The 46774-nt window shown below is 58.6% G+C and carries 42 protein-coding genes; 20 read left to right on the forward strand and 22 right to left on the reverse strand.

Annotation, left to right across the window (positions count from 1 at the left end):
* Positions 1-321: 321 nt before the first annotated feature.
* Both AC1ECN_RS26555 and AC1ECN_RS26560 read right to left on the reverse strand, forming a co-directional pair.
* On the reverse strand, positions 322-873 hold the full coding sequence (locus tag AC1ECN_RS26555; protein WP_222333989.1) for a YcxB family protein: 552 nt from the start codon (positions 871-873) through the stop codon (positions 322-324).
* A gap of 165 nt (positions 874-1038) precedes the next feature.
* Entirely contained in the window at positions 1039-1338 is a 300-nt protein-coding gene (locus tag AC1ECN_RS26560; RefSeq protein WP_222333988.1) for a cold-shock protein, read from the reverse strand.
* Between the two features lie 400 nt (positions 1339-1738).
* On the opposite strand from AC1ECN_RS26560, the gene AC1ECN_RS26565 reads away from it, so the two are divergent.
* The gene (locus tag AC1ECN_RS26565) at positions 1739-1942 is read left to right on the forward strand and encodes a CsbD family protein (protein ID WP_112511622.1); all 204 of its coding nucleotides are present in this window, start codon (positions 1739-1741) and stop codon (positions 1940-1942) included.
* Between the two features lie 369 nt (positions 1943-2311).
* Positions 2312-3409: a DNA polymerase IV gene (dinB, locus tag AC1ECN_RS26570; RefSeq protein ID WP_222333987.1), complete on the forward strand. Its 1098-nt coding sequence runs from the start codon at positions 2312-2314 to the stop codon at positions 3407-3409.
* A gap of 217 nt (positions 3410-3626) precedes the next feature.
* Here dinB and AC1ECN_RS26575 read toward each other — a convergent pair whose 3' ends face one another.
* Entirely contained in the window at positions 3627-4520 is an 894-nt protein-coding gene (locus AC1ECN_RS26575; protein ID WP_222333979.1) for an SDR family oxidoreductase, read from the reverse strand.
* Between the two features lie 147 nt (positions 4521-4667).
* Between AC1ECN_RS26575 and AC1ECN_RS26580 the strand changes: the two genes are divergently transcribed.
* A complete protein-coding gene (locus AC1ECN_RS26580; RefSeq protein ID WP_222333976.1) occupies positions 4668-4988 on the forward strand; it encodes a plasmid stabilization protein in 321 nt (106 codons plus the stop codon).
* A 13-nt stretch (positions 4989-5001) separates the two neighbouring features.
* On the forward strand, positions 5002-5445 hold the full coding sequence (locus tag AC1ECN_RS26585; protein ID WP_315855619.1) for a PPC domain-containing DNA-binding protein: 444 nt from the start codon (positions 5002-5004) through the stop codon (positions 5443-5445).
* Between the two features lie 20 nt (positions 5446-5465).
* On the opposite strand, the gene AC1ECN_RS26590 is transcribed toward AC1ECN_RS26585, so the two are convergent.
* The gene (locus AC1ECN_RS26590) at positions 5466-6536 is read right to left on the reverse strand and encodes a PAS domain S-box protein (protein ID WP_222334201.1); all 1071 of its coding nucleotides are present in this window, start codon (positions 6534-6536) and stop codon (positions 5466-5468) included.
* A gap of 213 nt (positions 6537-6749) precedes the next feature.
* Here AC1ECN_RS26590 and AC1ECN_RS26595 point away from each other — a divergent pair, with 213 nt between their 5' ends.
* The 3 genes from AC1ECN_RS26595 (at position 6750) to AC1ECN_RS26605 (ending at position 8372) form a co-directional block, all read left to right on the forward strand.
* A complete protein-coding gene (locus tag AC1ECN_RS26595) occupies positions 6750-7187 on the forward strand; it encodes a VOC family protein (protein WP_222333972.1) in 438 nt (145 codons plus the stop codon).
* Positions 7188-7797: 610 nt separating this feature from the next.
* Entirely contained in the window at positions 7798-8013 is a 216-nt protein-coding gene (locus AC1ECN_RS26600; RefSeq protein ID WP_222018181.1) for a DUF3072 domain-containing protein, read from the forward strand.
* Positions 8014-8072: 59 nt separating this feature from the next.
* Positions 8073-8372 (forward strand): hypothetical protein, encoded by a 300-nt coding sequence (locus AC1ECN_RS26605; protein ID WP_222333970.1) that lies wholly within the window; start codon positions 8073-8075, stop codon positions 8370-8372.
* A 374-nt stretch (positions 8373-8746) separates the two neighbouring features.
* On the opposite strand, the gene AC1ECN_RS26610 is transcribed toward AC1ECN_RS26605, so the two are convergent.
* The 6 genes from AC1ECN_RS26610 to AC1ECN_RS26635 all read right to left on the reverse strand — a co-directional run bounded on the left by AC1ECN_RS26610 (position 8747) and on the right by AC1ECN_RS26635 (position 13414).
* On the reverse strand, positions 8747-9664 hold the full coding sequence (locus tag AC1ECN_RS26610) for an NADP-dependent oxidoreductase (protein WP_222333968.1): 918 nt from the start codon (positions 9662-9664) through the stop codon (positions 8747-8749).
* 159 nt (positions 9665-9823) lie between these two features.
* Complete coding sequence (locus AC1ECN_RS26615; RefSeq protein WP_222333966.1) at positions 9824-10291, reverse strand: DUF3788 domain-containing protein; 468 nt, start codon at positions 10289-10291, stop codon at positions 9824-9826.
* Between the two features lie 69 nt (positions 10292-10360).
* Positions 10361-11068 carry an FMN-dependent NADH-azoreductase gene (locus AC1ECN_RS26620; protein ID WP_477954586.1) on the reverse strand — a complete coding sequence of 236 codons (708 nt, stop codon included), beginning with the start codon at positions 11066-11068 and terminating at the stop codon, positions 10361-10363.
* Between the two features lie 44 nt (positions 11069-11112).
* Positions 11113-11658 carry a carboxymuconolactone decarboxylase family protein gene (locus AC1ECN_RS26625; RefSeq protein WP_222333962.1) on the reverse strand — a complete coding sequence of 182 codons (546 nt, stop codon included), beginning with the start codon at positions 11656-11658 and terminating at the stop codon, positions 11113-11115.
* Between the two features lie 32 nt (positions 11659-11690).
* On the reverse strand, positions 11691-12344 hold the full coding sequence (locus AC1ECN_RS26630; protein WP_477954588.1) for a nitroreductase family protein: 654 nt from the start codon (positions 12342-12344) through the stop codon (positions 11691-11693).
* 95 nt (positions 12345-12439) lie between these two features.
* Positions 12440-13414: a cupin domain-containing protein gene (locus AC1ECN_RS26635; protein WP_130800518.1), complete on the reverse strand. Its 975-nt coding sequence runs from the start codon at positions 13412-13414 to the stop codon at positions 12440-12442.
* Positions 13415-13900: 486 nt separating this feature from the next.
* Here AC1ECN_RS26635 and AC1ECN_RS26640 point away from each other — a divergent pair, with 486 nt between their 5' ends.
* The 3 genes from AC1ECN_RS26640 (at position 13901) to AC1ECN_RS26650 (ending at position 16531) form a co-directional block, all read left to right on the forward strand.
* Positions 13901-15346, forward strand: a complete 1446-nt coding sequence (locus AC1ECN_RS26640; protein ID WP_477954590.1) for an amidase family protein — start codon at positions 13901-13903, stop codon at positions 15344-15346.
* A 57-nt stretch (positions 15347-15403) separates the two neighbouring features.
* The gene (locus AC1ECN_RS26645; protein ID WP_222335649.1) at positions 15404-15892 is read left to right on the forward strand and encodes a DUF302 domain-containing protein; all 489 of its coding nucleotides are present in this window, start codon (positions 15404-15406) and stop codon (positions 15890-15892) included.
* Between the two features lie 72 nt (positions 15893-15964).
* Positions 15965-16531 carry a TetR/AcrR family transcriptional regulator gene (locus AC1ECN_RS26650; RefSeq protein ID WP_477954592.1) on the forward strand — a complete coding sequence of 189 codons (567 nt, stop codon included), beginning with the start codon at positions 15965-15967 and terminating at the stop codon, positions 16529-16531.
* 400 nt (positions 16532-16931) lie between these two features.
* On the opposite strand, the gene AC1ECN_RS26655 is transcribed toward AC1ECN_RS26650, so the two are convergent.
* The gene (locus tag AC1ECN_RS26655; RefSeq protein ID WP_477954594.1) at positions 16932-17921 is read right to left on the reverse strand and encodes an aldo/keto reductase; all 990 of its coding nucleotides are present in this window, start codon (positions 17919-17921) and stop codon (positions 16932-16934) included.
* 342 nt (positions 17922-18263) lie between these two features.
* On the opposite strand from AC1ECN_RS26655, the gene AC1ECN_RS26660 reads away from it, so the two are divergent.
* Positions 18264-19052, forward strand: a complete 789-nt coding sequence (locus AC1ECN_RS26660) for a carboxymuconolactone decarboxylase family protein (protein WP_477954596.1) — start codon at positions 18264-18266, stop codon at positions 19050-19052.
* Between the two features lie 17 nt (positions 19053-19069).
* On the opposite strand, the gene AC1ECN_RS26665 is transcribed toward AC1ECN_RS26660, so the two are convergent.
* The 8 genes from AC1ECN_RS26665 to AC1ECN_RS26700 all read right to left on the reverse strand — a co-directional run bounded on the left by AC1ECN_RS26665 (position 19070) and on the right by AC1ECN_RS26700 (position 29779).
* Positions 19070-19963 carry a LysR family transcriptional regulator gene (locus tag AC1ECN_RS26665; RefSeq protein ID WP_477954597.1) on the reverse strand — a complete coding sequence of 298 codons (894 nt, stop codon included), beginning with the start codon at positions 19961-19963 and terminating at the stop codon, positions 19070-19072.
* A gap of 306 nt (positions 19964-20269) precedes the next feature.
* Positions 20270-23308: a type I restriction endonuclease subunit R gene (locus tag AC1ECN_RS26670; protein WP_477954599.1), complete on the reverse strand. Its 3039-nt coding sequence runs from the start codon at positions 23306-23308 to the stop codon at positions 20270-20272.
* 9 nt (positions 23309-23317) lie between these two features.
* Positions 23318-23911 carry a hypothetical protein gene (locus AC1ECN_RS26675; RefSeq protein WP_477954601.1) on the reverse strand — a complete coding sequence of 198 codons (594 nt, stop codon included), beginning with the start codon at positions 23909-23911 and terminating at the stop codon, positions 23318-23320.
* Between the two features lie 2 nt (positions 23912-23913).
* A complete protein-coding gene (locus tag AC1ECN_RS26680; RefSeq protein WP_168285414.1) occupies positions 23914-25212 on the reverse strand; it encodes a restriction endonuclease subunit S in 1299 nt (432 codons plus the stop codon).
* Entirely contained in the window at positions 25212-26123 is a 912-nt protein-coding gene (locus AC1ECN_RS26685; RefSeq protein WP_477954603.1) for a GIY-YIG nuclease family protein, read from the reverse strand. Before AC1ECN_RS26685 ends, AC1ECN_RS26680 begins: the two co-directional genes overlap by 1 nt.
* Positions 26120-28309, reverse strand: coding sequence for an N-6 DNA methylase (locus tag AC1ECN_RS26690; RefSeq protein WP_206117024.1), 2190 nt, complete (start codon positions 28307-28309; stop codon positions 26120-26122). The genes AC1ECN_RS26685 and AC1ECN_RS26690 overlap by 4 nt, the downstream gene beginning before the upstream one ends.
* A gap of 12 nt (positions 28310-28321) precedes the next feature.
* Entirely contained in the window at positions 28322-28513 is a 192-nt protein-coding gene (locus AC1ECN_RS26695; protein WP_477954609.1) for a helix-turn-helix domain-containing protein, read from the reverse strand.
* A 126-nt stretch (positions 28514-28639) separates the two neighbouring features.
* A complete protein-coding gene (locus tag AC1ECN_RS26700) occupies positions 28640-29779 on the reverse strand; it encodes an RHE_PE00001 family protein (protein WP_477954610.1) in 1140 nt (379 codons plus the stop codon).
* Between the two features lie 190 nt (positions 29780-29969).
* Here AC1ECN_RS26700 and AC1ECN_RS26705 point away from each other — a divergent pair, with 190 nt between their 5' ends.
* From AC1ECN_RS26705 to repC, 4 genes are all read left to right on the forward strand, one after another.
* Complete coding sequence (locus tag AC1ECN_RS26705) at positions 29970-31118, forward strand: site-specific integrase (RefSeq protein WP_477954611.1); 1149 nt, start codon at positions 29970-29972, stop codon at positions 31116-31118.
* A gap of 550 nt (positions 31119-31668) precedes the next feature.
* Entirely contained in the window at positions 31669-32883 is a 1215-nt protein-coding gene (gene repA / locus AC1ECN_RS26710) for a plasmid partitioning protein RepA (protein WP_017969074.1), read from the forward strand.
* Positions 32880-33905, forward strand: a complete 1026-nt coding sequence (gene repB, locus AC1ECN_RS26715) for a plasmid partitioning protein RepB (RefSeq protein WP_477954613.1) — start codon at positions 32880-32882, stop codon at positions 33903-33905. Before repA ends, repB begins: the two co-directional genes overlap by 4 nt.
* Positions 33906-34060: 155 nt before the next feature.
* On the forward strand, positions 34061-35275 hold the full coding sequence (gene repC / locus AC1ECN_RS26720; RefSeq protein ID WP_477954614.1) for a plasmid replication protein RepC: 1215 nt from the start codon (positions 34061-34063) through the stop codon (positions 35273-35275).
* A gap of 263 nt (positions 35276-35538) precedes the next feature.
* Here repC and AC1ECN_RS26725 read toward each other — a convergent pair whose 3' ends face one another.
* The 3 genes from AC1ECN_RS26725 to AC1ECN_RS26735 all read right to left on the reverse strand — a co-directional run bounded on the left by AC1ECN_RS26725 (position 35539) and on the right by AC1ECN_RS26735 (position 38036).
* Positions 35539-36456, reverse strand: a complete 918-nt coding sequence (locus tag AC1ECN_RS26725; RefSeq protein WP_017969077.1) for a nucleotidyl transferase AbiEii/AbiGii toxin family protein — start codon at positions 36454-36456, stop codon at positions 35539-35541.
* The gene (locus AC1ECN_RS26730; protein WP_477954627.1) at positions 36446-37279 is read right to left on the reverse strand and encodes a type IV toxin-antitoxin system AbiEi family antitoxin domain-containing protein; all 834 of its coding nucleotides are present in this window, start codon (positions 37277-37279) and stop codon (positions 36446-36448) included. Before AC1ECN_RS26730 ends, AC1ECN_RS26725 begins: the two co-directional genes overlap by 11 nt.
* A gap of 115 nt (positions 37280-37394) precedes the next feature.
* Complete coding sequence (locus AC1ECN_RS26735; RefSeq protein WP_477954616.1) at positions 37395-38036, reverse strand: hypothetical protein; 642 nt, start codon at positions 38034-38036, stop codon at positions 37395-37397.
* Between the two features lie 625 nt (positions 38037-38661).
* Between AC1ECN_RS26735 and AC1ECN_RS26740 the strand changes: the two genes are divergently transcribed.
* The 5 genes from AC1ECN_RS26740 to AC1ECN_RS26760 form a co-directional block, all read left to right on the forward strand.
* A complete protein-coding gene (locus tag AC1ECN_RS26740; RefSeq protein ID WP_477954618.1) occupies positions 38662-40785 on the forward strand; it encodes a ParB/RepB/Spo0J family partition protein in 2124 nt (707 codons plus the stop codon).
* Between the two features lie 103 nt (positions 40786-40888).
* Positions 40889-41545, forward strand: a complete 657-nt coding sequence (locus AC1ECN_RS26745) for a hypothetical protein (RefSeq protein WP_477954620.1) — start codon at positions 40889-40891, stop codon at positions 41543-41545.
* Between the two features lie 71 nt (positions 41546-41616).
* On the forward strand, positions 41617-42807 hold the full coding sequence (locus tag AC1ECN_RS26750; RefSeq protein WP_477954622.1) for a DUF932 domain-containing protein: 1191 nt from the start codon (positions 41617-41619) through the stop codon (positions 42805-42807).
* Between the two features lie 91 nt (positions 42808-42898).
* Positions 42899-43153, forward strand: coding sequence for a DUF6117 family protein (locus AC1ECN_RS26755; RefSeq protein WP_477954624.1), 255 nt, complete (start codon positions 42899-42901; stop codon positions 43151-43153).
* A 127-nt stretch (positions 43154-43280) separates the two neighbouring features.
* A partial coding sequence (locus AC1ECN_RS26760; protein ID WP_477954625.1) for a strawberry notch-like NTP hydrolase domain-containing protein occupies positions 43281-46774 on the forward strand: 3494 nt, incomplete at its 3' end.

Here is a 46774-nt window from a genome sequence, read left to right on the forward strand (position 1 = left end):
GGATGATATTGATGCTCTCTTCCATGTGGTCTCACTCCATACAGACGTGGAAACGACGGGGCTCGTCAGCCCCGATCGCCGATGAGCTAGGAGGTGAAAAAATCGAATTCAAGAGTCGATGCAGCTTGATTTCACCGTCGACAGGCCGCCACCGTTGAGACCGAGCAGGAGTGATCGRGGTCAGTTTTTTATAACCTGCGCAGATCGCACCGCTCGACCACATCGGAACGTCGAGTCGCCATCGCAGTTTGCTCATCGGTTCAAACGAGGAGATATCCATGAACCGCCGAACATTGCCTGCATTCGCAGCATTCGCTACAGCTATGCCAGTCCCGCTGATATCTGCTTGCTCGCGTACCGCCAGGCGTCGTTGAAGCTTTCTTCGGTCTCGAAGCCGCGCCTTGGCAAGATGAAGGCTTCCCGCTTGGAGATCGGCAGCATCAGGTAGCTTTTCTCCCGAATGACGCGCTTTACAGTCGTCCAGGGCACTGTCGAATCCGCAACGCTGGACGTCACTCGCACGGCATCGTCGCTCAAGGTCATGGTAATGGTTGCGTTGGCTGATGCAATTTGCCGGTAATATAGAAACGATGCCCCCCAGGCTAGCCAATGGGTGGCTAGCGACAACAGCCCGACCAAGCCGATACATCCGAAAACCCAGAGCCAGGAACCGCTTTCGACCACAACGCTGACCATCATCACCGGATTGTATAGATCCGTGTAAAAAACCAGAAGGCACCAGACGGAAAAGAGCCAAAGGACCACTGTAACTATGCTGCGTTGCCAGGGACGGCGTGTGAGCGCCCGGGCCATTGCAGCATAGTCCCATGCAGTAAGCGTATAAGTGATCTTAAATCGAGGGTCGGTGTGCATTTGGATACTCAGCTGGGAACGGAACTCTCCGGAGCACGATCACCGATAAATTATCGGCGCCGCTCGAACAACTGGAATTGGTCGACTAAAGGTTAAGCGATGCGAGCCGGCTGTTGGATGAACGTTGGAGCGGCTATCAGGCGCCCATGGGCTCGGTCAAAATCGCTATTGCCGTCGAAGGCCCCATTCCTTCTCAAATTCCGTCTCGAAGTTTGAACTCACTCCATCGTATCCAAGCTCCGGCCGACGCGCCTTTGGCTTGGAAACGATCGATAGACCTTCGGCAAAGATCTTTCCGTTGCGCGAGCCAATAGAGTACTGAAGCGCGGTACCGCTTTCCAATGTAGGAAGACTGGCTTCCTCAACCTTTGAAATATGCAGGAAAACATCGGCGGTGCCGTCATCAGGCGAGATGAAACCGAATCCCTTGGCTGCACTGAACCATTTCACCTTGCCGCTGGGCATATATGACCTCTCTCCTTTGGTCGCGGCATTTTGCAGTTGCCATTCATAAACGCAAGAGACCGACGTCAGGCTCGCCGGCGAAACGGTCAGAACTGGAAGTTGGTCACGCTTCAACGAGAGGACAAGCCATAGATGACGCCAAGGACGATCACTTTGAGCTCGTCATAGGGGATGCTCCGCCTGCAACAAAACGGGTAGCGGGACTTGCGGTGAAGCGGATGGGGCGAGCAGTCGGTTTCATCTTTGTCCTGGCCTTGGCGCACGCCCGTAGGTATTCCTCAAGATATCCGAAGATCCGCGTCCTGATCGCGGTGGAAACCAGACTGCTTCGCGTGGTTTTGCGGAACAGACGGCCGTGCAACAACGTTTATTCCGCACCACCAATATCGGAGGAGCAGACATGGATTGGAACCGCGTAGAAGGCAACTGGAAACAGGTAAAGGGCAAGGTCAAGGAGCAGTGGGGCAAACTCACTGACGATGATCTCGACGTGATTGCCGGCAAGCGCGATCAGCTCGAAGGCAAAATCCAGGAGCGTTACGGCTACGAGAAGGATCGCGCCACCAAGGACATCGATGACTGGTACGGTCGCCAAACTTGGTAAGGGTTCAACAAATCACCGAGCCGCAGGATTGAACCTGCGGCTCTTTCGTGTGCGCTGTACTGTGCAAGAACGAGAAGATGGGGCCCTACCTCAAAGGTCGCTCCGCGACCCTATCTCCGTCCCCACGATCATGTGCCGCGATCGAAGCTGCGCCCAAGCGCGGGCTAATCAGTTCGTTACCGACTGTCGTGGCAAAAGGGTGTGACGCGCCTAGCAGATACAGCCCCGCGAAACGAATCAGCGGCCGCGGTTTTCCTCCTGCACCGTGATCTCGTCCCGCAAGCGAAACGAAGCGGACGAGATTGGATTCGTTGATGGAAGCTGATATGTTCTTTTTTTGTTCCCGATAGCCACCCTTGACACTTTGCCATGAACGTCATGATCCAGACACCGATCCGAAAAATCATCCATGTCGACATGGACGCTTTTTACGCGTCGGTGGAGCAGCGCGACAACCCCGAGCTTCGTGGCAAACCACTCGCCGTTGGCGGATCCGCCGCGCGCGGGGTCGTCGCGGCCGCCAGCTATGAGGCCCGCAAATTCGGTGTCCATTCTGCCATGCCGTCGATCACGGCGGCCCGCAAATGCCCGGACCTGATCTTCGTGCCGCCGCGATTCGACATCTACAAGGCAGTATCGCAGCAGATCCGGGAAATTTTTGCGCAATACACGCCGCTGATCGAGCCGCTGTCACTCGACGAAGCCTATCTCGACGTCACAGAGAACCTGAAAGGTATGGAGATCGCCACCGAGATTGCCCTGGAGATCAGAGCGAAGATCAAGGAGGCGACCGGGCTTAACGCCTCGGCCGGTATTTCCTACAACAAGTTCCTTGCCAAGATGGCGAGCGATCTAAACAAGCCGAACGGCCAAGCAGTAATCACACCGAGGAACGGCCCCGGCTTTGTCGAGGCGCTGCCTGTGAAGAAATTCCACGGTGTCGGACCGGCGACTGCCGAACGGATGAAGAAACATGGGATCGAGACAGGGGCCGACCTGAAATCGAAGTCACTGCAGTTCCTGACCGAGCATTTCGGAAAATCCGGTCCTTATTTTTACGGTATAGCCCGCGGTGTCGACCTACGGCAGGTCCGCCCCGACCGGATCCGGAAATCCGTCGGCGCCGAAGACACCTTCGTTCAGGACATCGACGACCTCGAGCGGGCAAGGACCGAGTTGACGCCGCTTGCGGAAAAGGTCTGGAGGCACTGTGCGGCCAACGGTATCAGCGGCAAGACGGTTACTCTCAAGGTGAAATATTCGGATTTCACCCGGGCGACCCGCAGTCGGACAAGCGCCCAGCCATGTTCTGACGTCTCAGATGTCCTGGAATCCGCAGATGCGTTGCTGACCACGGTCTACCCGTTCAAGCTGCCGGTCCGGCTTCTCGGCGTCACTCTGTCGTCTCTCACCAATGACCCAAGCGCGGATGACGAGGAACAACCACAGCTCGGTTTCGATTTGTAATGTCGAATAGGCTGGAGAAAACAACAAGCAGTTTAGACATCCCGCGTTCACGTCATAGGTTGCAGCTGACGATCCTGGGCCAGGCGATCAAGGAGAAACTGCAATAAGTGTCGACAAGCCGCTATTAAAAGCGGTGTTCGCCTCCCGGATTGCGTCGGTAAACACGTGTGGGTTTCCTGCGGCAGATTGCGGCCGACATCCTGTGAGGTCGATCCGCTCAGGCGACGCCCTTGCCGCCGGTGACACCATATACCTCGCCGTTAATGAAGCTTGCTTCTGGCGACGCAAGCAGGACGAACACGGGAGCCAGCTCGACCGGCTGACCGGGTCGGCCGAAGTCGCTGTCCTTGCCGAAGTTCTTCACTTTCTCGTCCGGCTGGCCGCCACTCGGCTGGAGAACCGTCCAGACGGGTCCCGGCGCGACGACATTGGCGCGAATGCCGCGCTCGATCAGCTGCTTGGCGAGGGCCTTCGTATAAGCAACGATACCGGCCTTGGTCGTGGCGTAGTCGAGGAGGAGCGGCGACGGCTGATAAGCCTGAATTGAGGCTGTGGTGATCACAGCAGATCCGGCCGGCATATGGGGCACGGCGGCCTGTGCGATCCAATGAAGCGCATAGAGATTGGTCTTCATCGTCTTGTCGAAGTCCTCCGTCGACAACTCCTCGATCTTCTCGCGGTACTGCTGGCGGCCAGCATTGATCACGAGGATATCGAGACCGCCGAGGCCGGAGAGAGCTTTCTCGACTAGCTCGCGGCACCATGCTTCGTCCTTGATGTCGCCTGGGAGCGCGACGGCCTTGCGTCCCTCCGCTTCGATAAGGCTCATCACTTCTTTTGCATCCGCCTCTTCTTCCGGAAGATAGGCGATGGCGACGTCGGCGCCCTCGCGAGCGAAAGCGATGGCTGCAGCACGGCCAATGCCGGAATCGCCGCCGGTGACGAGTGCCTTGCGGCCGGTGAGCTTTCCCGACCCGCGATAACTCTCCTCGCCGTGATCCGGCGTGGGATCCATCTTGCGCGCGAGGCCAGGCGCCTGTTGCGGCTGGTCTGGAAAAGGCGGTGCGGGATAAAGCTTGCGGGGATCGTTCAGGAAGGTTTTGTCGCTCATTGTGACACCTACTAATTTTGCGAATTGGATGCGAAATGACTGTCTGCGAACGCCCGTTTCGTCCCATTGTTCCCGTAGCGTCACCGGACCCGGAACAAACTTTCTGTCTTACCGTTCGTCCTGATTATCAACGACGGAGGAAATGACATGCCCCGCGGTGACAAGTCCAAGTACACTGACAAACAGGAACGCAAGGCAGACCACATCGCCGAAAGCTACGAAGACCGTGGCCTGTCCGAGAACGAAGCCGAGCGCCGAGCCTGGGCAACCGTCAACAAGGATGATGGCGGCGGCAAGAAGGCCGGCGGTTCCGGACAGGGCAAGCATACCGGTCATCCCGCAGCCCACAAAGGCGGCGAGAAAGGTGGCAAGGCGGCAGCGTCGCGATCGGCCGCAGACCGGTCGGCTTCGGCAAAGAAGGCGGCAGCGACGCGAAAGCGGAACGCCGCGCACAGCGCCCATCATTGATCGGTCGTGTTCCGTGACGGAGCAGCAACGCTACATCCCAACACCTGACGGATTCCTGATGGTCTTAAGGCAGGGAGACGATGTGCTTGCCTGCCTCGGAGCGCTGATGGTCGACGAAGATATACCTTCGGCGATGCTTTCTGGTTTCGGATTCGCAGGTCATATCACCTTCGGCTTCTTCGATTTCGAAGCCGGCGAATTCAAACCGAAGAGCTACGAGAACCTTGAAGTGACCAATTTGACGGGCTCGCTTGCCTGGAAGGATGGAAAGCCGCTGCCGCATCTGCATGCAGCCGCAGGTAACTCTTCGTTTGCAGCGGTCGGCGGTCACCTGTTGGCGTTAGAGGTCGGGCGCGGTTCGATGGAGATCCACGTGAGAACCCTATCAGACCGCCTGGAACGGGCGACCGACGCGTCGATTGGCGCCAACGTCCTGCAACTCGGTCCGGCCGGTTAAGGCGCGGCTGGCTCGCTGCCTTAATCGCTGATAGCGCCGATTGGGACGGACAGTCGGATCGCGAGTCCGTTCGGCATCCACTCGCGCGAGATATCGACCCCGAGGCCCTTTCCGACGATCTGCTCGAGCCGGCTTCCAAAACCGATCGAATGTGTCTCCGGCGGCTCGTGCCGCGGACCGTTGCTTTCGAGCCAGACGATTTCCACGATGTTGCCGTTCTTCGTCACTGCGATATCCAGCTTCCCCTCTTCCACAGACAGAGCGCCATATTTCGCGGCATTGGTTGCAAACTCATGGAACAGCAGCGCTAAATCTGTGATCTTGTTGCCGCTAACGTCGATGTCATCTCCGGTCAGCTGCCAACGATTGGCACCGTCGCGCTCATACGGAGCGAGGATATTGGACAGAAGCCGGAACAGGGTGGTCTGCGGTGCGCCGGTCGCCTCACCGTTCGGGCTTGGCAATGTCATCTCATGCGCCAGGGACAGAGCGACCAATCTGTCCTGCATCCCGGCCGCCAGCTCGGCAGTCGTCTTTGCCGTCCTTGCTGCAAGGGTGATGATGCTGCCAGTGATAGCGAACAGGTTTTTCACCCGGTGATGCATTTCTCGAAGCAAAAGTTCCTGGTGCTCGGCGGCTCGCTTGCGCTCCGAGATGTCGCGGGCAATCTTCGATGCACCGATGATCATTCCGTTGCCATCCCGAATAGGCGAGATGGTGAGGGAGATATCAATCAGGCTACCGTCCTTGCGTCGTCGTATGGTCTCGAAGTGATCGACGCGCTCGCCGGCCTGGATGCGGGCGAGAATGGCCGGTTCCTCGTCGAGGCGATCGGGTGGAATGACGATCGTGATCGGCTTGCCGACAGCCTCGTCCGCCGCATAGCCGAAAAGGCGCTCGGCGCCTTTATTCCAGGTTGTGATGATGCCGTTGAGAGTCTTGCTGACAATGGCGTCGTCGGAAGACTCGACGATCGCCGCAAGAAACGCTGCAGCAATATGTCCCGCCTGCACAGCGTCTATGTCAGACCCTGGCTGTAGCACAGGGTACTTCGCCTGCCCCTCGCGCTCTTGGTCATTGGAAATAGACATCTGCCCCCCGTCAATCAATGCATTTTTGGACGCCAAACGGTCAAGCCACCTGGCGCAGCGCCGACGATATTCGGCAAACACCAGCAATAAAAGCCCGAAAGCTGATGAGGGTGACGCCATCCGAAATTTTTCTTAAAGATTTCGATAGCGATGTCGGGATCGATGGTTCAACCACGTCCTCGAAGGATCGGACCGAAAATCGGAGGAGGCGGAATGGCGCTCAAGCGGATGGACAACATCGGGATTGTCGTTGAAGACCTTGGCGTGGCGATAGGCTTTTTCCAAGAGCTGGGCCTCGAACTCGAAGGCCGCGCGACGATCGAGGGCGAATGGGCCGGTCGTGTTACTGGTCTGGGCGATCAGCACGTGGAGATCGCCATGATGCGCACGCCGGACGGGCACAGCCGGCTGGAGCTTTCACGCTTCCTCAGACCTGAAATCGTTGCGGATCATCGGAACGCTCCGGTGAATGCGCTTGGTTATCTGCGAGCCATGTTTACAGTCGATGACGTCGAGGAGACCGTTGAGAGACTGCGCGCGCACGGCGCCCAGCTTGTCGGCGATGTCGTCCGATATGAGGACGCCTACAAGCTTTGCTACATCCGCGGACCCGAGGGTCTTCTCATCGGCCTTGCCGAGGAGCTCGGGTAAGCAGAGAAATTCGCCTTGGGCCTATCCGCGTGATGGTGTGAAGCGACCTGACCAAATGGCTGGCCGATAAGGGACTCCTAGACCCCGAAGGTCGGGAACAGGTCTTCGAGCTCATAGAACGACGCGGAATGTTCCACGGTCGGTTGAAGCCGCCCTTTAAAAATCGCGACCCTTTGTCCTGGGTTGCGCGATGCGACGGATTTCCGGAAACGAAGTCGATCTGCTCCTCCAGCTCCAGACGAAGCCCCTCGGGTAGCATGATCGTCTCAACTCGCGACGAGCCCTGCTTCAGTTCGGTGGCGTGTCGTACGGCGCGATCGAAAGAGACCCGGCGGTTAAAGCCGGGTCGGTCGAAGGAAAGTTTCCGCATCTCCAGGGACAGGAAGATCGATATCGAACCGCGAAACAACTTTCCACCGGGTCGTTGGCAAATAAACGGCCTGTGCCATTTTTGTTGCTTCAATCACATCATCCGGCGGGGGAAAGTCCTTTCCGAGCGTAGTGCGCCAAGGAGGGCTCGGTTGCGCTCCGGAAATCCCATCGGGCTCGCCTTCCGGTTCCGGAACTTGACGAGAGCCAGAACGTTCAGGGAACAAGAGAGGAGTTCTCCATGACCAACAACCCGAAGACAGACACGACTTCCAACACCCAGAAAGATCCAGATGAGTGGGTAAGCGGCGACGAGCCGATAACCGGCGCCCAGCGATCTTACCTGAAGACGCTTTCGGAACAGGCGCATAAGCCAAACGCTTACGCTGAGGACATCTCGAAAGCCGAAGCCTCCAAACGGATCGACGAGCTCAAACAGGAACTCGGCCTTAGCTGATCTAGCATGTAGTCGTGCATAAACCGGAACCTTCCGGTTGCTCTGACAGTTTTCGGGGCATGCCCTATCTCGTCGAAATCTTGCTTCCCGTGGCGCATAGTCGTCGGAATCGGACGAACCTCGACCTGGTTCGCGACGAACTCACGGAGAAGTTTGGTGGGGTCACCCTGCACATCAACTCTCCCGCCGAGGGTCTGTGGGAGGACGGAGGGGACATCGAGCGCGATCGTATCGTCGTGGCCGAAGTGATGACTGACGATATCGACCGCTCCTGGTGGTCCTCTTACCGCAGGGAACTGGAGGCTCGCTTCCGTCAGGAGGAAATTCTCATCCGCGCAACCCCGATCGAACGCCTGTGAATTTCTTCGCAACTCTCGGGATTCGCGGACATCAGCTTCTCCGAAGGAAACCTGGGATGCATGATGGCAGGGAGGCATGCTCATCTAGCAGTAACGGTTCGTCGGGAAACAGACGGTCGCAGACCGCCGTCCGCGTGAGGTGTTTTTTTGAAGATTGCACGGTCTCCTATCCTGTCAGTTGACCCGGAGGCCTACCTCTCCGTTCCGGCATTCGCTTCGTTCGCCGAGTAAGCCTGAGGCAACAGGATGCGGAGCTTGTATGCGATGTGCACTCCCTGGAGGAAATCCTCCAGGGAGTGCACATGGCGGCCAATCCGTCAGGAAGATACGGCGGGGTTATGTGCCCCACGAATATCCTTATTCTCGCAGCGGCCTCACGGGAGAACGCGAATGACCGTCTTTCCAGCGCGCCGCTCCGTCGAATTGAAGGTGGCGACCGCATCGTCCAGGCTTGAAACCTTGCCGATGTTCGTCCGCAGTCTTCCGTCCCGGACCCGCTGAACGATCTCGGATAGCTGGGTACGATCAGCCTCGACGACGAAGTCGACCGTCAGCCCATCCGAAGGCCGAATATCCGTCGGTCCGACGGCTGTCACAAGCGTTCCCCCRGCCCTAATCAGCGCCGCGGACCGCTTCTGAACATCGCCGCCAATGACATCAAACACCAGATCGACGCCGCCGATGTCTTCCAGGAGGTCGTTCTCGAGATCGACGAATTCATTTGCACCAAAGTCGAGCGCGTTCTGGCGGTCAGGGGCGCGTCCGGTACCGATGACATAGGCGCCGGCTTCCCGCGCAAGCTGCGTCACGATCGAGCCGACGGCGCCAGCCGCGCCGTGTGCGAGTACGCTCTGCCCCGCTTGGAGGCGGCCATGCTGAAACAGTCCCTGCCATGCGGTCAGGCCAGATATCGGCAGACTTGCGCCGACCGTGAAGTCGACGCTGCCGGGCAGCGGCGCGAGATTGCGGGCCTCCACAGCGACGTACTCAGCCAGTGTGCCGTCGCGATACCAGTCAGTCAGGCCGAACACCCGCTGACCGATCGACAGGCCGGTGGTGCCGTAGCCGAGCGCGGTGACCACACCCGCCAACTCATGGCCGAGGACCGATGGCGTCCGGTCACGAAAGGTTCGATCGGTCCAGGTCGAAGGCCAATCCAGTTCGGTGTTGACGAACCCCGCAGCATGGACCTCAACGACGACGTCGTTTATCGCTGCCTGTGGCTTGGGTCGCTCCACCAGCGTCATTCCGGCTGTTCCCGCAGCCTGGTCGTTCACTACGATCGCTTTCATGGGAATTGTCTCCTTGGATATTTGTTGGTTTGGGGTAATTTGCAGGCGCGGAAGGTCTTTTCGATCTCTCGCGCAACTCGTTATCGGTTCGACGTCTTTCGCGAAGACCTTATCGAATTCCTGTCTGATGCCGCGCGGCAAGCCCGTCTTATCTCGGTTTTAACTGCGCGGCGGTGGCGGGCGCTTCATCGTCAGAAGGTCCGTCACATCATGCAGATCGTCTGCCGAAGAGATGGCAAGCGTCAGCCATTTTCCGTCGATATATGTTTTGGCTTCATCGTAAAGCTTGACCAGTTGCGGGCGCCAAACATAACGCCGCTCCTCGAACTTCTCACGTTCCGCTCTGCCCATAACCACGACAGCCGAAAACCGCCGGTATTCCGGCACCAGGGTGGTGAACGCCTTCGTTTTCTTATAGCGCAAGGACCAACCGCGGTTCTTGCCACCGTAGAGCCAGTCGGGCGCGAAAACTCCTGGGTAGAATTCGTCGATCCAGTTCCGCAGTTCGGCCCAATGCTCGAGTGCCTCTGCTCCGATCCATTCGCGGACGGCGCTGTCATCGGGCGGTGCTGATTTGTCGGCGATCCTGTCGCCGATTTGGGGAAGTGTATTGGTAGGTAAAATCATCTGAAGGCCTCATGTTCATGGTTCGGCGGAGGTCGGAGGTTAAGATGCGGGTGCAACCATGGCACGCCCTCAAAAAGCTCCCGGCGACGCTCTCGAAAGCAAAGGCGCATCGCGATACGGCCGATCAATGCTCGAGAGCGCTGCAGGGCGACCGGCAGCGGCTCGAAACTCTCTCATGACGGTCAGGTCGAGAGCAGTGAGCGCCTTGTCCCTCGCTAACGGCGCCTGGCTCCAATCCAGGAAGGCAGTGCCTTGAAGCGGGAGAAATTGTTGCGTCCGCAGCCCAATGGAGCTGAGTGCCAGCGACAGATAGGGTGTGAGAAAATCCGGCTGGTTGGCTCGCTCACCGGCGAAGAAGCCACCGGAAGCCGCGCCGATAAACACCGGGCGGTCCTGGAGCATTCCGACCTTGCCTGATGGCGTCGACTTCATCGTGCGGCCGACGCGCAGGATCTGGTCGATCCACGCCTTGAGGACCGAGGGAATCGTCAGATTGTGCATCGGCGTTCCGATGACAATCACATCGGCCGCTTCGACTTCCCGAATAAGCACTTCGGAAAGATCCAGAGAACCCATCGGCGGGGCGGCCAACGTTGCCGGCGACGCCAACGCGGCGGCGTAAAGGGCTTCGGTTTGCGGCAGGGGATCAGCCCCCAGGTCACGCCGAGTAATTCTCGCGCCCGGCGCTACCTTAAGAAGCTTTTCAACGATCGCAGCCGATAGCGCACGGCTATGCGATTCCTGACGCGGACTGCTATCGATATGGAGAATATTCATGTCAATGATCCCAATAGCTTCAAAAGGTTGCGGCAGGCGAAAGCTTAGATCGAGCCGGCTGGTGTTACGGCGGGAAAGTCCTTCTCCGGGTCGAACACGTTGTTGAAGAAGTTCGTCAGGGAATACATGGCCACAAGCGCGACGATCTCGATGATGTTCGCATCGGTATAGCCAGCATCGCGGACGGCTTTCAGATCGGCGTCGCTGACCTGCCCGCGGGTCTCGGTGACCTTGCGCGCAAACTGGACGGCGGCGTCCCGTTTCGGATCGTTGGCATGGCCCTTCCGGGCGAGAATGATGTCATCGGCCGAAAGCTTGGCCATATGTTCGGCGGTGAAGCTGTGAACCGTCAGGCAATAGTTGCAACCATTCACTTCGGAGACGGCAAGGCCGATGCTGTCGCGTGTCTTTACGTCGAGTGCCTTGCTCAGGGAGCCGAGCAGGCTGGCCCAGGCTTTGAACGCGATAGGGCTCTGCGCGAAAGCCGCCATCATGTTGGGCGTGAACCCGATGTTCTTGGTGAACATATCGAGGGTCTGTTTCGATTCCGCCGGCACCTGTTCCGGCGTCAGAACAACGGTTCTGGACATTGTAATCTCCTATTTTTAGATTGGATCGGTAATCAGGCGAAGTCGAGGACGTCGGCCACCGGCATCCGCGGCTTCTGCGGCCAGTTGCCGGCCCGTTCCGGCCCGACGGTCAGCAGCATCACCGGGATTTCGTCTTCGGCCAGGCCGAACTCGAGATGCACCGCGTCTGCGTCGAAACCGATCATCGGTGTCGAACCCAGGCCGAAGGAGCGGGCCGCATAGATGATCGCCGCTGTGCCGAAGGTGGCGGAGCGCACTGCCTCGTCGCGTTGGCGCTGCGGCTGATCGTCATACAGACCGCGGGCGGGGATTTCCCATTCCGGCACCAGATGGGCCGGCATGATGCCGGCTTCCACGACCGGCGCCAGACGCGCGGGGATCGTGCTGGCATCGGCCAACTGGCCGACGATGATGAAGGTGACGGCGGCGTCGAGGATCGCGGGCTGCTTCCAGGCGATCGGATGGAGCCGTGCCTTGGCGTCAGGTGTACGGACGGCGATAAACCGCCAGTTCTGCAGGTGGAACGATGTCGGTGCGGCCGTGCCGATCCGCACCAGATCGCGGATTTCATCGTCGCTCAGTGTTGCGGTGGTGTCGTAGTACTTGGCGGCACTCCGGCTCAGGATGGTTTCGATAACGGCGTTCGTCGGCGTCAGATGGTTTGCTGCGTGGCTGAAGTCGTTCATTGGGTGGCTCCCTCATCAAGTGATTACGGAGCTCAATTTACGGCCATCAGTGAGAATATCGAGACTGGATTGCCTCAATAGAATGCGCGAAAGGATCAATCCTCGGCGCGCGCCTGCCCGGTATGCGCTTGTCGGCGCCATTCCCCGGGCGTCATTCCCATTCTCTCGGTAAAAACACGGCGGAATGCCGAAACAGATTGATAGCCGACCGTTTCGGCAACAGCCTCGGTGCTGATCGCCGGTTTTTTCAACTCATTGGCCGCCAGGCTCATCCGGAGATCAGTCAGCAGATCGAGGGCGGAGCGACCCAGCCTGTCTTGAAAGTGCCGCATGAACGTAGCGCGTGACATCCCGCACATGTCCGCCAGGTCCGGCAGCTTCCAAGGGTGCACCGGATTGGCGAACATGGCCGCAATGGCTGGAGCCAGTCGAGGATGGCCGGCCAGGGCCAACAAGCCATCGGGAGCTTTGTCGGATTCACTGGCTGCCCGCATCACCAGTGTGAACAGGGCGGAAGAAAGGGCGTTGAGGACAGCACGCCCTCCCGCTCGGTTGCCGGCGGACTCCATTCGCATCAACCCCACCAGACTGGCCAGCTGATCCGTAGCAGCAGATCCGATACCGTCTCTTCCGAGGCCGTCGATCGTTCGCGCCACAAGGTTCGTGGGCAGGTAGTTGCGGATCAGTCGATCGTGGGGCGGCGCAATGAAAAACCGTCCGCACAGCAAATCCAGTTGCTCGCCCTGGCCATCGTTTTCGCTGAGCATCCATCCGGCTGAGCCCACGCTTTGATGTGTGCGGATCGGTGTCTGCCCACTACCATCATGCATCACATGCGCCGCACCGTGCGGCAGTAACACGATATCTCCGCTCACCAGCTCCCTTGCTGTTCTCGTCTCTAGGTCCTCGAAAATGGCCCGCCCCTTGACGATGACGTGGTAGGGAATTTCGTTCGCCACCGCCCGGCCCCAGGCTAGGCGCCACGGCGCACCATAGGCACAGCGGACCTCGAGCTGACCAGTAACAGTGACGATTTGCAGGAGATGGCTTAACCAATCGACTTCAGACATTGGACCTCAAGAACCGGAACTGATGCAACATCTTATCGCAATTGCACGTTGGTTCTACTCGGCCACGTTCAAACCTCGTTCCGCAACGGACATCGATCATGAGCTCGCCACCGGCGCGTCCAGATCGGGACGAGGTACAGTATCAAACGCCGCCATCGACTATCGAAAACAATCGAAAAGTTGGCGACGGCCGGCGCTCAGCCGATCGACAGCGTTCAGGCAATGACGAAAACCTCTTGCGGCCGAAATGGAGGGGCAAGGCCGCCGCTCTCGCGGAATTGCGCGGGTGACGACGAAAATTTCGGCAAAAATGTTCCCCGTCGCGAATTCACACATTTATGGGCGTGGGACTCCGTCCAAAGCCCGTTCACAAAAATGCCTATTGCATTACGGTCGTAATTTAATATTATGATCATAATGTAACCGGATGGACGTCTTGCTCAAGCCCGGGCAAGTCCTCCTATTCCATGAAGTGTGAGGATTCCCATGCATAAGGAAGTTACGTCAGACCAGACCAGAGTTGCCGATGGCTTGGCCGCGCTAGGTGTTGCGCAAGCTGTGCGCGCCATGAACAGCGGCGACTTCACGGCGGAGACATACGCCGAAGCACTTCTCGATCGTGCCCGCGAGCAATCGGATCTCAAGGCTTTCATCACGATCGACGAACAGGCTGTGYTCAACGCCGCCCGCGAAGCCGATAGGGCTCGAGCCGCGGGCGCATCCGGCCCCCTGCTCGGTGTTCCTCTAGGTGTCAAGGACAGCTATTTGACAGCCGGCCTGCGCACGACACTTGGCGTCAGCAATCTGAAGGACTTTGTGCCGACGCAAGACGCCGAGGTGGTTGGCGCGATCAGGCAAGCCGGCGCCATCGTGTTCGGAAAGAACAACCTCGTCGAGATGTCCTTCGGGTTGACGGGCGACAACAATCCCTATGGCCAGGTGAAAAATCCTCGCGCTCCTGATCGCGTCAGTGGTGGGTCCTCAAGCGGGTCCGCGGCGGCCGTCGCCGCTGGCATCGTGCCCGCAGCTTTCGGAGGGGACACCATCGGTTCAATCCGCGTGCCGGCGTCGTTGTGTGGCGTGGTTGGGTTCAAGCCAACGACGGGGCGTTGGCCACGCAATGGAGTCGCGCCGATTTCCCATATTCTCGACACGACCGGGGTGTTCGCCCGCACGGTTGAAGACTGCGAGCTCATCGACCAGGTCGTCACGAAGGAACCTGCACCGATTGCCACCGAATTGGGTGACCTGAAGCGCGTGAGATTCGCCTATGCGCCCAAGCAATATCTCGACCTCATCGATCCCGAGGTCGAGGGACGTTTCAACAACGTCATTCACAGACTACGCGATGCCGGCGCCGAAATCGTCGAGATTGATTTCGGAGAAGAGTTCTCGGCGCTCGCCGACGCGACAACCTGGAGCATCTTCTTCCGTGAGACCATGGGCGCGATTTCCGCGTTTCTCAAAGAGAACGCTATTCCCACCTCCTTCGAGGAGATTTACCAGAACCTCAAGCCGGGTCTGAAGGAAGCGTGGCAGCACCATGTTCTGCCAACTGGCTCCAAATGGCTGTCCGACGATGGCTATAACGCGGTATTGGCCAATGACCGGCCCAAACTTCAGCACCTGTTCAGCCACGCCTTTGCGACAAGCGGGGCTGAGGCGCTTCTCCTCCCCACGACACCTTGCACGGCGCCGGAGATCGGAAAGGAAAACCAGTTTCTGATCGCAGGGCAGGAAGTGACTTTCGCTGCCTTGGCGAAGAACACTGTCCCAGCAAGTGGTGCCGGGCTTCCTGGGATCAGTCTCCCGATGGGCAACGTGGGCGACGGTCTTCCAATCGGCCTTGAAATCGATGCGCCCTTTGGCGGGGACCGTAGGTTGCTGTCGCTCGCCCGCCGGGTGGAGGCACTCGGTATCTCGTCTCTCTGAAGAGCAAGCAGCACAACACGAACAGATCACGAAGCCCAACGTAGAAGGACCATGAGAATGGCAAGCAAAGCGGTCGACATCCAGAGGATTGAAGTAGAACACGTTACAATCCACTCCAGCAAAGACTTTGGCACCGTCAAGTCGAATCTGGAAAGCATGGTTCCCAGGATCGACGACGGGATCTTCACGCTCCTTCGTTATCGGGAAACGACCCGAGCGCTTCGTGAACTCGAGGCGCTCCCGGCGCTATCGATTTTCGGATTTCGAGATCATGGTGCTGCGGTCCAAGTAGCCGGTCTTCAGCGTCATGCGATACAATACGACATTGGCAATCCGCTTACCGCGACAAAAATGACCCGCCACCGCATCTCTGCCGGCCTCTATGCACCTATCCGGGTACTTCTTCGCGAGGACAGCGACGGTGTCGCATTCGAGTATGATCGGCCGATCTCCACCTTCGGCCAGTTCGGGGACCGCGACGTCGACGAAGTCGCGAGAAAGCTTGATAAGGATCTGCAAGCCGTGCTTGAATCCGCAGCCGTGTAAGCTGTGGGAAACCGCTGCTTTGATCGCGGGAACAATGCAATGCACAGGCCCACCCATTTACGGAAGACATAGATGCGCTTTGAAAAGGGTCACAAGGAAACCACGCGACGCCGAATAATCGACGTCGCTTCCAAGCGTTTTCGCAGAGAAGGTGCGGCGGCATCGGGCCTGGCAGGAATCATGTCGGAGGCCGGCCTCACAAACGGGGCATTCTATCCGCATTTCGATTCAAAAGAGACACTCGTGAAGGAGGCCGTCGTCAGCGCTCTGAATGATCAGCTCGCAAATTTGGAGCAGGCCCGAACCGCAAACCTTGGAATTGAAGATATCATTCGCGACTATCTGAATATTGCCCATCTGCAAGGTAGCGAAGATGGCTGCCCATCGGCCGCACTCTTGCCTGAAATCGGGCGTCAACCCGAGTCGACTCGGAAGGCTTATGAGGATGGATTGGCGCGTTATATCGAAGCGCTCGCGTCCTATCTTCCAGCCTCGTCCTCATCGCAAGAAAGCGCAATGGCAATCTTCAGTCTGATGGTCGGCACACTTCAGATTGCGCGAGCTGTTTCCGATCCATCGAGGGCTGCTGAAATCATCGAAGGTGGGGTCCAAGCCGCACTGGCCCTAGCAGAGAGATAGCCAGAGTGAGGGACCAGCCGGAGAGGTAGCGTAGCTATTGAGGGGATTAAACCTTCGACACGGAGTTGAAGCCATTGAAACATCGAACCTTTCATCAGGAGTCCACCCCAATGAAGTTGAGCGGCTGACGTCTTTTCCCTTGCCCAGCGCGGGCGGTGGTGATGACCTCCTAAAAACAACCCCGTCCATGACAAAGGCGAGAACCATTTCTGCTGAAGACTGAGGTGAAACAGCTATGATCCGATGCGTGAGGCCGCTAATTGGTATTGGCGACGCTTGGAGTGTTTCCTGCGAGAGACGCGGCGCAGGACAATGGCAGCCGAACGAGTTGGTCCTTTAGCCGGCGGCAGAGAAGATGTGTTTCTTATGGCCACCTGAAGAGCCTCGCGCCGGTCGAACATCAACGACCTGACAGCTTCATCATTTCCGCCGGGTACCTGTCACCTACGATCCGAACCTGTRCAGCGCCTTCATCGATCGCGCTCAGATCGTCTCTGGATAGATCGACCGACAAGGCGCCGATATTCTCCTGGAACCGGGTCAACGATCTCGTGCCGAACAGCGGCACGATCCAGGGCTTCTGAGCGAGAAGCCATGCAAGCGCGACCTGGGCGGGCGTTGCGCCATGCCGCGCTCCGACCGACCGGATCAGTTCGACGAGCGCGAGATTGGCGCTACGGTTCTCATGGCTGAAGCGGGGTATCTGGCCCCGAAAGTCGTTCGAGCCGAACGTGGTTCCGGCGTCGATCTTTCCGGTCAGAAATCCCTTGCCAAGCGGGCTGAAGGGAACGAGGCCGATGCCCAATTCTTCGAGCGTGGGAATAATCTCCGGCTCAGGATCTCGCGTCCACAAAGAATACTCACTCTGCAGCGCCGCAACCGGCTGTACGGCATGGGCACGGCGGATCGATCCAGCACCCGCTTCCGAAAGACCGAAGTAGCGGACCTTGCCTTGCGAGATCAGATCCTTGACCGTGCCCGCCACGTCTTCCACCGGGACGTCAGGATCGACCCTGTGCTGGTAGAGCAGGTCGATGTAATCGGTTCGCAGCCGCTTCAGACTGCCATCGACGGCGCTTCGGATCTGAGCGGGATTGCTATTGACGCCGCCAAGATGCTCGCCGGTGCTCTGGTCGATATTCCACCCAAACTTGGTGGCTATCTTGACCTTCTCGCGCATGCCCGCGAACGCTTCGCCGACCATCTCCTCGTTCGTCCACGGTCCGTAAACTTCCGCGGTGTCGAAGAAATCCATACCCTGATCCACGGCGCCGCGCAGGAGGGTGATCATCTCGTCCCTGTCCGGGATGTCGCGCGACTTACCATATCCCATCGCCCCGAGCGACAGTGCCGCCACTTCCAGTCCCTGGCCCAATTTTCGTTTCTGCATGGTGATCTCCTGAAGCGAACGAAAGGTTTGTCCGCGATGAGATAGTGCGCCAAGGCGGATGGATTAGATGGCCGGCATTGATAGGCGTTATGGGCGGGCCGCATATATCACGGCAATTGGCAGCGCTTGATTGTGAGCCTGGACACAGAGGTCTCGCGGCTCGTTGCATTTAAGCCGACACGGTGATCGTCGGCGTTAGGCCGAGAGCGTTGGCGATTCATGCATGCTGCCCATAAGTCCTATCAAGATCAGGGATCTAATCTTCATCAATTCGCCTCCCACCTTCTGACGGCGTGGGCGCTGCGTCGCCCGAGGATTGACGATGAAGTAAAGGACGAAATCATGAAACAGCATATCGCAGCAACCGCACTGTCGGCGACCCTTGCAGGTGCGACCCCGGCGCTCGCAGACGACCGCACCTTCCCGCTTGCCGTCCCGCCGGTTTCGATGTCCGACATGCAGGCCGTCTCCCCTGCTCTCGTGAAATACACCAATGCCACGTTGCTGGACGACCTATGGAAACGCCCCGGCCTGTCGCCACGCGACCGCAGCGTCGTGACGGTCGCAGCGCTGATCGCGCGGAACCAGACGGTCGAGCTTGCCTTCCACCTGGACCTGGCACTCGACAACGGCGTGGRGGCGTCCGAACTTTCGGAGATCATCACGCATCTCGCCTTCTATTCCGGCTGGGCGAACGCCACCGCGGCGGTGGCCATTGCCAAGGACGTCTTCGGCGCACGCGGGATCGGAGCGGACCAGATTCCAGAAGCAAGCCCAACGCCACTTCCGCTTGACGAACAGGCAGACGCGCAACGCGCTACCAGCGTCGCCCAGAATGTCGGGCCGGTCTCGCAGGGCGTCGTCGACTATACCAATGGCGTTCTGTTCAAGGACCTCTGGCTTCGTCCGGGGCTTGCGCCGCGCGACCGCAGCCTGGTTACCGTGACGGCCCTTGTCGCGTCCGGCCAGGTCGCGCAGATCACCTATCATCTCGGACGCGCCATGAATGCCGGACTGACGAAGGATCAGGCCTCCGAAGTGCTGACGCAACTGACCTTCTATGCCGGGTGGCCGAACATCATGTCCGCGGTTCCCGTCGTCAAKGACGTCTTCGAAAAGCGCCAGAGCTGATCGCTCTCGTGGACACTCTAACTGCGCTCGCGCAGGGCCTCCACGACGATATTGAACGCTGCAGGCGACTGCCGACGGCTGGGATAGACCAGATGGTAGCCCGGATAGGATGGGCACCAGTCGCCGAGGACCTCCACAAGCCTTCCCGCATCGATCTCCGGCTGGGCGAGGCCCTCGGGAATGAACCCCAGGCCGAACCCGTCGATCGCCATGTTGCGGATCTGCGTGATGCCGTTACAGGTCATCTGGCCATCGACCCTTACCCGAAGCTCCTGCCCGTTTTTCTCGAACTCCCAGGCATAGAGCCCGCCCTTCGTCGGCAGTCTGAGATTGATGCAGTTGTGGTGGGTCAGGTCCTGCGGCACGATCGGCGCCGGGTTGCGAGCGAGATAGTCCGGAGAACCGATGACGATCATCCGCTGGTCGGGGCTGATCCGAACGGCGATCATTCCCTGTGTCACGATTTCGCCGAGACGGACGCCGGCGTCGAAACGCTCCGCGACGATGTCGGCGAGACCGTAGTCGATGACGAACTCGACCTTGATGTCTGGGTAGTCGTGCAGCACCCTGCGAAGCTTTGGCCATAGGACATGGTCGATCGCAAAATCCTCGGCGGTGATCCGGATCGTCCCGGCCGGTCGTTCACGTTTGTCGGTCAGGGAGACGAGCTCGCCCTCGATCTCTTCGAAGCGTGGACCGATGGTGGTGAGCAGGTGTTCACCCTCTGGCGTCGGCGCGACGCTGCGGGTCGTGCGGGTCAACAGGCGCACGCCGAGGCGTTCCTCGAGGCCCCGCACGGTGTGGCTCAGACCCGACTGCGATATGCCCAGCTTCGCCGCAGCCTTGGTGAAGCTTCGTTCGCGGGCGACGACGAGAAAGGCGAGCAGGTCGTGGACATTCTCACGCAGCATTCATGGAACCCTCGCATCAATCGGGGCTCATCCTAGCATAAGCCTGTTTCTGTGCGATCCGAGATTCATGTGGGTGACGCATAAGTCCCTGCAGAACTGGAGCTCTAATTCTTCTGAATGGCCAGCGTTATCTTAATGCCGCTTCTGGCAGCTTCGGGTGTGCGGTCCCCGAACTGAGAAGACCTCTGGAAGGCGCTGATCGCCTTGAACGGATACGAACCTTCGACAGGGTCAAAAGGGCGTTCTAAATGTCTGATTTATTGAGATTTGCCTCTCTACAAGGCTTCTGGCATGCGCGACAAAGTTCTACTTCTTCAGCCGGTCGTAGACCTCTTTTAGCAAGTGTTCTCCGGCAACATTACGGAATTTCGGATTATTCATTAACCTAGAGAATATTGCTTCATTGCCTTCCATGCGTTCGATGAAGAGGCTTTCGAGCATCTTGTCGAACACGATTGCGAAGTTCTCCATACTGTTGACCTCCGCAGCAGCTTTTAGAGTTTCGTCGCTAGTTGCGGCTTCGGCCACCTGTTCAAAAAATAGCCTGTCAGTGTGAGTGAACTGCGTTCCAAATCGCTCGTTCAGGCGGTCGATCAGTGCAGAAAGGGGAACGTTGTCCTCTTTCGTCGATTTCGTTCCAACCTCGGTCGGCCCCTTCAGAGATTCAGCATCGCCGTCAGCAAGGCTAATCGTGCCCTCGCTCATCTTTTGAAGTCGGTAATATTGCAAGGCGACTTCTTCTTCGAGAGCGAACCGTCCGCTGTCGTCGCGTCGTGGTAGCTTCTTCAAKAGGAACCGAACAAATACGTATAGCTTCTCAAGGCTCGTGTCCTGGTACGGAATGATTTGTGCGAGGAAAGCATATAGACGGCGATAGCTTTCAAGGTGTGCCTTGCACTCCTCCTGTGTTTTTTCATCAAGGCCCTTGAAGCGCTCGACCGAGGTGTCGATGATCGAGTTAAGCTCCTGATGTTCTGATGCAATCGTTTCGGATCGTGGACGAAACCACACATTGCAGAACGCATCTACATCACCATCGTCGAACAAGCGCCATTGCTCGACCTTATGCTGAAGGTCGTAGAGCTGGTGAGGATCAGTCGCTTTCCCAGGTGGGGTGACTTCATAGTAGGGCTTGAACGCCGTGAAGATTTCTTCGGGCTCATTCACAAAATCAAGCACGAACGTGTCTTCTTTTCCCGCGGTAGTTCGATTGAGGCGTGACAGAGTCTGAACGGCTTGAACGCCCGCGAGCCGCTTGTCGACATACATTGTGTGCAACAAGGGTTCATCGAACCCTGTCTGGTATTTGTCCGCGACGAGCAGCACCTTGAAATCGTCCGAAGCGAACTTCTCAGGCAGTTCCCGTTCTTTTATTCCGCTATTCATCCCCACTTCAGTGAAGTTCACGCCCGGAACAGCTTCGTCTCTAACTTCGCCGGAGAACGCCACCAGAGACCGGATGTCATCATAGCCGTGCGCCTTTATGTAATCATCGAAGGCACGCTTATAACGCACGGCGTGAAGCCGAGATCCTGTCACCACCATAGCTTTCGCGCGTCCACCAATCTTATGACGACTCGATGAGCGAAAGTGCTCGATAATGATCTCGACCTTCTGACCAATGTCGTAGGGATGAAGCGAAACAAATCGACCAAGCGCCTTTGCAGCCTTGCGCTTTGGCACTTCGGGATCATTCTCGATCTTTCGGATTAGTCCGAAGAACCGCTTATAGGTCGTATAGTTCTGAAGAACGTCGAGAATGAAGCCTTCCYCAATCGCTTGGCGCATTGAGTAGTGATGGAAGGGCGGTCGGTTCGTTGTCGGGCTCGGTTCATTGAACAAGGCTTGCGTTTTGAATTTCGGAGTAGCGGTGAAAGCAAAGAAGCTGAGATTCGGCTGACGTGGCCGTTTCATCATTTCAGCGATCAATGCCGTCTTGGCACCCTCAGATAGACCTTCTTCTTCGTCGAGATATTCCGAGGCGATGGCATCTTCGATGCCGGACTTGTTGAGGATTTTGCGCAGCTCCGTCGCAGTCTCACCAGATTGAGATGAGTGGGCCTCATCAACGATGACCGCGAAGCGTTTGCCCGTCGTATCCAGCTCAACCGTCTCACCCTGCTTTCCCATCGTATCGATAGCGCGCGCCACAAACGGAAATTTCTGGATCGTGGTAATGATGATCGGCACACCGTTCGAAAGCGCACGAGTCAGCTGTTTGGTGTCCTTGTCGATCTTCTGGACCACGCCTTGCTTATGCTCGAACTGATAAATTGTGTCCTGCAATTGCTGATCCAGCACCCGGCGGTCTGTCACCACGATGACCGAGTGAAAGACCTTGTCACTTCCAGTGCCATCGTGAAGGCTGGAAAGGCGATGCGCGAGCCATGCGATGGAGTTGGATTTTCCTGATCCCGCCGAGTGCTGGACAAGGTAATTGTGTCCGGAGCCATTGTCGCGCGCATGGGTGACGAGGCTGCGTACAGCATCAAGCTGGTGAAAGCGCGGAAAGATCATGGTCTCGCGCTTCTCGACCTTCACGCCATTCGGCGTGACGCGACGGCGCTCTTGCACCTGCAGATGCAGAAAGCGCGCGAGAATATCCATCAGGCTGTCTGCCTTCAGGATGTCTTTCCAGAGATAGGCCGTTCGGTAGTCGTTCGGATCAGCCGGGTTTCCAGCGCGGTTTTGATCACCCTTGTTAAAGGGCAGGAAGAAGGTCGAACCGCCCGCAATTCGCGTCGTCATGAAAGCAAGATCGGTATCAACCGCAAAATGGACGAGCGCACGCTCCTTAAACCTGAACAACGGCTCATCCGGGTTGCGGTCATATTTGTACTGATTGATGGAGTGCTGAATGTTCTGGTTGGTGAACTGGTTTTTCAACTCCAGCGTCACGAGCGGAAGGCCGTTGACCGCCAGCACCATATCAATCGAGTCCTGCGGGCGGCGCTCGCTGAAACGCACCTGGCGGATCACCGTGAGCCGGTTTTGTTCATAGCGGGCCTGTGCTTCGGGGTTCATGCCTGTATTCGGCGCGAAATAGGCGATGTCGAAGGTCTTGCCGTAGCATTTGAAGCCTTTGCGCAGCACGTGCAGCGCGCCCTTGGTGCCAAGCTCCCGCGACAGCGCCGAGAGCAGCGCATCTTCGGCTTTTGGTCCGTGCAGGCCCTTGATCGCTTGCCAGCGGGCCTCTTGTGTGCGCGCTATAAAGTCGATGATCTCGCGCGGGAACAGGGCAAATAACGGATCGAAGCTTTTAGGATCACCCTTAAGATAACCGCCATCGGTGAGAAGTGAGGCTTCAATGGCGTCCTCAAATCTTTCTTCGGTGTGTTTGTTCATCTGCGCCTCCTAAATCTCGTCAGCCATGTTGTTTTCGAGATCGCCGAGGGCGAGTCCATTCAGGGCGTCATAATGATAAAATCTAATGGCCGGATCGGCCCGTAAGTACTTGCCGTCTGCGTCAAGATATGCAGCAGGATTTGTATTCGAGCTGAACACGAACTTCTGGACAAAGAGCGAGTGACTATGCCCGAAGTAATGCTCCACAACGCGTTTCATGGAGCGCAGCCAGTTCGCCCCAGCGTCAAGCTGCGCCTTAATGCCGGTCTGGTCGATGCCGTTTGACTTGAACTCGATCAGATAGGCGTAAATGCCGAGCGACATACGATGAAAGACAACGAAATCGCACTTGCGCGCCCAAGGCTTGGCGTCGTCGTCGAGAAAGCGGAAGAGGCGTGGGTCATCACCCTTCTTCGTGGGCTTTAGATCGAGATTGACCGAAAAGGCCTGTCCCTCAAATGGGAATGTCACGGTCAAAGGCTTCGGTAGGCCGTCAATCTTTTCCTTGAGCGTTACCGAGCCGCTATTGCCCCTATCCTGAATAAAGTCTGGGTTAAGACAGGCCTTGATATGGCCGAAATACGCATCGGTTGTCAGGGCCATCGCTAGGTCACCTCAAGTTCGCCGGTGACGGCTTTGGTGATGATCGCGGCGCGATATTCGGTAAGCCTTTCGATAGCGCTTTCTATATTCGAGGCAACATCGTTAAGCGCAGCCAGGTTTTCGTTGATATATGCGGCTATTCTTTCCTGATCCTCACGGGGTGGAATTAGGACGGGGATATTTCCGAGCAGCGTTTGGCTGAGCGACGCCCGAGTGACTAGATTCATCTCTTTGACCAAGAATGCCCTGAGGCTTGTGTTCCTAAAATAAAACTTTGAAAACTCAGGGAGCAGAATGTTTGGATACGGCCTCACGCGAATCAAAAAGCCAGCGAAAGTCGCACCGGGAATCGCCTTCAAGCAAACCGAAGACATCCCAATTTCTTCGATGGTTTCGGATGTTCGCGTAAAGAATATATCTCCACTTCTAACAGCATATCTATTGCGGTCGGCGTCTGAACTCTCCACAAGCCCCGTCACCTCCTGCGGCAATTCAAAATTCTTAAATACATCGCTATAGCTTACGAAAGGATATCCTTTTCCGAAGAACTCGCCCCCAATGTTGATGCCATTCTGGGCCCGCCCGATGAATCGTAATCTCCGCGCTTCCCAGTGCGCAGGGATGTCACCGAGCCAGTCGATGCCGCTGGGTTTCGTGGGGGCGGTGGGGTCGAGGCCCTTGGTCACCGCGCGAGTAATCAGCGCCGAGCGCTTCTCCGCCAGCAGCCCCAGCAAACCCCGCTTCTTAGCAATCAGGTCATCGATTTCGGCGGTTTTCTTTCGCAGAAAGGCATTGATCGCACGCTGACGATCCTGCGATGGGAAACCAATTTCGACATTCTTCAGTGCATAATGGCCTAGACCGAAGCGAGTAACCCCACGCGCCTCAAGCTTGTAATGGTCGTTGATGGTGTCGGTTTGTGCAGCCCAGCAGAAGAACTCGCCATCGAGCTCATCGTCCAAGGGCTCGACCATGGCCAGGTGATAGCCGCAGACCACCTCAGGCATATCCTGTGACACGTAGGCGGGCACCGCGATGTCGTCCCAGCTTTCGCTGTCTTTAGTCATCAGCACTTGGCCGCGCCGCAACCCGAAGCGGTTGAGTTCATGCAGTGTGACTGAGCCTGCCGATAGCTCCATGTCATCCTTGATCACGCGATTGTAGTAGACGTCCGTGTAATTGCAGAGACGGACTGGGATCTCGTCTTCGTGAACATGCTTGTCGACGTTACTCGTCTTTACATCCGCGATGAACTTGAGCCGTCGACGCTCCCAACTTTCCGAATAGCGAACTTGCTTCATTACACATGGCCCCCGCCCGCTTGCCCCAGCCGTTCCGCTTCCCAATCCTTGTAGGTCTTGCCGCTACCTTCGACCTTCCATTCAATAGTGCCGTTGGTAGGACGCCCATTCACAACAGCGCCTGCGGCGCTGGGGCTGGCAAAAGCAAAATTTTGGGTGAAGCGGCAGAACTGTCCCTCGCGCACCAGGACGCCATTGTCCATCAGGTCTTTGTGCAGTTTTGCGTAAGACGTGTGCTCGGTCCCGCGACCGCTCCAATTGTCGCGCGCTGTGGAACCTTCTAGAACCACGAAGTCGCCGTCCTCAATGATCGCGTGGGCATGCAGGCCATGTTTTCTCGTTACGAGTTCAAAGACCGGCGAGGCGGCTTCGCGCACATCCTCTCGGGTCAGCTTCGGGCGCTTGTTCTGCTTGAAGGCATCGACGCCGATCGCGGGCAGCACCATTAGGAGGTAGTCGAGAAAGCCTTCCATATTCGCCCGCTCGGCCTCCTTCAGAGAAGGGCGCGCGGGCGTGTTGCCATTCTCCAGCGCGATGCGACCAATGCTCTTGGCTTCCTCAACAAGGCGTGATTCGAGATATTTGATATGCGCCTTGTTCAGCGTGTTTGCCTGGGAGGTAACAAGGATCACCTTGGTCCACCAATCCTTCTTTGCCTCGTGGCTTCTGATCCGGTCAGACATGGCCTCGCCMTCGCCGATGTAGGCAAGGTCGGCCCCATATTGTTCCCCGAAGAGGAGATACACGCCGGTATATTGCGCCTCACGACGGCGCAGGGCTTCGGTGATCTGTGTGCGCGGCGTGACCAGCACGTGGCCGGTCCAGTTGAACACTTCCGCTGTCAACATGCCGTCCGGCTTGCCGCCGACGAAGTAGAGTTCGAGCGTCTGTCCCCGGCTACCTTCGGTCATGACACGACCTTTTTTAGTTGGGCAAGGATGTCCTTTTCCAGAGTAGTGATATCAGCCTCAATCGCCTCCAGTTCGCGCGGCGGCTTATAGACATAGAAATGCCGATTGATCGGTATTTCATAGCCGACCTTGGTCTTGGAATGATCGATCCAGGCATCGGCGACATAAGGCGTCACTTCGCGCGCTAGATAGCTCTCGCAGTGATCGCGCACGAGGTCCAGCAGCTTGGTATTGTCGGCGTCGCGATCATAGCCGATGGGAAGCTTGGGGGGCGCATTGTCTGGTAGTGGCACCAGCTCAACATCGCGCAGCTCTGGGTCTGGCTCAGGGTCGCCCTTGTTGTCTACGCAGACATCAGCGGTCTGGTCGCGTTCGCTCAGTGCGCTTATGAGGGCCTTGCGGACGTTGGCAGGGACCTTTGGCATGACACCAGCGAGCACGCTTTCGAGATGATCGGTGAACGTATCGCGGTTCTTGAACAGCTTGTCGCTGACGGCGGCTTCAAGTGCTGCAATGATGGCGGCCTGATGCGCTTCGCCCGCCGCGACTTCGGTCTTGTGATCCGCACTACCAAACTTCTTCTTGCTCTTGGCAAGATTCTGGAATGCCGACTCATTCACAACGCGCGCGATGCGTTCGGCGCTGATCTGGAAGTTTAAGCGCTGCGGTCGTTCTACCGTAACCTTGAGATAGCCAAAGTCGCAATTGTCGAAGATTCGGCAGCAGACCCGGTCTTCCCATTCTTCCTTGTCACTGTTCTTGACGAGTACGCGCGCGGTTGCGCCGTCCTGATAGTCGCCATAGAGCCGCACAATATCGGCAATCTGATCCGGATCGCCCGCCTCGGTTCCGGCAATCCGGTTTCGCTTGTCCCCTTTGCTCTTTGTCATCTTCACGTAGTGCCGCGAAGCATCGATGAGCTGTACCTTGCCGCGCCGGTGCTCAGGCTTGCGGTTCGAGACGATCCAGACGTAGGTTAGGATGCCCGTGTTGTAGAACAGTTGGTCAGGCAAGGCCACGATGGCATCGAGCCAATCGTTTTCGATGATCCAGCGACGGATGTTGCTCTCGCTCGGGCCTGGGTCACCGTTGAAAAGCGGAGAACCGCTAAAGACAATTGCGATCTTAGACCCCTCGCCGCCATGTTCTGGCGACGGGTGCATCTTCGATATCATGTGCATCAGGAAAAGGGTCGCACCGTCACGGATTGCAGGCAGACCTGGGCCGAAGCGCCCTGCGAAGCCTACTTCGTCGTGCTCTTTCTTGACCACGTCTTCTTGCGGCTTCCATTCGACACCAAAGGGTGGATTGGCGAGCATATAATGAAAGCGTCGACCATGATGCCCGTCGTCGGTAAGTGTGTCATCGAAGGCAATGTTGTCTACTGCTTCATCTTTRATCAGCATATCGGCGCAACAGATCGCCCAGCTTTCCGCATTGTATTCTTGCCCGAAAAGTTCGAGGTGGGCCTTATCGTTCTGGCTCTTGATCACATCCTCGGACACCGAGAGCATGCCCCCGGTACCGCAAGTCGGATCGTAAATCGTCCGAACGATCCCCGGTTTCCAGACATCTTCTTCGTCAGTGTAGACTAAATTCGCCATCAAGCGAATGACTTCACGGGGCGTGAAATGGTCACCAGCCTCTTCGTTCGCTTGTTCGTTGAATCGACGGACAAGTTCTTCAAAGACATCGCCCATGTCGGCATTGTCTAGGTCATTAGGGTGAAGTTTGACCTTCGGATCGGTAAATTCCTTCACAATAAGGAAGAGTCGGTTCGACTTGTCGAGCTTCTCGATCTCCGCTTCAAACTCAAAACGCTCAAAGATGCGGCGCACATTCTCGGAAAAGCCGTTAATGAAAGAATTTAGGTTTACTGCGATATTTGGCGGATCACCAAGCATCTTTTCAAAGGTAAACGCGCTAATGTTGTAGAGCGGTTGACGGCGACCTCTTGCTGCTTTTCGTCCCAGAACCTTGTGAAGAACATCGCCCTCCAGACCTTGAGCCTTTAGCCTTTCAAATTCAGCAATGACGTCGTCTTTGGTGGGCTGAAGTAGAAGATCAAGTCGCCTTAGAACCGTCATCGGCAACATCACTCGTCGGTACTGCGGAGGGCGATAAGGGCCGCGAAGCTTGTTCGCAATGTCGTAAACAAGATCAATTACTGCCTGCTTGTTAGCCACTATTATACCTTTTTAAATTTCGTTTTTTGAGTTGACGCGTCTCTGTTCTTCAATCCACTGGTCGACTTCCCCTTTTCGAAATCGCCAAGAGCCACCAACCTTAAAGCCAGGTATCTTACTCTCTGATGCCAGCCGGTATGCCGTCTTCTCTGTGATGCGAAGATATTCGGCGACTTCGCGGATAGTCAGGATGTCTGTATCCATTGCTTTGCCCGATTATTTCGACGATTTGAGAAAATAAGGAATAAACCGGCACTAATCAACCATTGTTTCCAAGAGCCCGCTTTCAGGCCTGGCTCTCGTCAACCCAGCCTATGGTCTCGGCCAGTTTCAGACTATCCCCCACGCTCGAAACCTCCCCCTCCCCGTCATCTCCCGCAGGCCCAGTTCCAAAACAATCCGCCGCGCCGCCTGCGGCGTCATTTCCAGCGTCTGCGCCACCATTTTTGCGGACACCAGCGGCTTTGCCATCACCAGCTCGACCAGTTCTGGCAGTTTTGAAGACGTCCGGCGCCCCTCCAGCTTTCGCTCCATCATCGCTCTCGCCAGCGTCAGCCGGTCATGTTCTTTCATGCCGGTCTCGGCGGCCGCCAAAAGGCCGTGGGCGATGGCGAGCAGGCGAGTTTCCCGGTCGCGATGCCGGCGCCGATCGACGGGAATGGATTTCAGGCCAAGGTTGATGGCAGCGAGATGGGTGCCTGACGTGATGCCGGCCTGGCGCAAAATCGAGGCGGCAAAGAGCCGGCCAAGCCAGGGTGCGTGCTGCAGCACCGAAAGCTCGTTCCAGGCCTCTAGGGCGACGATCGCCTGCAGCACCGCCGGCAGGTCTTGCACCTGCCGCAATACGCCGCGCCATTCGTCCAGCCGCGCGTCTTCGTCCCAGTCGAGATCGTAGATCATCGGATCTTTGTCTTGGCCGCCGCCACGCCCGGGCCGCCTTGCGTTCGCGATCGCCGCCTCCGATCGGGCCAACACCGCATCGATCGCGGCATAGTCGACACCCGGGAGGTTTTCGACGTCATCGAAATCGTCCCCCTCCCCTTCCTGATCGATCGCGGCCGGGCGCCGGTTGGCAGCTGCCGGCTCCGCCTCGTCAGCGGCGGCCGACGTTATTTCCGAGGTTTTCCGCAGCGTTCGAATGCCGTCGGCCGAAAGCGCCCAGCCGGGTAGCTGCACAGCAATGCGCCGGCGGGTGCGAAGAACGTCGCGGGCGATGGTCAGCTCGTGGGTCGGGGTGCGGATGTCGCGGGTGGCATCGTGGAGGACGAGATCTTCGAGATGGACGAGCTCGCCGTCGATCCACAGCGAGGCGCACGCATCGGCAAAATGCATGCGCTCAAGGAAGCCGGCCCCGACCGGGGAGCGGGCGATCCGCTCGTCCAGGCGGGTGAGAGCGATGCCGGCGTCGAACGCCGGCCGCATCAGGGCTGTCATGCTGATTTTCGCGAGGTCGTAAGCCATTGAAATCATGGTAAATGATTTGCTAAAGGAATGCTATCTCATAGTTATCATTCCTCACTCCTGATGATGTCCTAGGCCACGCCTAGCCATCGATAAGTAGCTCTTATCGATGGTAGATTGATTTCGCCCCGCAAATCAGAAAGAATCGGGGCAAATCACGGCCCTGGAGGCCGCGAAAACCGCCACTTTTGGAGCGCCCGTGGCCAAAGCCAAGAAATCAGCAACCGCGGTGGAGCGGCGCGCCGAAGAGCTCGATACGATCGCCGCCGTGCTGCCGATCGAGCGCCGCGACGAGCTCGCCGAACTGCTCACCGACCACGATGTCGAGACGCTGCGCCATCTCGTCAACCAGGGCATGGGCGACAACACACTTCGGGCGCTGACCTCGGACCTCACCTATCTGGAAGCCTGGGGATTGGCAGCGACCGGAAAAACCCTGCCCTGGCCGGCGCCGGAGGCGCTGCTGCTAAAGTTCGTCGCCCACCACCTTTGGGATCCGCAGCATCGCGAGACCGATGCCGATCACGGCATGCCGGCCGATGTCGATGAAAACCTTCGGCGCCAGGGGTTTCTGAGATCCGTCGGTCCGCACGCGCCGGCCACCGTGCGCCGGCGCCTGGCGAACTGGTCGACGCTGACCAGATGGCGCGGCCTCGACGGCGCCTTCGCCTCCCCTGCCCTCAAATCAGCCATTCGGCTGGCGATCCGAGCCGCGCCAAGACAACGTCTTCGCAAGAGCGCCAAGGCGGTCACCGGTGACGTGCTGGCAAATCTGCTGGCGACCTGCGCGACCGACAGTCTGCGCGATCTGCGTGACCGGGCGATCCTGATGGTCGCCTTTGCCTCCGGCGGCCGCCGGCGCAGCGAGATCGCCGGGCTGCGCCGCGAACAGTTGACCGTTGAGCCGCCGATCCCGGTCGAGAATGGCGCCCCCCTCCCCTCGCTCGCCATCCATCTCGGTCGCACCAAGACCACCTCCGGCGAACAGGACGATGTCGTCTATCTGACCGGTCGGCCGGTGGAGGCGCTCAACGCCTGGATGGTTGCCGCCAGGATCGAGGGCGGAAGCGTGTTTCGGGCCATAGGACGATGGGGGACGGTGTCGCGGCGGGCGATCGATCCGCAGTCGGTCAATGCGATTATCAAACAGCGGGCGGAGATGGCTGGGCTGGAACCGGGGGAGTTTTCCGCGCACGGGTTGCGGTCGGGATTTCTCACTGAGGCGGCCATCCGCAACATCCCGCTCCTCGAAGCCATGGAACAGTCGCGTCATCGGTCAGTGCAACAGGCGTCGAACTACTACAACAACGCTACACGTCCAAGCGGACGCGCCGCCCGTATGCTATGATGCTGGCGTCTGTTCTGTGTCCGAAGATAACGAAAGGTCTCCCGCTCGAGCTAAAGTGTGCCTATTTGCGTGAGCACCTCGCGCCAAAACTTGCTAACAGAGTAGGTAACCACAGCCCCTACCCTCGCGAAGGAGTTCGATCAGTAGGTCGACGGTTTCAATCCCGAGACGGCGCGTGCTTTGAGTGAGAGCTCCCCTCGCCGCTCTGCTCCGTAGTGAAAAAAGTTCGTTGGCAAACAGGTCGATTCGGCCGAGATCTCAATGTGTTCCGCGGCAAGAGTTACTACGGCTGGATTAAGCGATCACTTGGCTTGCGCTTTTCCAACGCCGGAGAGGAATCGAAGTTTCTCTCGGATAGCTAGATAACTCTTTGTTTTCCATGGATGCGAGGCTCGAAACCATCGATTTCACGGGAAGGACCAGTCGGTGTATTAACTGCTTGTTAACCAAAAAACTCTTGCCCGGCTGACAGAATCGGGGCCTATTGCCATCGGCGGAATTCTTTCGATTGTTCGCTTCAAACCGCCACTGGCAAGAAACGGGTTATGGGATGGCGAAAAACGCCGTAAAGACAGCGTCGGAAATCGAAGGATTGACCGCTTTGATGGAGCGGCATGCTGAGGCCCTGTCGGGACAATTGCAAGCGCATCATGTCAAGGTCTTTCCGCCGTCTGCAGAGAAAGGCATCCGAGGGTTTGGGCCGTCGGAGGCCGCAAAGCTTCTCGGCGTCAAAGAATCCTATCTTCGCCAAATCGCGTCCGACATGCCGGAACTGAACGTTAGTACGGGTGCGGGCGGCCGTCGTATATTTTCGATCGAGGATATCCATCAGATCCGGAAGCATATGGATCAGGTGGGTCGCGGAAATCGACGCTACCTGCCCCACCGGCGCGATGGCGAGCAACTGCAAGTCATTTCCGTGATGAATTTCAAGGGTGGGTCAGGCAAGACCACGACGTCGGCACATCTGGCCCAGTATCTTGCCATGCGGGGATATCGCGTGCTCGCGATCGATCTCGATCCTCAGGCCAGCCTGTCCGCCTTGTTCGGCAACCAGCCGGAAATTCATGTCGGTCCGAACGAAACGCTCTACGGCGCCATTCGCTACGATGAAGAACAGCGCCCGATCGAAGAGGTGGTCCGGGGAACGTACATTCCCGATCTTCATCTCATTCCCGGCAATCTTGAGCTTATGGAGTTCGAGCACGACACACCGCGCGCCCTAATGAGCCGCAAAGAAGGCGATACGCTTTTCTACGGGCGGATCAGCCAGGTCATCGAGGACATCGCCGACAACTACGACGTCGTCGTCATAGACTGCCCTCCCCAGCTCGGCTATCTCACGCTTTCTGCGCTGACCGCCGCGACGTCGATCCTGGTGACTGTGCATCCCCAGATGCTCGATGTCATGTCGATGAACCAGTTTCTGGCAATGACGTCAAATCTGCTGCGGGAAATCGAAAATGCTGGCGCCAGGTTCAACTTCAACTGGATGCGGTATCTCATCACCCGCTTCGAGCCGAGCGACGGCCCGCAAAACCAGATGGTCGGTTACCTCCGGTCGATCTTCGGCGAGAACGTGCTCAATTTTCCGATGTTGAAGACGACCGCTGTCTCCGATGCCGGGCTTACAAACCAGACACTCTTCGAAGTCGAGCGCGGCCAATTCACGCGTTCGACATACGATCGCGCCTTGGAGGCGATGAATGCCGTCAATGACGAGATCGAGTCTTTGATCAAGAAAGCGTGGGGTAGAACCACATGAGCCGAAAGGACCTTTTGGGGGTTTCCGCAACCGTTCCTGCCGCGCCCTCGCCGCACGACCCGCAATTGGCAAAGAGCCGCACCATGCCGCTTCTCGGCGTTGCTCGCAAGGACCGTGACCCGGCAACAAAGCTGACCGCCAATATCGGCAATGCTTTGCGCGAGCAGAACGATCGCGTGGAACGAGCCGAAGAAATCGAACGGCGTCTTGCCGAGGGCCAGGCGGTGATCGATCTCGATCCGAACATCATCGATCCCTCGTTCATGCAGGACCGGATGCCGGGCGACATCGATGGGCTGCTTGCGTCTATCAAGGAACAGGGCCAACAGGTGCCGATCCTCGTGCGCCCTCACCCTCATACGTCCGGTCGCTATGAAGTTGCCTTCGGTCATCGCCGCTTACGCGCGGTGACCGAACTCGGCCTGGCGGTCAAGGCGGTCGTCCGGGATCTTACGGACGAGCAACTGGTCGTTGCTCAAGGCCAGGAGAATAACGAGCGCCAGGATCTTTCCTTTATCGAGAAAGCGCGATTTGCCGCCCGTCTGAAGGAACGTTTCTCTCGAGACGTGATCATCTCATCGATGTCCGTCGACAAGGGCGATCTCTCCAAGATGCTCGCCATCATCGAAGCCCTTCCCGTGGACTTGATCGATGCCATCGGCCCTGCCCCCGGCATCGGCCTTAGAAGCTGGCAGGAACTGGCCGATCTGATCGAAAAGGCTTCCTCGGCCGACAACGTCCTCGAACGTGTGCGTTCCACCGAATTACAGGTGCTTCATTCCGCCGACCGGTTCAAGGCGCTGATTGCACATCTGAAGCCGCGCCGGTTGGAACGCGGTCTCCCTGAAGTCATGGCGAGCCCCGCTGGCGAGCGCCTGGCGCAGGTGAAGCAGAGCAAGGCGAAGGTGGAAATCATGATCGATCGGAAGGCGACGCCGGACTTTGCGGCGTTCGTGCTCGAGCAATTGCCGGCGCTTTATGGAGCGCACCGTGCGAAACAGAAACAGAAGAAGGAAGCGTAACGCGCAAAAGAAAAGAGCCCCCTCAACATTGCCGTCGCGGAAGCCCTTCTGTCTCTTTAGCACGAACAGAATCGCATTTCCTCGAATCCTCGTCAAGAGTCTTTGGCACCGATTTGGTGAGCAAATTTCTTTTGCCTGCTGAAAGGTAAGAGACGATGCAAACGGGAAATGTGACGACGCCCTTTGGGCGGCGGCCGGTTTCGCTTGCCCTGGTCAGACGGCAGCAAGCTGTTGCCGAGATCAAGGCGGGGAAGTCGGCAGAGAAGTGGAAAGTCTTTCGCGACGTTTCTGCGGCAATGGCGCTGCTTGGCATTCAGTCCAACAGCTTGGCGGTGCTTGACGCCTTGCTGAGCTTCTATCCGGAAAACGATTTGCGCCAGGACGCATCGCTCATCGTTTTTCCGTCGAACGCGCAGCTGTCATTGCGTGCCCATGGGATKGCGGGTTCCACCCTCCGACGGCATCTTGCGGCGCTTGTTGAGGCCGGCCTGATCATTCGAAAAGATAGCGCCAACGGTAAGCGCTACGTACGCAGAGACCACACGGGTGATATCGAGAACGCCTTCGGTTTCGATCTTTCGCCATTGCTGTCTCGCGCGGAGGAGCTCGCCATGTTCGCGCAGCAGATCGTGGCGGAGCGCGCCGCCTTCAAAAGGATGAAGGAGAATCTGACGATCTGCCGGCGCGACGTGCGCAAGCTGATTTCGGCGGCCATGGAGGAAGGGGCAGATGGCGATTGGCAGGCGATCGAAGGCATTTATGTAGGGTTGATTGCCCGACTGCCACGCACGCCATCGACCGCTGACGTGAACGCAATCCTCGAAGAAATGCAGATGCTGAAAGAGGAAGTGCTCAACCGGCTGGAAAATAAGGAAAAAGCAGAAAATCCAAGCGGCAATGCTGCCCATACCGAGCGTCACATACAGAATTCAAACCCCGAATCCTTTAGTGAACTTGAACCTAGCTCCCGAAAAGAGCAGGGGGCAAAATCGAGCGGGGCGAATGGAATCCAGCGAGAGCCGTTGAAGGCATTCCCGCTCGGCCTGGTGTTGAAGGCCTGCCCGCAAGTTATCGATTATGGGGCCGGCGGCGCGATAGGGAGCTGGCGCGAGTTGATGTCCGCAGCCGTCGTCGTCCGGTCGATGCTGGGGATCAGCCCGTCGGCCTATCAGGAGGCGTGTGAGATCATGGGGCCGGAAAATGCGGCGATCGCGGTTGCCGGCATCCTGGAGCGAGCAAACATGATCAATTCTCCGGGCGGATACTTGCGGGATCTCACGCGACGGTCGGAGCGAGGCGAATTTTCGCTGGGGCCGATGATTATGGCCTTGTTGAAGGCGAATGGCCTGGCGCAAACGAGAGCGGGGTAGGGGCGGCCGGGCCATTTCGAAGAGAACCGCGGGGAAGTTTGCCCCCTCCAAAGGCTCCGTAGAAAAGTTGGTCGCGACCAACTCTCCTAAACCCTTGTAGTCGTTTGATTTTTTAATTTCGATATTTTGGAGCGAAATCACCAGCTGGGAGTACGGTCTTCGAGGAAGACCGAGGGGGTAATCTCCGATAGGCGCGGCGTCGGGCGGCAGGAGAAGCGAGCCAGTCGTCGGATCATCGATCCTGCAGATAGGCCAAAGGCGCATCATCGTATGAAGAGGCGCTCGATCTCCCCGCGCTGTTCGGCGTGTTTGGGCGGATTGTCGTTCCTTAGTTTTTGCAGGTTGAGGATCTTCCAGCGGACCGCCGGCAAGGCGAGGGCGTGCGGCAAGCCGATAACCTCGAAGTCGGGGTCACCATCGTGAAGGGACAGCAGAAACGTGCGGGCCTTGTCATCAAGGCGCTCCTGGATGTCCTTCAGGAACCGCTCCCGGACATCCAGCAATTCGTCTAGCGAGACCTTCTCGATTGTCATCCCATCGAATTCTTGATTGAAGACATGTGCGACGTCTGCCCTATTGGGCTGCAGCAACTCGTGGGGCGGGCGTCCGGAGCTCGCCACGTAGACGAGGAAGGTGCGAAACAGCGGGTCGGTCAGTCCCTCGTTTTCATAAAGCAACTTGATGTCGAAGAGATCGCGCGGATGCTGGCGATCGACCGCTGCATGCATCTTGCCGCCGAAGAGGTCTTCGAAGGCGACAACCTGCATTTCTGCAAAACCAAATTGATCTTCGACCCGCTCGCTGACCCTGCGTCGTTCGACGGGGTGCACCGTGCCGCGGGCGACCGGAGAGGTTTCGATCTTGATTGCGGTCTGGCCCCGCCTCACCTCGACGCGTGTATCGCCGCCGCCACCGCCAGCTATTCGCTTTGTCCGGACGCCCTTGATACTTTCGACCTTCCCAGCGACCCGGTCGAGGGCCTCGTCGATTTCGGCCAGGCTCGCGACCCTCGGTTTGAGCGGAAGGTAGGTCAGGTCGATATCGACCGAGAGACGCGGGAGATCTCTGTAGAAGAGATTGATGGCGGTTCCACCCTTCAAGGCGAAAACTGGTTCGTCGGCAATCATCGGCAAAGCCTGAACGAGGAGCTCGAGCTGGAAAATATACTGTTCACGGGCCATCGTTGCCCTCCGGCTTCCCGGGAAGATACTCTTCCGGAATGGTGATACGGTATGTGGGATGCAGTTTACCGCCCTTGATGAATGAACGGTCGCCGCTTCCAAGATCGACGATCGATCGGTCGACATGCTTGAGCCAGGCATGCTCGTGGCGGTCGGCAAATACGAAAAAAAGCCTTTTCACCTGGACCTTGGTGCAGTCGGCCAGAAGCCCGGTGATACGACGCGGGCGCAGGTTGGTCAGACCCTCGAAGATCGTATCGATGTTGTGAAAGCTTTCGTTGCCCGGCAGTTCGTCCAGCGCTTCGAGGATGGCCCGCTCCGGCGCTGAAGCGCGTATCGTCCAGTTCTGTAGAAACAGGATGGCGTTGCCGTCCGGTTCAGCCGCCAGTGGTTCGATCCCAAGATCCGCCGTCTTGAAGAGTCGCGTGCTGCGGAGGACGGGGAGGCCATTGGTGGGAAGGTTCACGAGCCAGCGGGGCGCATCGCCATAGAAGAAGACTTTTTCGGCGTCCCCCAGTGCCAGGTAGTGCACATGCCCGCGAAGCCCGAGCGCCGTGCGGCCGCCGACGTGGAACTGGTAATTCATGATCGTCTGTGCAGACATGACGGCAATGCGCCAGTCGATGCGTTCTTCTGCCGAACCATCCCGCGAGGGACGCCGATAGACGCCATGTACGACTGGCTCCAGCCAGCCGCGGCGCAAATAATCATGTGTCGAGCTCCGGCGGATTTCCATTTTCCGCATCCATGCGGAATCCACGATGAAGCCTGCCGGGACCTCATCCAGCATTGACTTTAATTTGTCGCGTTTTTGATCGCTCATGACGGACAAAAATGGCACCTTTTAAAGTGGCCGGCAAGAAGACTTTATAAAGAGGGAAAAATGTCCGTTTCTAACGGACTTTCACGGCCAATCATGTGGCGGCGAAACCTGCCCGTCATTGTCTTGAAGCCATTTTGCCCAAAGCTGCAGAAAGGCACGATAGTTCTTCATGCCCACACGCAAAAAATGCAATCCTGCGATCCTTCTCTTTCGTACTCACGAAGCAGAACGCCCGAACCGGCGCGCCAGGTGTGCTTCGACCGTGCTCATCAAGATAAAGCACGCCGCCATGAGCAAGACCGTTGCGTAAGACCTTGCAAAAGAGGGCAGCCGTTAGCGCAGCCCCTGCAGTCAGCCCCGCTGGCAATTCGAAAGCAGCTCCCACGTCGGCAGGCAAACCTCCTTGCGAAAGGTCCGGGAGGCCTGTTCCCTTCGGCAGATAATGGTATCGCCAAACGTCAGGTTGGTAAAATGGAGCTTGGGAGATCGGGTGGTTGCCGATGTTTTTTCGCATGGCTCCAGCTAATCGGCTGCTTAGGACGCCGTCATTCAAATGGCCGACTGCGTGACCCATCTCCGGTTTCCATATCCGCTCGATCGGTAGGTTGATCATCGGCGTGGAGATCGCCAATAGGAACGACGCGTTCAGGGGGAGGGAACCGTCATCGCGTTTTTCAGAGATCAGTGGCCAGAGCTCGTCGATCAGCATTTGGCAACGGCGCGGGATGTCGATGCTGAAATTTTGCGGGTTTCCCATCGGCGTTCATCTCCTGGCGATCGAACCCTCGGGCGAGGGCGCCATCGCCGTCCACTGACACATTCCTATCCCGGTCCCAGTCCCGAACCGCACGTAAAATTCTCAAATTAGCTAGTCCCTTGGCTCTTCTGCGCTATCGGCTGCGATTTGCTCGTTGGGATGATTTCCTATTTTAGTTTGGCCCGACTTCTAAGGCGAAATGGAACAAAACAAGAACTAAATTAGTATTCTTACGCACATGAAGTCCTATTCAACGCGAACCAGGGGAAGCCCGTGGACAATGTCCCTCGCGCGCAACGCCCGGGGAGGAGCTGAGGGAGCGGATTGCACACCTGGACGCTCCCTTCGCTTTAGCACCTCGTGCACAACTCGTCGCGGATCGGTTCGACTGGCATCGCCTTCGGCCCGGGCTGTCGGCAAAGCTGAAGCATGGCCGTGCCAGTCTTCACCCGAGGGCTTCGATCCCTGACGCAGCATTACCGGATCTTGGCCGAAAGGGAAGCTTCGCCGGTGGAAGCGGTGGGACATGGTGAGAAGGCGGTAGAGGAAGAGGAGGGACGGGAAAGCTGTGACGGATTGAGAGGGTTGGAGAGAGGCTCCGCCCGGTCCGTCATGGAGAACCGACATGGCCCAGGCCATCCAGAAAATCACCCTCAGTGCAGCCCGGGATATTCCCTTCAACAAGCTGGTGCTCAGCCAGCAGAACGTCCGCAAGATCAAGGCGGGCGTCTCAATAGAGGACCTGGCGGAAGACATCGCCCACCGCGGGCTGCTCACCAGCCTCAATGTCCGCCCCGAACTCGACGGCGATGGCAAGGAGACCGGAATTTATCGCATTCCCGCCGGCGGACGCCGTTATCGCGCCCTCGAGCGCCTCGTCGCGCAGAAGCGATTGGCCAAAACCGCCGGCGTTCCCTGCATCGTCAGCAAAGGCGAAACCCTAGAAGTCGAGGACTCGCTCGCCGAAAACGTCCAGCGCGTCAGCCTACATCCGCTCGACCAGTTCCGCGCTTTCCAGACCTTGCGGGAGCAGGGGCTCGGCGAGGAGGAGATCGCCGCGCGCTTCTTCATCTCGGTCGCGACCGTCAGGCAGCGGCTTCGTCTGGCGTCCGTCTCACCGCGGCTTCTCGATCTTTATGCCGAAGACGAGATGGCGCTCGAACAGATCATGGCATTCTCGATCACCAATGACCACGTCCGCCAGGAGCAGGTCTGGGACACGATCTCGCGTTCGCATAGCCGCGAGCCCTATTATATCCGCCGGCTGCTGACCGAAACGGCGATCCGCGCCAGCGACCGCCGCGCCGTTTATGTCGGTATCGAAGCCTACGAGGCCGCAGGCGGCATCACCATGCGGGATCTGTTTGATCAGGATCAGGGCGGATGGCTGCAGGATCCGGCGCTGCTTGAGCAGCTTGTGATGGAAAAGCTCAAGTCCGACGCCGAGGCGATCCAGGTGAGCGAGGGCTGGAAATGGGTCGAAGCGGCCGTCGATTTTCCGTACGGCCACACGTCCGGCCTGCGCCGCTTCTACGGCGAGCAGGCAGAAATGACTGAAGATGAACTGGCACGCTATGACGCCACCCGCGCCGAATACGACAAGCTCGACGCAGAGTATGCGGAGGCAAACGAGTGCTCGGAAGCGACCGAACAAAAGCTGGAGGAGCTTGGTGCCGAGCTCGACCGGCTCAACGACCGACCGTTCGTGTTCGATCCCCAGGAGGTCGCCCGCGGCGGTGTCTTCGTGTCGCTCGGCGCCAGTGGCGACCTCAAGATCGAGCGAGGCTTCGTGCGTCCCGAGGACGAGCAGCAGGCTGAGGCCGATCCGTCGGCTGATGTCAGCGACGGTCGTGCGGATCATGGCGGTGATCTACGAGTATCCGGCGGCGCCGGCGGTGAAGGCACCGAACCGGACGACGAGGACGAAACGATCAAGCCGCTTCCCGACCGACTCGTTCTCGATCTCACGGCAGCGCGGACGATCGCTTTGCGCAACGCACTGGCGAACAACCCGGTCATCGCCTTTGTCGCCGTCCTGCATGCCTTTGTTCTAAAGACCTTCTACGTCTACGGATCGGATTCATGCCTGGAGGTGACGCTGCAGAGCGCTCGCTTCAGCCAGACGGCCGGCCTCGGCGATACGGTCTGGGCGAAGGAGATCGATCAAAGGCACGATGGCTGGGGCCAGGATTTGCCCAAGGATCCGAACGATCTCTGGGATTTCCTGATCAAGSTCGACGAGGTCAGCCGCCAGGCCTTGTTTGCCCATTGCGCCTCGTTGTCGGTCAACGCGGTGATCGAACCCTGGAACAAGCGGACACGCGCCATCGCCCATGCCAATCAGCTCGCCAGTTCGATCGGCTTCGATATGGTGGAAGCCGGTTGGACGACGACCGCCGATAATTATCTCGGCCGTGTCACGAAGGCGCACATCCTGGAGGCGGTTCGTGAGGCAAAGGGGGACCAGGCGGCAGAACTCATCGGCCATCTCAAGAAGGCCGACATGGCCTGCGAGGCCGAGCGGCTGATGACGAGCTGCGGCTGGTTGCCTGAACCCCTTCGCATGACGATCGGGGAAGGCACCATCGAAAGCGACGCTGGAGATGACGCCGTCGAGCCCGATCAGGCTGAGACTACGGAAATTCAGGACCTGCCGGCCTTCCTGCTCGACGCGCCGGAAACGTCGGACGATGACACCGGCGATACGGAAAGTGGGCTCGACGGCGATCATCTCGCCGCCGCTGAATAGGTTCACGAGCATCACATCGGCTGACCCGGCCGCCGTTGCGGTCGGGTCTTCTTTCCCAACAGCCCGGCCACCGTGCCGGGTTTTTCCGTTTCAGGAGACACCTATGCCTGACTTCACCATCGAGACCACCTATCACCTGCCAGTCTTCCGGCATCGCACCTACGCGGCCGACATGCTGGACGCGGCGTGCCGTGCTGCCATCGAAGATGAGAGCTGGGATATCGCCGAGAAGGACGTCGATTCCTCGGGTCCAATTCATATCACCGGCATCTGGGAAGGCGCACATGCGGCCTATGCAGGTCCGCCGGTCCAGATCCCGCCGCAGTTCGATGAACCTGTCCGGCGCCGGGCGCGTCATTTCGAGATCCTGCTCGGACTGCTGAAGATCCTGTTCGATGACGTTCGTGCTGCCCGGCCGTCGTCGCTCGATTGGCTCGACCGATCTGCCTGGGCGATCGCCCGAGGAGAAGCCATTCTCGCCGGAGACCCGGATCCTGAAGAGCCGGTTGATCAACCAAAGCCTTCCCACGTCCTGGTCAGGCTCCAGGAAAATCGTGTGCGGGACGCAATCACCGCGGTGATCGATGTCGACTCGAGCTTTGAGGGTTTAACACCCGAGGCCGTGACCGACGACGAGGTCCATGCTGCATGCCTGTCAATCGCCACCACGATGGATTTTTCCGACATGGTCGGGAACGCCGAATTCCAGGCGGCGCTCTTGGCAATCCGGTCGACGCACCGCCGGCTGGCTCCCGATTGATTCCTCTTCCCAGCATCCTTCCCACCTCGCCCGGCCATCGCGCCGGGTTTCCGCTTTTAAGGAGACAGCTTATGACCACTCTCACCTCCAACAACCCGTCCGCCCGTTCCGCCTTCAAGGTCGATATCTCCCGCGGCGAGCGGATCGGCCGCGTTTCGTCAGAATGGTTTTCCCGTCCCGACGACGAACGGTTCCTGTCGCTGAGCGATCTCTACGACACCGTCCGGTCCCGCGCCGAGCGCGCCCATGCCCGAACGATCGAAAGCGCTGCGATCCGCGTCGAGGCAACCCGCGACAATGCGGAGCGGCTTGAGCTTCTCGTTCCAGGTCAGCGCCAAGCCATCGCACCGACGCATTGGAGCTACGGGCAGCTTTGCAGCCTCGTTGGCGCCCCCGCCACCTATATGCGGCAATTGCCCGCGCCGCTCGCTGCCATCAATCTGCAGCACGGTCTGCTCAACCATCGTGCCGAACTCGTCAAGACGCTTGAGATGGATGACGGTCGGCTGGAACTAAGGGCCGTGACCGGACCGGAATACGGTCGGATCTGGGATCATGAACTGGTCTCAGCGGTGATGAAGATCGCCGGCAATGGGACCGGTGACACGATGTGGAAAGTACCAGGTGTTCTCGACTGGGCGACGATGACCCACAATCCCTTCGTCGACATCACCAAGGACACGACCACTCTTTATGCCAGTGATCGCGACGTCTTCCTGTTCCTCGTCGACGACACCCATCCGATCGAAGCCGGACGCCTGCCAAACGGTGAGCCCGACCTCTATTTCCGCGGCTTCTACGCCTGGAACTCGGAGGTCGGATCGAAGATGCTCGGCATCGCCTCCTTCTATCTGCGAGCGGTCTGCGCCAACCGCAATCTCTGGGGCACGGAGAATTTTGAGGAAATCACCATCCGCCACTCGAAGTTCGCCGCGCCGCGCTTCGCCCACGAGGCAGCACCCGCGTTGACGAGTTTCGCCAATTCCTCACCAGCCCCTTTCATCGCCGGCATCAAGGCGGCGCGTGAGCAGATCGTCGCCCGCAAGGACGATGATCGCGAAACCTTCCTGCGCCGGCGTGGATTCTCAAAAGGTGAGACCGGCAAGGTGATCGAGATGGTGCTGTCGGACGAGGGACGGCCACCGGAGTCAGTCTTCGATTTCGTACAAGGCATCACCGCGCTGGCGCGCACCAAGACCAATCAGGACACGCGTCTGGAACTCGAAGGCAAAGCGAAAAAGCTGCTGGAGAGTGCCTCCTGACACGCCTTGAGACAGGCCAGACTAACCTCACCACCACCACCACCATCAGCCCGGCCGCCGTGTCGGGCATTTCCGTTCGTGGAGCACTGCAATGGCTATACCCGATTACGCTCGCTTGAATTTCGACACGCTGCTTCGCGCCGCGTCCGATGGCAATCTCGCTCTCATGGAATGCCTTGATGCCGCCACACGCGAGCCGCGTTACGTGCTCTGCGCCGTCGGCCGCAGTGACGGCGAATGCGCCTTCACGCCGTTTGGCCATCTTGCCGAAGGCAATCCCTACGATGCCTATCTGCCGCCCGATCTCGATGATCCGACTGGCTTCCTCGTAAGCCCGACGACCTAGGCACTGACAATAGCCGGCGGTTTAAGCCGGCGATTCCCGATCCCGCCCTGGCTTCCCGATTTCGTTCCTCCGACTTCGGCAGGACGCTGGATTCCCTGTTCTTTCCTCACTCTTGGAGCATCCTTCGATGAATATCATCTCGCATCGCCAAATCGTTTCCACCTCTCCACGTCCTGATATCAGAACGCGCGCTGAAGCACTCATGGATGCTGGCGGCAAGATCACGCCGCTTTTGGAGCAAGGTAAAGTCCTCACCACAGCTGACCTGCGGCAAATTATGACCGAGGTTATCGGCGGCAGCGACGCCGAGGGCCTCTGGCTCTGGAAGGAGGCCTATGAGGCGACCGAGATCGCCCAGGTGCTGTTCCTCCGCAAATTCCGCACGATCGTATCCGGAAGCCAGTCGCCCCACGCGGCGCTAGCGATGCTGACGAAAGTGGCAAACCTCACGCCGACCCATACACGCCGATCCGAGGAGAGCCAGGCACTACAGCAATTCTCGACGCCAATCCCGCTTGCCTACGTCGCATCTCGTGCTGCGAGCATCACAGCCGCTGACGTGGTGCTCGAGCCGTCGGCTGGGACCGGCATGATGGCGATCTTTGCGGAGCTCGCAGGCGCTCGCTTGGCGCTCAACGAATATGCGGTGGTCCGGCACTCGCTGCTGGGGCGGCTATTCGCCGGGGTTTCAGCCTCTCGACACGATGCAGCGCATATCGACGATTACCTCGACCGGTCCATTCGGCCGACCGTGGTGCTGATGAACCCGCCATTCTCCGCCGGCGTTCATGTCGAAGGTCGCGTGGCTGACGCCGCCTGGCGGCATCTTTCCTCCGCATTCGCGCGGCTTGCTCCCGGTGGGCGGTTGGTCGCCATCACCGGCGCGAGCTTTTCTCCCGACAATCCCGCATGGCGGGACGCTTTCGTGCGGCTGCAGGAGAAGGGCACGGTGCTGTTGACCGCAGGGGTCGACGGTGGCATCTATGCCCGTCATGGAACGACGATGGAAACCCGGCTGATCGTGATCGACAAGATCCCGGCCGACAATCCGTCGCAGCTTGTGACGTCGAGCGGCACTGCGCGCGATCTCGAAACACTGCTCACCTGGATCACCGGCCTTCCGCCCCGCGCGCCCGCGGCGACGTCGAACTCCGTCGGTGCGCTCTCCGGCGGCGGCCTGCGCGCCGACACGATGCGTCCAGCAGCGGTTGCCGCACCGCCGCATCGCCCTGCGGTCGGCGGGCGGCTGCAGCCTTCACCAACGGCCCTCCCTGCACCCGTCGATGACGAGATCATCGAACTCTCCTACGAGCTGCGGGACGCTCAGCCCCCTAAGGATGAGACAAATGCTGCTGACGGTATCTACGAGACCTACCGGCTGAAGTCGATCCACATTCCCAACGCAAAACCTCATCCTGACACCCTTGTCGAATCCGTTGCGATGGCCTCGGTCGCACCGCCGAAGCCGAGCTATCGCCCGCACCTACCGAAGCGCATTGTCACCAGCGGCGATCTCTCCGACGCCCAGCTTGAAAGCGTCATCTATGCCGGCGAAGCCCATTCCGGTTACCTCGCTGGCCACTGGAGCCTCGATGCCTCCTTCGACAATCTCAAGGCCGTCGCACCTGACACGGAGCATGCCGTTCGTTTTCGCCGTGGATGGTTTCTTGGTGATGGCACGGGCGCGGGAAAAGGCCGCCAGGCTGCCGGCATCATTCTCGACAATTGGCTGAAGGGTCGCCGTCGGCACGTCTGGATTTCCAAGTCAGACAAGCTGATCGAGGACGCGCAGCGCGACTGGAGCGCGTTGGGTCAAGAAAAGCTGCTGGTGACCCCGCTGTCGCGGTTCCGCCAGGGCAGCCCGATCAAGCTGGAAGAGGGCATCCTCTTTACGACCTTTGCGACGMTGCGCACCGACGAGCGGGAAGGCAAACGCTCGCGCGTCCAGCAGATCGTCGACTGGCTCGGCGACGATTTCGACGGCGTGATCGTCTTCGACGAAGGCCATGCGATGGCAAACGCAGCCGGCGGCAAGTCCGAGCGCGGCGACAAGGCGGCGTCGCAGCAGGGCAGGGCGGGGCTTCGTCTGCAACGTGCCCTTCCGGATGCCCGTATCGTCTATGTCTCTGCGACCGGTGCAACTGATGTGGAATCCCTTGCCTATGCCGAGCGCCTCGGTCTCTGGGGCAGCAGCGACTTTCCCTTTCCCACACGCTCCGAGTTCATCGCCGCGGTTGAGGATGGCGGTGTCGCTGCCATGGAAGTTCTCGCAAGAGACCTGAAGGCTATGGGCCTCTATGCCTCGCGTTCGCTTTCCTTTGAAGGCGTGGAATATGAGATCCTCGAGCACGAGCTGACCGATGAGCAGGTGCGCATTTACGATGCCTATGCCCAGGCGTTCCAGGTCATCCACAATCATCTCGACGCAGCCATGGAGGCGTCCGGCATAACCGGCAAAACCGGAACGTTGAACAGACAAGCCAAGGCCGCCGCACGCTCGGCCTTCGAGAGCTCGAAGCAGCGCTTCTTCAATCATCTTCTGACCTCGATGAAGACGCCGGCCCTTCTCAAGGCGACCGCTGCTGATCTGCAAGAGGGTCACGCTGCGATCGTTCAACTCGTCTCGACGGGTGCGGCTTTGACCGAGCGCCGGCTGGCACAGATCCCGACCGAGGAATGGGGCGATCTGCAGGTCGACGTGACGCCGCGGGAATATGTCATCGACTACCTGATGCATTCCTTCCCGGTGCAGCTCTTCGAGGAATATTCCGACGCCGAGGGCAATCTCAGCTCGCGGCCGGTTCATGACGCGGACGGCAACCCTGTCATCTGCCGGGAGGCGGAACGTCGGCGCGACGAGCTAGCCGAAACCTTGGGTAGCCTGCCGGCGATCCCGACGGCCCTCGACCAGATCGTCCAGCATTTCGGCACCAGCCAGGTCGCCGAAATCACCGGCCGCTCGCGCCGCATCGTCCGGCGCGAGGACAGCAGCTCCATCGCCCACTATGCGGTGCAGAGCCGGCCGGGCAGCGCCAATCTCGACGAGGCCCGCGCCTTCATGGACGACGAGAAAGGCATTCTGATTTTCAGCGACGCCGGCGGGACCGGCAGATCCTACCACGMGGATCTCGCCGCCAAGAACCAGCGCCTGCGTCTTCACAACCTTCTGGAAGCCGGGTGGCGCGCCGACGTGGCGATCCAGGGGCTCGGGCGCAGCCATCGCACCAACCAGAAACAGCCGCCGCGCTTCCGGATGATCGCCACCAACGTCAAGGCCGAACGACGCTTCCTCTCGACCATCGCCCGGCGTCTCGATACGCTCGGCGCCATCACCCGCGGCCAGCGCCAGACGGGTGGGCAGGGGATGTTTCGCAGCGAGGACAACCTCGAATCCCAATTTGCCCGCGACGCGCTGCGGCAATTCTATGGATTGCTGCATGCCGGCAGGATCGAAGGCTGCTCGCTGGAAACGTTCGAAAGCATCACCGGCCTGTCGCTGACATCGGAGGAGGGCGGATTGAAGGATGAGTTGCCGCCCATCCAGACATTCCTCAATCGGATGCTGGCACTGACCATCACCATGCAGAACCGGCTGTTCGAGGCCTTCGAGCAGCTGCTGGC

This window comes from Rhizobium sp. 01N447_2 (assembly GCF_056399245.1).

Bases quoted from the DNA above. Each gene is read 5' to 3' on its own strand.
- AC1ECN_RS26750 (WP_477954622.1), top strand. From the start codon at position 41,617: ATGACCACTCTCACCTCCAACAACCCGTCCGCCCGTTCCGCCTTCAAG.
- AC1ECN_RS26695 (WP_477954609.1), bottom strand. From the start codon at position 28,513: ATGGATACAGACATCCTGACTATCCGCGAAGTCGCCGAATATCTTCGC.
- AC1ECN_RS26735 (WP_477954616.1), bottom strand. From the start codon at position 38,036: ATGGGAAACCCGCAAAATTTCAGCATCGACATCCCGCGCCGTTGCCAA.
- AC1ECN_RS26575 (WP_222333979.1), bottom strand. From the start codon at position 4,520: ATGAGCGACAAAACCTTCCTGAACGATCCCCGCAAGCTTTATCCCGCA.
- repA (WP_017969074.1), top strand. From the start codon at position 31,669: ATGGCGAAAAACGCCGTAAAGACAGCGTCGGAAATCGAAGGATTGACC.
- AC1ECN_RS26650 (WP_477954592.1), top strand. From the start codon at position 15,965: ATGCGCTTTGAAAAGGGTCACAAGGAAACCACGCGACGCCGAATAATC.
- AC1ECN_RS26725 (WP_017969077.1), bottom strand. From the start codon at position 36,456: ATGGCCCGTGAACAGTATATTTTCCAGCTCGAGCTCCTCGTTCAGGCT.
- AC1ECN_RS26635 (WP_130800518.1), bottom strand. From the start codon at position 13,414: ATGTCTGAAGTCGATTGGTTAAGCCATCTCCTGCAAATCGTCACTGTT.
- AC1ECN_RS26730 (WP_477954627.1), bottom strand. From the start codon at position 37,279: ATGAGCGATCAAAAACGCGACAAATTAAAGTCAATGCTGGATGAGGTC.
- AC1ECN_RS26745 (WP_477954620.1), top strand. From the start codon at position 40,889: ATGCCTGACTTCACCATCGAGACCACCTATCACCTGCCAGTCTTCCGG.
- AC1ECN_RS26615 (WP_222333966.1), bottom strand. From the start codon at position 10,291: ATGATTTTACCTACCAATACACTTCCCCAAATCGGCGACAGGATCGCC.
- AC1ECN_RS26600 (WP_222018181.1), top strand. From the start codon at position 7,798: ATGACCAACAACCCGAAGACAGACACGACTTCCAACACCCAGAAAGAT.
- AC1ECN_RS26620 (WP_477954586.1), bottom strand. From the start codon at position 11,068: ATGAATATTCTCCATATCGATAGCAGTCCGCGTCAGGAATCGCATAGC.
- AC1ECN_RS26675 (WP_477954601.1), bottom strand. From the start codon at position 23,911: ATGGCCCTGACAACCGATGCGTATTTCGGCCATATCAAGGCCTGTCTT.
- AC1ECN_RS26605 (WP_222333970.1), top strand. From the start codon at position 8,073: ATGCCCTATCTCGTCGAAATCTTGCTTCCCGTGGCGCATAGTCGTCGG.
- AC1ECN_RS26595 (WP_222333972.1), top strand. From the start codon at position 6,750: ATGGCGCTCAAGCGGATGGACAACATCGGGATTGTCGTTGAAGACCTT.
- AC1ECN_RS26555 (WP_222333989.1), bottom strand. From the start codon at position 873: ATGCACACCGACCCTCGATTTAAGATCACTTATACGCTTACTGCATGG.
- AC1ECN_RS26590 (WP_222334201.1), bottom strand. From the start codon at position 6,536: ATGTCTATTTCCAATGACCAAGAGCGCGAGGGGCAGGCGAAGTACCCT.
- AC1ECN_RS26645 (WP_222335649.1), top strand. From the start codon at position 15,404: ATGGCAAGCAAAGCGGTCGACATCCAGAGGATTGAAGTAGAACACGTT.
- AC1ECN_RS26665 (WP_477954597.1), bottom strand. From the start codon at position 19,963: ATGCTGCGTGAGAATGTCCACGACCTGCTCGCCTTTCTCGTCGTCGCC.
- AC1ECN_RS26755 (WP_477954624.1), top strand. From the start codon at position 42,899: ATGGCTATACCCGATTACGCTCGCTTGAATTTCGACACGCTGCTTCGC.
- repB (WP_477954613.1), top strand. From the start codon at position 32,880: ATGAGCCGAAAGGACCTTTTGGGGGTTTCCGCAACCGTTCCTGCCGCG.
- dinB (WP_222333987.1), top strand. From the start codon at position 2,312: ATGAACGTCATGATCCAGACACCGATCCGAAAAATCATCCATGTCGAC.
- AC1ECN_RS26625 (WP_222333962.1), bottom strand. From the start codon at position 11,658: ATGTCCAGAACCGTTGTTCTGACGCCGGAACAGGTGCCGGCGGAATCG.
- AC1ECN_RS26565 (WP_112511622.1), top strand. From the start codon at position 1,739: ATGGATTGGAACCGCGTAGAAGGCAACTGGAAACAGGTAAAGGGCAAG.
- AC1ECN_RS26680 (WP_168285414.1), bottom strand. From the start codon at position 25,212: ATGAAGCAAGTTCGCTATTCGGAAAGTTGGGAGCGTCGACGGCTCAAG.
- AC1ECN_RS26560 (WP_222333988.1), bottom strand. From the start codon at position 1,338: ATGCCCAGCGGCAAGGTGAAATGGTTCAGTGCAGCCAAGGGATTCGGT.
- AC1ECN_RS26580 (WP_222333976.1), top strand. From the start codon at position 4,668: ATGCCCCGCGGTGACAAGTCCAAGTACACTGACAAACAGGAACGCAAG.
- AC1ECN_RS26700 (WP_477954610.1), bottom strand. From the start codon at position 29,779: ATGATTTCAATGGCTTACGACCTCGCGAAAATCAGCATGACAGCCCTG.
- AC1ECN_RS26630 (WP_477954588.1), bottom strand. From the start codon at position 12,344: ATGAACGACTTCAGCCACGCAGCAAACCATCTGACGCCGACGAACGCC.